This is a genomic window from Nocardioides sp., assembly GCF_047606145.1.
Classification (GTDB): domain Bacteria; phylum Actinomycetota; class Actinomycetes; order Propionibacteriales; family Nocardioidaceae; genus Nocardioides.
In genome coordinates this window covers 1-56,453 of record NZ_JASGET010000153.1, presented here as the reverse complement: position 1 = coordinate 56,453, position 56,453 = coordinate 1, and the positions used below count along the sequence as shown (strand labels likewise).

At 68.6% G+C, this 56,453-nt stretch carries 54 protein-coding genes, 1 tRNA gene and 1 pseudogene; 29 read left to right on the top strand and 27 right to left on the bottom strand.

Going from position 1 to position 56,453, the window contains the following annotated elements; genetic code table 11:
• Positions 1-99: 99 nt before the first annotated feature.
• Together QM638_RS20850 and QM638_RS20845 are read right to left on the bottom strand one after the other, a co-directional pair.
• Positions 100-420, bottom strand: a complete 321-nt coding sequence (locus QM638_RS20850; protein WP_415145217.1) for a hypothetical protein — start codon at positions 418-420, stop codon at positions 100-102.
• Positions 420-800: a hypothetical protein gene (locus tag QM638_RS20845; protein WP_415145215.1), complete on the bottom strand. Its 381-nt coding sequence runs from the start codon at positions 798-800 to the stop codon at positions 420-422. Before QM638_RS20845 ends, QM638_RS20850 begins: the two co-directional genes overlap by 1 nt.
• A 251-nt stretch (positions 801-1,051) precedes the next feature.
• On the opposite strand from QM638_RS20845, the gene QM638_RS20840 reads away from it, so the two are divergent.
• Together QM638_RS20840 and QM638_RS20835 are read left to right on the top strand one after the other, a co-directional pair.
• Positions 1,052-1,612 (top strand): type IV toxin-antitoxin system AbiEi family antitoxin domain-containing protein, encoded by a 561-nt coding sequence (locus QM638_RS20840; protein ID WP_415145213.1) that lies wholly within the window; start codon positions 1,052-1,054, stop codon positions 1,610-1,612.
• A complete protein-coding gene (locus QM638_RS20835; RefSeq protein ID WP_415145211.1) occupies positions 1,602-2,525 on the top strand; it encodes a nucleotidyl transferase AbiEii/AbiGii toxin family protein in 924 nt (307 codons plus the stop codon). The genes QM638_RS20840 and QM638_RS20835 overlap by 11 nt, the downstream gene beginning before the upstream one ends.
• 237 nt (positions 2,526-2,762) lie before the next feature.
• Here the strand turns inward: QM638_RS20835 and QM638_RS20830 are convergent, their stop codons facing one another.
• From QM638_RS20830 to QM638_RS20805, 6 genes are all read right to left on the bottom strand, one after another.
• Positions 2,763-2,954 carry an excisionase family DNA-binding protein gene (locus QM638_RS20830; protein ID WP_415145209.1) on the bottom strand — a complete coding sequence of 64 codons (192 nt, stop codon included), beginning with the start codon at positions 2,952-2,954 and terminating at the stop codon, positions 2,763-2,765.
• Between the two features lie 5 nt (positions 2,955-2,959).
• On the bottom strand, positions 2,960-3,169 hold the full coding sequence (locus QM638_RS20825) for a hypothetical protein (RefSeq protein ID WP_415145207.1): 210 nt from the start codon (positions 3,167-3,169) through the stop codon (positions 2,960-2,962).
• A 313-nt stretch (positions 3,170-3,482) separates the two neighbouring features.
• Positions 3,483-5,156 carry an ATP-dependent DNA helicase gene (locus QM638_RS20820; protein WP_415145205.1) on the bottom strand — a complete coding sequence of 558 codons (1,674 nt, stop codon included), beginning with the start codon at positions 5,154-5,156 and terminating at the stop codon, positions 3,483-3,485.
• 16 nt (positions 5,157-5,172) lie between these two features.
• On the bottom strand, positions 5,173-6,201 hold the full coding sequence (mobF, locus tag QM638_RS20815; RefSeq protein WP_415145203.1) for a MobF family relaxase: 1,029 nt from the start codon (positions 6,199-6,201) through the stop codon (positions 5,173-5,175).
• A gap of 391 nt (positions 6,202-6,592) precedes the next feature.
• On the bottom strand, positions 6,593-7,162 hold the full coding sequence (locus QM638_RS20810; protein ID WP_415145201.1) for a HigA family addiction module antitoxin: 570 nt from the start codon (positions 7,160-7,162) through the stop codon (positions 6,593-6,595).
• 97 nt (positions 7,163-7,259) lie between these two features.
• On the bottom strand, positions 7,260-7,445 hold the full coding sequence (locus QM638_RS20805; protein WP_415145199.1) for a helix-turn-helix domain-containing protein: 186 nt from the start codon (positions 7,443-7,445) through the stop codon (positions 7,260-7,262).
• A gap of 106 nt (positions 7,446-7,551) precedes the next feature.
• On the opposite strand from QM638_RS20805, the gene QM638_RS20800 reads away from it, so the two are divergent.
• A complete protein-coding gene (locus QM638_RS20800; RefSeq protein ID WP_415145197.1) occupies positions 7,552-8,109 on the top strand; it encodes a hypothetical protein in 558 nt (185 codons plus the stop codon).
• A 6-nt stretch (positions 8,110-8,115) separates the two neighbouring features.
• Here the strand turns inward: QM638_RS20800 and QM638_RS20795 are convergent, their stop codons facing one another.
• Both QM638_RS20795 and QM638_RS20790 read right to left on the bottom strand, forming a co-directional pair.
• Complete coding sequence (locus QM638_RS20795; protein WP_415145195.1) at positions 8,116-8,757, bottom strand: metallophosphoesterase family protein; 642 nt, start codon at positions 8,755-8,757, stop codon at positions 8,116-8,118.
• 89 nt (positions 8,758-8,846) lie between these two features.
• Entirely contained in the window at positions 8,847-9,356 is a 510-nt protein-coding gene (locus tag QM638_RS20790; RefSeq protein WP_415145193.1) for a very short patch repair endonuclease, read from the bottom strand.
• A 26-nt stretch (positions 9,357-9,382) separates the two neighbouring features.
• On the opposite strand from QM638_RS20790, the gene QM638_RS20785 reads away from it, so the two are divergent.
• The gene (locus QM638_RS20785; protein ID WP_415145192.1) at positions 9,383-10,672 is read left to right on the top strand and encodes an ATP-binding protein; all 1,290 of its coding nucleotides are present in this window, start codon (positions 9,383-9,385) and stop codon (positions 10,670-10,672) included.
• A gap of 9 nt (positions 10,673-10,681) precedes the next feature.
• On the opposite strand, the gene dcm is transcribed toward QM638_RS20785, so the two are convergent.
• The 6 genes from dcm to QM638_RS20755 form a co-directional block, all read right to left on the bottom strand.
• Positions 10,682-12,589, bottom strand: a complete 1,908-nt coding sequence (gene dcm, locus QM638_RS20780) for a DNA (cytosine-5-)-methyltransferase (protein ID WP_415145190.1) — start codon at positions 12,587-12,589, stop codon at positions 10,682-10,684.
• Between the two features lie 55 nt (positions 12,590-12,644).
• Positions 12,645-13,391, bottom strand: coding sequence for a hypothetical protein (locus QM638_RS20775; protein WP_415145188.1), 747 nt, complete (start codon positions 13,389-13,391; stop codon positions 12,645-12,647).
• A gap of 1 nt (position 13,392) precedes the next feature.
• Entirely contained in the window at positions 13,393-14,280 is an 888-nt protein-coding gene (locus tag QM638_RS20770; protein ID WP_415145186.1) for a hypothetical protein, read from the bottom strand.
• Positions 14,277-15,941: a hypothetical protein gene (locus QM638_RS20765; RefSeq protein WP_415145184.1), complete on the bottom strand. Its 1,665-nt coding sequence runs from the start codon at positions 15,939-15,941 to the stop codon at positions 14,277-14,279. The genes QM638_RS20770 and QM638_RS20765 overlap by 4 nt, the downstream gene beginning before the upstream one ends.
• A 163-nt stretch (positions 15,942-16,104) precedes the next feature.
• The gene (locus QM638_RS20760) at positions 16,105-17,115 is read right to left on the bottom strand and encodes a PD-(D/E)XK motif protein (RefSeq protein WP_415145182.1); all 1,011 of its coding nucleotides are present in this window, start codon (positions 17,113-17,115) and stop codon (positions 16,105-16,107) included.
• Positions 17,108-19,714, bottom strand: a complete 2,607-nt coding sequence (locus QM638_RS20755; protein ID WP_415145180.1) for a Z1 domain-containing protein — start codon at positions 19,712-19,714, stop codon at positions 17,108-17,110. The genes QM638_RS20760 and QM638_RS20755 overlap by 8 nt, the downstream gene beginning before the upstream one ends.
• A gap of 98 nt (positions 19,715-19,812) precedes the next feature.
• On the opposite strand from QM638_RS20755, the gene QM638_RS20750 reads away from it, so the two are divergent.
• Entirely contained in the window at positions 19,813-20,760 is a 948-nt protein-coding gene (locus tag QM638_RS20750; RefSeq protein ID WP_415145178.1) for an HNH endonuclease, read from the top strand.
• 7 nt (positions 20,761-20,767) lie between these two features.
• Here QM638_RS20750 and QM638_RS20745 read toward each other — a convergent pair whose 3' ends face one another.
• Entirely contained in the window at positions 20,768-22,045 is a 1,278-nt protein-coding gene (locus tag QM638_RS20745; protein WP_415145176.1) for a tyrosine-type recombinase/integrase, read from the bottom strand.
• A gap of 130 nt (positions 22,046-22,175) precedes the next feature.
• On the opposite strand from QM638_RS20745, the gene QM638_RS20740 reads away from it, so the two are divergent.
• Positions 22,176-22,243, top strand: a tRNA-OTHER gene (locus tag QM638_RS20740).
• Positions 22,244-22,260: 17 nt separating this feature from the next.
• Here the strand turns inward: QM638_RS20740 and QM638_RS20735 are convergent.
• Both QM638_RS20735 and QM638_RS20730 read right to left on the bottom strand, forming a co-directional pair.
• Positions 22,261-22,452 carry a hypothetical protein gene (locus tag QM638_RS20735; RefSeq protein ID WP_415145174.1) on the bottom strand — a complete coding sequence of 64 codons (192 nt, stop codon included), beginning with the start codon at positions 22,450-22,452 and terminating at the stop codon, positions 22,261-22,263.
• Positions 22,453-23,005: 553 nt separating this feature from the next.
• The gene (locus QM638_RS20730) at positions 23,006-24,364 is read right to left on the bottom strand and encodes a helix-turn-helix domain-containing protein (RefSeq protein ID WP_415145172.1); all 1,359 of its coding nucleotides are present in this window, start codon (positions 24,362-24,364) and stop codon (positions 23,006-23,008) included.
• A 259-nt stretch (positions 24,365-24,623) separates the two neighbouring features.
• Between QM638_RS20730 and QM638_RS20725 the strand changes: the two genes are divergently transcribed.
• Entirely contained in the window at positions 24,624-26,396 is a 1,773-nt protein-coding gene (locus tag QM638_RS20725) for a DUF429 domain-containing protein (RefSeq protein ID WP_415145170.1), read from the top strand.
• A gap of 55 nt (positions 26,397-26,451) precedes the next feature.
• On the opposite strand, the gene QM638_RS20720 is transcribed toward QM638_RS20725, so the two are convergent.
• Both QM638_RS20720 and QM638_RS20715 read right to left on the bottom strand, forming a co-directional pair.
• Positions 26,452-27,885, bottom strand: a complete 1,434-nt coding sequence (locus QM638_RS20720; RefSeq protein ID WP_415145168.1) for an alpha/beta hydrolase-fold protein — start codon at positions 27,883-27,885, stop codon at positions 26,452-26,454.
• A 191-nt stretch (positions 27,886-28,076) separates the two neighbouring features.
• Entirely contained in the window at positions 28,077-29,333 is a 1,257-nt protein-coding gene (locus QM638_RS20715; RefSeq protein WP_415145166.1) for an MFS transporter, read from the bottom strand.
• A 156-nt stretch (positions 29,334-29,489) separates the two neighbouring features.
• On the opposite strand from QM638_RS20715, the gene QM638_RS20710 reads away from it, so the two are divergent.
• The 15 genes from QM638_RS20710 to QM638_RS20640 all read left to right on the top strand — a co-directional run bounded on the left by QM638_RS20710 (position 29,490) and on the right by QM638_RS20640 (position 44,252).
• A complete protein-coding gene (locus tag QM638_RS20710) occupies positions 29,490-30,332 on the top strand; it encodes an ABC transporter ATP-binding protein (protein WP_415145164.1) in 843 nt (280 codons plus the stop codon).
• A gap of 5 nt (positions 30,333-30,337) precedes the next feature.
• Positions 30,338-31,174, top strand: coding sequence for an ABC transporter permease (locus QM638_RS20705; protein ID WP_415145162.1), 837 nt, complete (start codon positions 30,338-30,340; stop codon positions 31,172-31,174).
• Between the two features lie 133 nt (positions 31,175-31,307).
• Positions 31,308-32,297, top strand: coding sequence for an ABC transporter substrate-binding protein (locus QM638_RS20700; RefSeq protein WP_415145160.1), 990 nt, complete (start codon positions 31,308-31,310; stop codon positions 32,295-32,297).
• A gap of 174 nt (positions 32,298-32,471) precedes the next feature.
• Entirely contained in the window at positions 32,472-33,143 is a 672-nt protein-coding gene (locus QM638_RS20695; protein WP_415145158.1) for a GntR family transcriptional regulator, read from the top strand.
• Positions 33,144-33,450: 307 nt separating this feature from the next.
• Positions 33,451-34,878, top strand: coding sequence for an MmgE/PrpD family protein (locus QM638_RS20690; protein ID WP_415145156.1), 1,428 nt, complete (start codon positions 33,451-33,453; stop codon positions 34,876-34,878).
• A 43-nt stretch (positions 34,879-34,921) separates the two neighbouring features.
• Positions 34,922-35,833, top strand: a complete 912-nt coding sequence (locus QM638_RS20685) for a VOC family protein (RefSeq protein ID WP_415145155.1) — start codon at positions 34,922-34,924, stop codon at positions 35,831-35,833.
• A gap of 88 nt (positions 35,834-35,921) precedes the next feature.
• The gene (locus tag QM638_RS20680; RefSeq protein WP_415145153.1) at positions 35,922-36,938 is read left to right on the top strand and encodes a dihydrodipicolinate synthase family protein; all 1,017 of its coding nucleotides are present in this window, start codon (positions 35,922-35,924) and stop codon (positions 36,936-36,938) included.
• Positions 36,939-36,950: 12 nt separating this feature from the next.
• Positions 36,951-37,970 (top strand): ornithine cyclodeaminase family protein, encoded by a 1,020-nt coding sequence (locus tag QM638_RS20675; protein WP_415145152.1) that lies wholly within the window; start codon positions 36,951-36,953, stop codon positions 37,968-37,970.
• On the top strand, positions 37,967-39,031 hold the full coding sequence (locus tag QM638_RS20670) for a hypothetical protein (protein WP_415145150.1): 1,065 nt from the start codon (positions 37,967-37,969) through the stop codon (positions 39,029-39,031). The genes QM638_RS20675 and QM638_RS20670 overlap by 4 nt, the downstream gene beginning before the upstream one ends.
• Positions 39,024-39,950, top strand: a complete 927-nt coding sequence (locus QM638_RS20665; protein ID WP_415145148.1) for a hypothetical protein — start codon at positions 39,024-39,026, stop codon at positions 39,948-39,950. Before QM638_RS20670 ends, QM638_RS20665 begins: the two co-directional genes overlap by 8 nt.
• A gap of 75 nt (positions 39,951-40,025) precedes the next feature.
• A complete protein-coding gene (locus tag QM638_RS20660; RefSeq protein ID WP_415145146.1) occupies positions 40,026-40,658 on the top strand; it encodes an isochorismatase family cysteine hydrolase in 633 nt (210 codons plus the stop codon).
• Positions 40,651-41,637 (top strand): hypothetical protein, encoded by a 987-nt coding sequence (locus QM638_RS20655; protein WP_415145144.1) that lies wholly within the window; start codon positions 40,651-40,653, stop codon positions 41,635-41,637. The genes QM638_RS20660 and QM638_RS20655 overlap by 8 nt, the downstream gene beginning before the upstream one ends.
• 31 nt (positions 41,638-41,668) lie before the next feature.
• The gene (locus QM638_RS20650) at positions 41,669-42,568 is read left to right on the top strand and encodes a hypothetical protein (protein ID WP_415145142.1); all 900 of its coding nucleotides are present in this window, start codon (positions 41,669-41,671) and stop codon (positions 42,566-42,568) included.
• Positions 42,565-43,260: a 4-carboxy-4-hydroxy-2-oxoadipate aldolase/oxaloacetate decarboxylase gene (locus QM638_RS20645; protein WP_415145140.1), complete on the top strand. Its 696-nt coding sequence runs from the start codon at positions 42,565-42,567 to the stop codon at positions 43,258-43,260. Before QM638_RS20650 ends, QM638_RS20645 begins: the two co-directional genes overlap by 4 nt.
• Positions 43,257-44,252, top strand: a complete 996-nt coding sequence (locus QM638_RS20640; protein ID WP_415145138.1) for an amidohydrolase family protein — start codon at positions 43,257-43,259, stop codon at positions 44,250-44,252. Before QM638_RS20645 ends, QM638_RS20640 begins: the two co-directional genes overlap by 4 nt.
• Positions 44,253-44,268: 16 nt before the next feature.
• Here QM638_RS20640 and QM638_RS20635 read toward each other — a convergent pair whose 3' ends face one another.
• Both QM638_RS20635 and QM638_RS20630 read right to left on the bottom strand, forming a co-directional pair.
• Complete coding sequence (locus QM638_RS20635) at positions 44,269-45,717, bottom strand: NAD-dependent succinate-semialdehyde dehydrogenase (protein ID WP_415145136.1); 1,449 nt, start codon at positions 45,715-45,717, stop codon at positions 44,269-44,271.
• A complete protein-coding gene (locus tag QM638_RS20630; RefSeq protein ID WP_415145134.1) occupies positions 45,710-46,645 on the bottom strand; it encodes an isocitrate lyase/PEP mutase family protein in 936 nt (311 codons plus the stop codon). The genes QM638_RS20635 and QM638_RS20630 overlap by 8 nt, the downstream gene beginning before the upstream one ends.
• Positions 46,646-47,012: 367 nt before the next feature.
• Here QM638_RS20630 and QM638_RS20625 point away from each other — a divergent pair, with 367 nt between their 5' ends.
• Genes QM638_RS20625 through QM638_RS20610 form a run of 4 tightly spaced genes read left to right on the top strand, consistent with a single transcriptional unit; the run spans position 47,013 to position 50,187 of the window.
• Positions 47,013-48,260 (top strand): acyl-CoA dehydrogenase family protein, encoded by a 1,248-nt coding sequence (locus QM638_RS20625; RefSeq protein ID WP_415145132.1) that lies wholly within the window; start codon positions 47,013-47,015, stop codon positions 48,258-48,260.
• The gene (locus tag QM638_RS20620; protein ID WP_415145130.1) at positions 48,257-48,991 is read left to right on the top strand and encodes an SDR family NAD(P)-dependent oxidoreductase; all 735 of its coding nucleotides are present in this window, start codon (positions 48,257-48,259) and stop codon (positions 48,989-48,991) included. The genes QM638_RS20625 and QM638_RS20620 overlap by 4 nt, the downstream gene beginning before the upstream one ends.
• A 45-nt stretch (positions 48,992-49,036) precedes the next feature.
• Positions 49,037-49,870 carry an SURF1 family protein gene (locus QM638_RS20615; RefSeq protein WP_415145129.1) on the top strand — a complete coding sequence of 278 codons (834 nt, stop codon included), beginning with the start codon at positions 49,037-49,039 and terminating at the stop codon, positions 49,868-49,870.
• A complete protein-coding gene (locus QM638_RS20610) occupies positions 49,867-50,187 on the top strand; it encodes a DUF3817 domain-containing protein (RefSeq protein ID WP_415145127.1) in 321 nt (106 codons plus the stop codon). Before QM638_RS20615 ends, QM638_RS20610 begins: the two co-directional genes overlap by 4 nt.
• A gap of 72 nt (positions 50,188-50,259) precedes the next feature.
• On the opposite strand, the gene QM638_RS20605 is transcribed toward QM638_RS20610, so the two are convergent.
• Complete coding sequence (locus tag QM638_RS20605; protein WP_415145125.1) at positions 50,260-50,655, bottom strand: hypothetical protein; 396 nt, start codon at positions 50,653-50,655, stop codon at positions 50,260-50,262.
• A 77-nt stretch (positions 50,656-50,732) separates the two neighbouring features.
• Between QM638_RS20605 and QM638_RS20600 the strand changes: the two genes are divergently transcribed.
• Positions 50,733-51,245: a peptidylprolyl isomerase gene (locus tag QM638_RS20600; protein ID WP_415145123.1), complete on the top strand. Its 513-nt coding sequence runs from the start codon at positions 50,733-50,735 to the stop codon at positions 51,243-51,245.
• Positions 51,246-51,286: 41 nt separating this feature from the next.
• Positions 51,287-52,216, top strand: a complete 930-nt coding sequence (locus QM638_RS20595; RefSeq protein WP_415145121.1) for a rhomboid family intramembrane serine protease — start codon at positions 51,287-51,289, stop codon at positions 52,214-52,216.
• 373 nt (positions 52,217-52,589) lie between these two features.
• Here the strand turns inward: QM638_RS20595 and QM638_RS20590 are convergent, their stop codons facing one another.
• The gene (locus tag QM638_RS20590; protein ID WP_415145120.1) at positions 52,590-53,045 is read right to left on the bottom strand and encodes a cell division protein CrgA; all 456 of its coding nucleotides are present in this window, start codon (positions 53,043-53,045) and stop codon (positions 52,590-52,592) included.
• Between the two features lie 52 nt (positions 53,046-53,097).
• Between QM638_RS20590 and QM638_RS20585 the strand changes: the two genes are divergently transcribed.
• Positions 53,098-53,841, top strand: a complete 744-nt coding sequence (locus QM638_RS20585; RefSeq protein WP_415145118.1) for a DUF881 domain-containing protein — start codon at positions 53,098-53,100, stop codon at positions 53,839-53,841.
• Between the two features lie 59 nt (positions 53,842-53,900).
• Here QM638_RS20585 and pknB read toward each other — a convergent pair whose 3' ends face one another.
• Both pknB and QM638_RS20575 read right to left on the bottom strand, forming a co-directional pair.
• Positions 53,901-55,745: a Stk1 family PASTA domain-containing Ser/Thr kinase gene (pknB, locus tag QM638_RS20580; protein WP_415145116.1), complete on the bottom strand. Its 1,845-nt coding sequence runs from the start codon at positions 55,743-55,745 to the stop codon at positions 53,901-53,903.
• Positions 55,742-56,453 (bottom strand): annotated as a pseudogene (locus tag QM638_RS20575) (hypothetical protein); the annotation flags it as partial. The gene pknB and the pseudogene QM638_RS20575, both read right to left, overlap by 4 nt.

Here is a 56,453-nt window from a genome sequence, read left to right as displayed (position 1 = left end):
TGGGGTTTTCGTCATTTCGGAAGTGGCTCGGTGGTCGGTCCCCGGGCCGTGTATGCCAGATTTATGCCAGATTGACCGCAGATCTGGCGGCTCGCGTGGTCACTCGGGAGGGCGGAGGACCGGCGTGTCGAGGGTGGTGAGGTCGAGGTAGCGGATGTTGCCGTCGACGCCGTCGCAGTTGAGTGACCAGATCCGGGTCTGGTACGTCGTGTCGGGCAGAGCGACGGTCGCTTCGTCGGTCACGTGGTAGTGCCCGTGGGCGAACAGGCGCGGGCGTACGCCGAGGAAGGCCTCGTGCATCAGCTCGGCGCCCTGGCGGGCGTAGGTGAGGGCGCGCTCGGACCACACGCCCTTCGTCGAGCGGATCGTGGCCACGCTGGGGACCTCGTACGGCGCGAGGGGCGCATCGTGGGCGAGCATCACGTCGGCGTACCCGCCGTCGACGACGCAGGCGACGTCCTCGGGCCCGATGGCCTCCTGGGCCCACCAGTCCTGTTTCGCTCGCGGTAGTCCAGGTCGACCGAGGGTGCTCCGCCCAGAGAGACGAAGGACCGGTCTTCGAGGGTGAACCGGTGGCCGCGGGGGAGGATCGCGATGTGCTCCGAGACGTAGAGCGGTCGTCCTGCGCGCTCGGGGGCGGCCCACATCCGGGTCAGGCTGCCCCAGTCCTCGTGGTTGCCGGGGGTGACCCAGATCCCGACGCCGTGGGTGGTGCAGGCCTCTTCGAGTTGGTCGATGTAGACGCGTCCGCTGGCGCCGGGCCAGATTCCGAAGTCGCCCAGGTGCAGGATCAGCGCCACGCCATCGGGGGCCGACCTCGGCGATGCGGGCGCGGGCCCACCGCCCGTTGCCGTGCCAGTCGCCGGCCAGCGCCACGATGCTCATTGCTCCCCTTCCTTCCCGTCGTTGTTGGCCTGTCAGGATCGCAGGAGGGCGCCGGGTCGGGGGAGCGAGTTCTTCGCGGGGCTGGCAGTTCTCGAGTTCGCACAGTCAAGGGCTCGCCGCCAGAACCGGCTTGAAAGTGATACCTTTTTGACAGGAGGTGGTGGTCGTGGTTGCGAAGGACGACCTGTGGGAGGTCGCGGTCGACCAGCACGGTTTCGTGGCCACCGCAGACGCGCGCGATCTGGGAATCGCGTCCCACACGCTCAAGCTGCTCGGCCAGCGTGGCGTTCTCGAGCGCCGTGGTCATGGCGTCTATCGATTCGCGAGGTTCCCAGAGAGCGCTGCTGACGAGTATCAGCAGGCGGTGCTCTGGACAGGCCAGCCACGGGCCACGCTGTCCCATGAGACCGCGCTCGACCGCTTGGACCTGTGCGATGTCAACCCCGACCACATCGATGTGACCGTTCCCGCTGGCGCCCGCGTTCGCCGCCAGGGCGGGGAGGGCATCCGCCTTCACGAAGAGGACATTGCCCCAGCTGACGTGATGTGGTGGGAGGGTATCCGTTGCGTCAACGAGCGGACTGCGATCCGACAGGTGATCTCTGGACAACGAACGCAGGCACATTTGATCCGCCAGGCGATCGAGACCGCGCGGGCGCGCGGGCGGATCACCGTGGACGAAGCTCGGCGTTTCACTGAAGAGATCGGGGTGGCCAGTGGCGCATGATCCGTTCGCGGGGCTGCCCGATAAGGAGCGCGTGCCGCGCAGCGCTCGAATGCTCGACTCCTGGGTGCGAGACGCCCAGAAGGTTGTTGGCACGCGTGGCGACCGCGTGGCGTGGATCCTGGCGTCGACGATCGTGATGGCGTCGCTCCAGCGAGCGCTCGACAACGACGAGCCGTTGTTCCTCCTCAAGGGCGGAATGCTCATCGAACGCGCGCTCAACCTGAGATCGCGTACGACCAAGGACGTCGACACGCTCTTCCGCGGTGCCGTCGACAAGCTCGAGGAGAGGATCGACGCGGCGCTCGCGCAGCCATGGGGCGAACTGACGCTGTCGCGTGCGCCGATCGAGATCATCGAGAACGCGAAGCGCGTGGTGAAGCCGCGTCGGTTCAAGGTGCAGATCGACATCCGAGGCGTCCGTTGGCGCAGCATCAAGGTCGAGGTCGCGTTCCCCGAGGGGCATGTCGCTGATGATGCTGAGCGTCTCCCGTCCTTGAGCACGCAGTTCTTCGGCATCGACACACCTGCGGAGCTGGCGACCATCTCGATGGCCTACCAAGTGGCGCAGAAGCTTCATGCCTGTACCGATCCCGACGACCCGCCGGCCTTCGTCAACGACCGCGTCCGCGATATTGCTGATCTGCTTCTGATCCGCGACGCGTTCTACCCCGAAGGCTCCGATCTGGCGGCCGTGCGCGCGGCGTGCGAGGACATCTTCTCCGCGCGCGCCGGAGAAGCCGCCGAGCTCGGGCTGCCGGCGAGGGGGTGGCCGCCGGTCGTCGTTGCCAACGAGGTCTGGCGGCAGAACTGGGCGATCCCTGCTGGACAGGCCGAGATCGATCTGAGGATCGATGAAGCCGTCGACGCTGTGAATCTCTGGATCGCGGCTCTCGCCGCGGGCCACGACGCCTGATGGGCAACCTGGTGCATCTCACTCCTGCGTTATGGATCGGTATGGTCCCCGCGCCGCGAGTCGTGGCTGGCGACCATAGTTATGCATATCCGCACCCATATGGTCGGTGACGGCGGCGGCTCCTCCGACTCATTCTGGCGCTGAGTGAGCGATCGACGAGTTGTTCCAGCAACAGCGCCACGACAGCCGTGGTCGGATTGTCGTGGCGCTGTCACCAGAGTGGTTGGGGAAGTGGTCTCAGAGTGGCCGCATCAGGTTGTCGAGGTCGTCGCGGCGTACGCGGAGGCCGCGCTTGCCGCACAGGTAGGCCGGGAGGTCGCCGGCGGCGATGAGCCGCCGGATGGTCTTCACGGAGGTGGCGACGTAGATGGCAGCCTGCTGGAGGGTCATCCACGGGCTGGCCTGGGTGGACTTCTGCGGGGCGGCCATCGTGATCAGCTCCTCTCCAGGAACCGGCGGATCTCCGCGACGGTCGTGTAGAGACGCCCCGTCCCGTTGAACCGCCACCACTGCGGGCCGCGGCGTTCGACGCGCCAGCAGCGGACGGTGCGCTGCGGGGTGCGGATCAAGGAGCAGAACTCCTCGAAGAGGATGATGTCGTTGTCGTCCCAGTCGGCGGGGACGTGGATCGGAGCGATGGTCATCGTCCGACCTCCTTCCTTGGACGTTTGATGCTGCGGGCGGGTGTGCCTGCCCAGAGAAGGCACGTCGGGTGGTCCTGGTGCTCACGGTGGCGGTGAGCAATTTCGGGCGGCGCTCCTTCGCCGTCGTGAGCGGGGTGGGTCATAGCGGGAGAGGCAACGGCCCGCGTGCCGGATCGGACATGTCGGGACGAGTCGGTTCCTGGGAATCGCTTCTCACCCCCAGAAGGCATCGGGAGGGGCCTTGGGGCTCACCGACGAGGAGATTTCTTGGAATTCCTGGCGGACGGCTGTCGACAACGGTGGCAAGCGGGGTTCAGCGGCCGACGCCGCGGCTGGGTGGGGGAGCCGTGATGGGTGGAGCTTCGCGCGGGCGGCGTACGCCGGTGGTACCGAGGAGTGCTGCCTGCAGGGCTGCCGACCGACTCGGCTGTGCCGGCTGGCGTTGGGGTGCTTGGGGGCCGTAGCGGTCGATGTCGTCCGCAGCGTGGGTGGCGGCGTGCGCGGGTCCGAGGTCGGCGCGGTCGCGGCAGAAGACGTCGACCCACTGCCGCCGAGCGTCGTCGATCGACTCCGCGACGAGGTGTGCGACGTTGCCGTTGCGGCCGCGGGTCATGCCGACGTACGTCGCGGCGGCGCCGGTGGTCTCGCCGATGACGAGGTGGGCATGGTCGACGGTGTCGCCTTGGGCGCCGTAGGCGGTCGTGGCGTAGGCGAGCTCGACGTAGTCGTCGACGTACTCCTTCGGTAGCTCGCGCTGCACCTGTCGGCCGGCTCGGCCGATGACGAGCAGGCTCCCGTCGTCGCCGATGCCGGCCACGGTCCAGGTGTCGCGGTTGGCGACGCCGAGGTCGCGGTCGTTGCGGCGCGTGGCGATGCGGTCGCCGAGGCCGATGCGCTCACCAGCCATGGTGACCGGCTCACCAGGTCGCTCACCGGTCTGCTCACCGACACGCTGGTCGCGGGTGTCGGCGATCACGAGATGATCCGCGGGCTTGGCACCGATAGCGGCCAGGGTTGCGGTGCGTTCGACCTCGGAGCCGTGGATGACGATCTCCCCACGCGCGAGGAGGGTGTCGAATACCTCACCAGGTCGCTCACCGGTGCGCATGAACAGGGACAGGTCGGCGTAGGCGGGGTCGGTGAACCGGTGGACGGACTCGAGCTCGAGGTGGGCCTCGGGCCGCGCCCACCTGGCGGCCAGGTCGAGGACCCCGCCGCGGCCGACGGCGGGGAGCTGGTGCCGGTCCCCAAGGAGGGCGATCGCCGCACCCGACTGGTCGGCAATGGCGAAGAGCGCGCGGGCGGTGTCCTGGTCGAGCATTCCGGCCTCATCGACCAGGAACACGTCGTGCATGAGCCGCGCGGACATGGCGATCTCTTGGCGGGTAATGGGGGTGTGGGTCCAGCGGCCGTCCTCGTCCCACCGGTACCCGTGCTGATGGACCAGCCAGGCCGCGGTGAACGCGTCCGCACCGATCTGCTCGTGGGCGACCTGGGCCGCCTTGAGTGTCGGGGTGACGACGATGAGGCGCCGCTGGCGGGCGTCCAGCGCCTGACTGGCGGCGGCGAGTGTGGTGGTCTTCCCGGTGCCGGCGGCACCCTCGATCACCAAGAGGCCGCCGTGCCTTCCGGCATCGCCGGCGAGTGCGGTGACTACTCGCTGCTGGGCGGGGTCGAGGTGCTCGATGCCGCGGACACGGTGTGCCGGTTCGATCGGGGTCTCGGCACGTGCGGCCAGGGAGGCGACGAGGTCGGCCTCCACGGCCAGGACGTGTGGAGAGGTCAGCGCGCGAACGTGCTCGGGTACGTCGCGGCGGTCGAGCAGCGGACGACAGGAAGCGGCAGCGCGGACGGCCAGGTCCTCGGTCAGCTCGGCGCGTGCCGCGTGTTCGGCGATGACGCCGAGGGATGCGACCAGCTTCTCGGCCTCGCCGCGGATGTCGGCGGCGTTCCACGCCGATCGCTTGGCGCCCAGGCGGGTGATCATCACGTCGACCGCGACATCACGGCGGATCGCTCCGATCTTCGTGCCGGTCGTTGCGCCGGTTGCTGAGACTCCGTCGCGGCCACTCGTCACTGGCGGGCTCGGCGGGCGGAACCCGAGGTCGTGCAGCTCCTCGTTCCACGCAGCAACCAGGCCGGCGCCGTCCGTCGGGATCACCTTGTCGGGGCGGGCGTCGGTCCCACGAGCGGCGGAGCACCGGGCCGGGCTCTTGGTCGGGGTGCTCGGTGCGCCAGACCGCTTCGTAGAGGTCGATGTTGCGTTCGATCTGCTTGGTCCGTTGGCTGAACCGTCCGGCGTACGGCGCGAGCTGCTCGACCTCGCCGGCCTCATCGAGGGTGTAGCCGTGTGCGGCTAGCGTGCTGCGGAACTCGGGGTCGCACATCACCGCGGCGTGCCCGATGCCGTTGATGGCCTCGATGCTGTCGCGGGTGCCGACCGAGTGCAGTGCCCGCCACTTCCCGTCGGCGTAGACCTTGGCGTTGATCTGCAGGTGAAGATGGCGGTGGGGATCCCCGGCACGGGAGGTGTAGTGCCGGATGCCGGCTGCCTCGAGTTTCTCGACCGGGACCTGCACTTGGCGGCCGCGAGGGCCGACGCGCGTGGTGGAGTGCTCGGCGAGCCAGCCGATGACCTCGACCGCGGCGCGTTCCTGCGCTGCGTCGTAGGCCGCGGCGATCTCGGGGTGCAGTGCGGCCGCCAGAGACCAGGTCTTCGATCCGTTGACCACGACCTCGACGAACCGCAGCGCGTGCTCGTCCTTGCTGATCAGGCCCTTCGCCCGGCCGGTGTCGACGTCGTACCCGGCAACCCATCTCTCGTAGGCGTCGCCGTCCACCGTTCCCCCAGCCTGAACTGCGGAAACGGAACGTTCCCCCTCGCCAGCGGCGACTGGGGAGCCTGCCGTGTAGCGGGTTGCGACGCCGGAGCCCTCGGCCAGGTAGTAGTCGTCTGCCCGGGAGTGGTCGGCCTCGACATAGGCGCGGGCAGCGGCCGCTGAGCCGCGGTAGAACTTCACCCCACCGTGCATGATGGCCTCGTCACCGCCCGTCACTACTCGTCAAAGACCCCTGAAATGACGCTCGGCCCACCCGTTGGGGTGGACCGATCTACGGACCTTCGTAGCATGCGTGCCGCTGGGTTTGGGAGGGCTTGGCAGCGGGTTCGGCGCGGAGGATCTTGGACTCGTCAATGGTCGTCAGGGTCCGTCATTGAGGCGACTGTCAGGCGGTCTGAGCCATGCGAGCGTATGGGGTCCCAGCGTCAGGGGAGTGTCCGGTCGAGCGCCGCGGGCCCGCGTCCCAACTGAGTTCTTGGAGCCCCTCGAGTATGTCGTTGACCAGCACTAAGTGCGTCTCGAAGGGCAGTCCGTCGACGACGTCGAGCTACACGAACCGGGACGCACAGTGTCACAAACGCGGTCAGACGCCGGCGTCCAACAATGGTGGGACGCGGCTGGCCGCTGCCTCGCGGACAACCTCTCGGTGGTTCCTGAATCGGCGATCTGAGTGCGCGGTCATGCGGGCAATCAGAGTGACCAAGTCGCACAGCCCCATCACGATGCCTAGCAGGACGTCCTGCTCGCGGCTGATCAGCTTGATCATCCGGCGGTCGGAGTCGCGACCTAGCCATACCGCCATCGCCAGGCTGACGTCGTGGGGATGCGTGAACTGTTGATGTCCCACTGCGTCGCGAAGCGGTTCGGACTGGTCGACCAGTTGTTCCACGGCCGCCAAGTCCTCCTCGAGGCTGGCTGCTGCCACCGCTAAGTCATAGTCGGCCTGAAGGCTCAGCCAGTAGCGGTCGCTGGTGTCGAGGGCCCGAGCCAGCCGGAGCGCCACGTCCGGCGTGATGGAGGCTTTGCCACGAACGATCTCGCCGATCCGAGCCGGTGCGAGGCCGGTTGCTTCGGCAAGGCGGCCTTGAGTGATCCTCAGCGGAGTGAGGAAATCCTCTTTGAGGACCATGCCAGGGGTTGTCCAGTGGGTCATTGGCCAACAGCTTCCAGTGTTGTGGTGGGCGAGGTCGTCACCGAGCGTAGGGGCCACCGGCGGCCGCAGGACTTGATCGTGGACGACTTCCTCGGGTTCAGAGGACGCCGACGAGGTCGGCCAGCGGTACGTCGAGCGCGGCCGCGACGGCGTACAACGTGTCGATCCGAGGCGTCTTGATTGCGCCCTCGATGTTGATGATCGTGCGCCTGCCGATGCCGGATTCCTTCGCGAGGCGGTCGATGCTCCAGCCCTTTGCGTGCCGGATCTTGGCGATCTTCATGCCCAGCGCCATGACGTCGGGCGCGCGGTAGGGGGAGGGCACACCTCGATCTGACGTGGTGCACTACGGTGCACAGTGTCCTAAAGTGCACTACTTCGGAGAACGCATGCCCGACGCACCAAATGACGAGAAGCGGCCCGCCTGGATGGCCGAGGTCTACCCGGATCCCGCGAACTTCGAGGAACTTGCGCGCAGGTTCGCGAAGGCTCACGTCGTCGCCGGCTGGTGCCAGCTGTGCGGGCGTCGCGTCGAACTCGGCGAGCTCGCCTGGCAGCTGCCGCCCAAGCGGCGGGGCAACTCGCGACCGTGGGTGTGCTCGGAGTGCTTCTGGCGTGACGGCGATCCGTCGCCCAACTCCGTGCACCGCAAGGTCCGGTTCCGGCTCTCGCAGAAGAAGCCGGCCAGCCTGTCGACACCCGAGTTGCGGCTCGCGGTCGAGGCCTTGGACTGGTACTACCGCGACGACATGGACGACGATCTCGGATACCTCCTCGACGAGTTGGAGCGCCGTGTGCTGGCCGACAAGCCCAACCTCGCGAACGCGCTCGCGTCGTCGCTGGCCGATGCGTTGTCGACTCTTCCGGACGTCGAGAGGGTCGATCCGAGGCTGCTCGCGTCACGGCCGTGGGAGCTGCCGGCGGTGCACGATCGGTCGTGGGACTGACCGCACTCAGCTCCCGTCAACGGGTTCGACGCGTCCGCGGCGGAGGTCCTCGAGGTGTTGCGCGAGCGTGTCGGCCGAGACTGGGGCGTAGTCCCACCAGTCGACGCCGACATTGATGTGCCAGGTCCCCTTCTTCGTACGACGCTCCCGGAACGACTCGTGCACATGCCCGTGCAGCAGCGGGATGCCCTCGTCGCGCAGTCGGAACTGCGCGTAGCGGTCCTCGTCCTGCGAATCCCCGGCGTACGGGAAGTGCGACATCAACACCCGCGTGGCGGGCGCCTGGGGACGCAGAGGCGGCAGCGTGGTGACCGCGAAGTCCATGACCGCGACGAAGCCGGCCGACTGGTAGAGCTCGCGATTCTTCCACCCTTCGCGCACGCCGGCCCAGCACGAGTCGTGGTTGCCGCTGACGAGGATCTTGGTCCCGTTGAGCTGCTCGACGAGCGTCAGCGAGGCGTCCTTGCCGTGCATGTCGAAGTCGCCGAGCACCCACACGGTGTCGTCTGGCTGTACGACGGAGTTCCAGTTGTGCACGAGCCGCGCGTCCATCTCTGCGACTGTGGGGAACGCCGCGCCGCGAGCAGCCGACAGCTCCAGCAGCCGAGCGTGCCCGAAGTGCTGGTCAGCCGTGAACCAAGTAGTCATCGTCTCCCCCTTTGCGCGAGCGGATCACCATCGCACGTGGCTGGAGCCGCCACCAGCGGATATCGCTGCGCTGAGGGTGTCGGCCGCGTTCACAGCCTCGATGGGAGGCCCTTGTCCGCCACCCGCTGGGCGTACCGAGCCAATACGATCTCGGCCGCATCCTGCGGTGGAACGTGTTCCCAGATCCGGACGACGTCGAAGCCAAGAGTGCGAAGGCGGGCGGCGCTGTCGGCGTCCCTGGCTCGATTTCCTTCGATCTTGTCGCGCCAGAAGGCCTCGCGTGTCTTCGGCATCACGAAGTGGTCGGGACAGCCGTGCCAGAAGCAGCCGTCGACAAAGACGTACAGACCCGCCCGCGTGAATACAATGTCGGCTCGTCTGCGACGATCGAAGGGAAGCTCAAGATCGACACGGAAGCGCAAGCCTGCACGATGGAGCAATGAGCGCAGCGCCACCTCTGGCCCTGTGTCTCGGCCTCTGTTCGCCTGCATGGTGCGGCGCGTGGCAGGCGAGACGGGCGGCTCTGTCAGTGCCGTCTGTGAGAGTGCAGGCGCAACACACCGATCCAATCGCCGGTCACGGGACGCTTCGCCTGGCATGCTTCGACTGTAGGAGGACCATCAGGATGGCAGGAACCAAGACGTTCGAGGTCGCCCCCTCTGCGGCGCGACTCACGGGTTCCCTGCGTGACATCGGATACGACTTCCCGACTGCCGTTGCTGACCTCGTTGACAACTCGATCACTGCCGGCTCGTCGCGCGTGAACGTTTACACGCAGTTCGAACCGAATGGCTCCTACGTACTGATCAGTGACGATGGCAGCGGCATGACCGAGACCGGTTTGATCGAGGCGCTCCGCTTCGGCTCACGCCGCGATTACCAGACCAACGAACTCGGCCGATTTGGGCTTGGTCTCAAGACGGGGTCCTTCTCCCAGTGCCGCAAGTTGACCGTGGTCACCCGCACGTCCCCGAAGCAGCGCGTGATCCGAGTGATGACACTTGACCTGAACAGGATCGCGCGAACCGACCGCTGGGACATTACAGCGAACGAGTCGTCGCCGGCGATCGAGCGGGCGAAGGGCTTCCTGCGCGAGTCTCCGGGCACCGTCGTCGTCTGGGAGGATCTGGACCGCGTCCTTCCGGAACGGTACGCCGAGAACGGATGGGGCCGCCGCCGTCTTCGTACGCTCGCAGCGAAGACGTCTGAGCACCTCGCCATGGTGTTCCACCGCTTCATCGCTGGCGATGTTGCCGGACGGGGCGAGGTTGTGATCTGCGTCGACGACGAGAAGCTCCGTCCATGGGATCCGTTCGCCCCCGAGGAAGGCGAGCGGACCGTCCTGTCTGAGCAGGTCTTCGAGGTCGAGGCCGAGGGCGGCTCGTCTGAGGTCCGGTTCCGTGGTGTCGTACTACCGTCTCGGGACAGATTCTCCTCACTCGAGGAGTTTGAGAGGCTCTCCGGGCCCCTGAAATGGAACCGCCAACAGGGCCTCTACATCTATCGCGCGAACCGGTTGGTGCAGCACGGCGGCTGGTCTGGTCTTCGAGGGATCGACGAACATATGAAGCTCGCACGGGCATCTATCGACTTCGATACGGATCTCGATGAGGCCTTCCAGATCAATGTCGCGAAGATGAGCGTCGAGCTCCCGCCGGCCGTACGGCAGATGTTGGAACGTCCCGTGCAAGAGCTCTGCGTGCTCGCAGACGACGCCTACCGGCGGTCCGCGAACACGGGCGGTCGAACCGGGTCGAACGGGAAGCCCTCCAAGGCTTCGGAGACGGCTCTTCGTGACGTAGGTATCGCTATCAAGGCCGCCATGCTTGACGGGACCTCACTGCCGGAATTCAGAGCCGCGATCGCGACCCTGCGCGAGCGCAATCCTGAGTTGGCAGAACAGCTCGATCTCTGACGCGTGCCGTCAGCGCTCTGCGTACTTGCACCATTCGACGAGTGGGCAGACATCGCACGAAGGCGCCTTGGGCGTACACAGCCGCGCACCCAACTCGATCAGCGCGACCTGGGCTTGGCGGCTTTCCTCGTCGAAGCCGATGAGGCGGCCCACGGCGATCCGACCATCGGAGTTCCTGTTCTTGAGCCACCTCTCGGTGCCTTGGAAGAAGCGCCCGGCCACACGAAGCGCAGAGGTATTCGCGATGACCGGCTCCTCGCCCTCCGGATCCGCGATCATCGCAAGCTCAGCTGCCGGTCGACGCAGGAGTCCGCGCGCGACTAGCTGACCGAGGTGCTCGTCATCCAGGGAGCCGCCTTCCGCGCCAACCGTCCGCGCTAGGTCGACCAGGATCGATGCGGTCTCGGTCTTTCCCAGCCATGATGCGACCTCCAAGGCCCGCTCTGCGTCGGAGGCGAAAGATTCATGGGTCGACCACGATGCGACGGTTGGCCACAGGGCCGCGACGGTCGTCTCGGACTCGTCTCCGAGGAGCGTGTCACCGAGGACCACGAGCCACCGAGAGCCGGAACGCAGCCAGGGACTGATCGCGTTCGCGCTGCGCGCCCATGAAGCCAACGCCCGGCGAGTCGTTGTGGTGTCGAGCGCGCTCGCTTTCGCGCCCTCGTTCAGTACCCGCGCCACCGCGCCGCCGATGGCACGCGCCAAGCGCGGCGGAACCGCATTGCCGATCTGCTTGAACGCAGCGGTTGGCGGCCCGGAGAATCGGTAGTGGTCGGGGAACGTTTGGATCCGCGCTGACTCTCGGATGGTCAAGGTGCGGTTCTGCTCCGGATGGATATACCAATAGCCGTCCTTGGCAATGTGCGCCGTAATCGTCCGGGAAAGGTCATCGGCGTCCAACCGCTTGTACTTGTCGTCGAAGATGTCGTCGCGGTATCGCTTCAATTCGTCAGGAAGCTCCGAGTATTTGGTCTTGGTGTCCAGGTACTCGAAGGCTGCTTCGTCGTCATCTCTGACCCGCCGTGTCACGTGGTCGTAGACGCGGTCCGCGTGCGGTCCAGGAACGCCGGCCCGCATCTCACGTTGGAACGCGGAGCGTGGTCCGTCGTACTTGCGCCACACCTGACGGGTTTCGTCGGAGAGCCAGCCTTCCTTTGAGCCGACGGGTGGCAGATCGCGGATCGCATTACCGAGCGTGACCTTCTTGTTCGACTCCGCCGGCCAGTCGAACTCGAGCCCGCCATGAACGGCGACAAGGATCAGCCGCTGGCGGAACTGCGGTACGCCGTACTTGTACGTGTCGATCACGCGCTCTTGGACGGAGTAACCCCAATCCTCGAGCCGACGGACGATCGAGCGCAGGATGAACATCTCGCGGTCTAGGGCCATATCGGGAACGTTCTCCATGATCACGGCACGGGGCTGGGCGAGCCGCACGATCTCCAGGTACGACTGCCACAGGTCGCGTCGTTTGTCGTGAGGTTCGCGCAGGCCGTGTTGGACCAGATACCGCATCCCCGATCGACCTGCCTTCGAGAACGGCTGGCAGGGAGGACCACCGGCGAGCACGTCGATGTTGACTGCACGAAGTATCTGCCCGACCTCCGCGACACGATCCGGGTCACCGAGGTCCCAGCCAACTGACATACCGGCGAAGTGGTGCGCGTGGGTCTGGAGCGCATCTTGATCGAAGTCAGCCCCGAAGATGACCTTCATGCCGGCATGCTCGAGGCCCAAACTCATCCCGCCGGCGCCGGAGAAGAGGTCGGCGGCCAGCAGTTGGCGCTTGTTCTTCTTTCGGAGGGACCTCGCGAGTTGCACCAGCTCCTCGGCGTCCGTGCAGTGATCGCCATGAGGGGCGAGACGCAGGGCCTGACCACGATCGATGCGCTGAAGGGTCGGCGTTGCTGTCACCAAGCCGAGTCTACGGTCGGCGACCGACAACATCGGCGCACGTCCGAGGGTGTCTCTAGCCCGCCATGCTCTTCAGTGCGTCCGATGTGAGACGGTCGAGCAGCTCATCAAGCGACTGATCGTCGAGAGCGTCGAGAGCGATGTGCGACTTCGTACCCCGTAGGCGGCGAGCGAGCTCGCGCATCACCTCGGAGCGCGCTGCGGGCAGGCCGTTCCTCTCCGCTCGCCAGAGTGCCGCCTGAAGGGCTCGTGCCGTACGACGATTCCCCCCGAGGGATGGCCGCTCCATGATCTGCACGGACTCGTCCTCGCCCAGCGGTGTACACCCTTCGGGCGCGGTCTCAAGGTCAGGTCCGAGTGCCCATGCCCTCCACCAAGTGCGTCGCAGGACGTTCCTAGGTCGTCCGAGAAGTCGTTCGTCGGACCGGCCAGGAAAACGCCAAGGCCCGATCTCGGGAACCACGACGAGGCTCAGGAAGGACCAGACGCCTTCCTCGGCCGCGTCGGCGGGGACGATGTCCATGATCCGGTGCAGGGTGGTTCCGCAGGGTCGATCGAAGCTTTGGGTCGACGTGCCGAGGGACTTGGGATAGCCGGCGTCCTCAGCGATCGCGCGGATCGCGTCACGGATCTCGGCCAGCTTCCCGGCGTCTGCGGGGTGACCCCCAGTCGCGGACGGCTCGGCGTCCGGATGTGCGAGCGAGGAGAGGTCCGCCAGCGCGGTGACGGGAGCTCCTGCTCGTTCCTCGATCAACTTCTGTGCGACGTCGCGGGGCAGCCGGGGATAGATGAGCGTGCCCAAGTCAACCGACCAACTTCACGCTGTGTTGTAGGTGGACTTCGATCCTGGCGGGGTCTGTGATCCGCCATTGCCGAAGCGTTGCGGTAGTGACCGAGGGCCAGATCCGACCGAGAAGGTTACGAAGTACGCCCGCCACAGAGACTGCATCGGGATCCGGCTCCAGCCCGGCGACGTCTTCGCTGTTGAGGGCGGCGAACACCATCTGGCGTGTGACGTCCCAGTTGAGCGTACGGAGCAGTTGCTCGGTGCCGGCGTCCTTGGCTCCAGCGAGCAGCCTCGTGATCGCCGGGTGAGTCGAATTCAGCGTGAGCCGGGCGGCGGACATGAACCGAGCCTCGGGGTCGGACAGGTCGACCCTGAACCGCCAAGCCGCGTCCGCGTCGAGGCCCGCGGACTTGAAATCCATGGTGTCGGTGGGGAACTGCGTCCCCACGCCCTCAAGGTCTGTGAAGTGACTGGTCCGCCATACGATGCTTCCCGGATGCTGCGGAGCGAGGCGGTCGAGTGGCTTCGGATCCGTGACGACGAGAAGTGTGGTGAGGGTCAGGCGCCCGCCGAGTTCGAGTCCTTCGAGCCGCAGCTCGACCGCAAGATCGAAGGTATCCGCCATCGGAAGGTCGAGCCGAGCCGCGAGAATCTCGGCGTTCGTATGGGACGACTTGGCCATCACAAGGATCGCCAGGCCGCTCGTTCGGTCCAAGTGGCAGGCTTCGGTCACGGCGCGACGATCGACGGAGACAGGCGCTGCCATCTCGAGGATCGTCTGGTAGTCCCAGTGAGGGATCTCCTTCGGCAGCGGGGCGTCGCCTTCCGGTGATCGAAGAAGCCAGTCTCCGTGGCTCACCGCCGAATCCTGCGGCGTGAGGAATGGGACGATCGGGCGCTTCACCGGACGGCCTCGGCTTCGAGATCGAAAAGAACCGTGGTCTCGGGTCCTCGGCGAACGATCAGTTCGAGCTCGACCGGGTCGACGCTATCGATGGCCAGTGCTTTGGTGCGGCCAGCTACCGCGGTCGGGACTCCTGCGACATTCGCGGCGATCAGAGCCAGGTCCGGGTCGAGTTCAGCGTCGGCCGAGTTCCCGTCGAGTGCGGCCGCCACGGCGACGTGAAGGCGGGTCGTACCTGAGGAGGGTGCGGGCGTGACCCGGACGCGGGCTACGGTCGCGAGCTCGCCCTCGAGTTCGATCGGCCCTGAGAACACGAAGTCGACCTTCGGGCGGGTCGCGCCGGGTGGGTTGCCCCCGGACTCCTTGCGACGCCTCCCTCGGCCCCTGCCGTCCACCGATCCGATGAGGTGAGCCAGCTCGTCGGCGATGAGTGCCGTACTGGCGACCTCCGCGTGGCCCGCGCGCTTGCGTGCAGCCCAGCGATTCTCCAGCGATGTCCTGATCTCGCGAAGACCGACGTTCACAATCGTCCGGCCCGGCCCCTTAGGGAGCAGCTCCGGGTTCCACGAGTCGTGTGTCGGCGGCTCGGCCGGCGCGAAGTGTTTGTCCTGGTCGTCGTGAGCGCGGAACACCCCTGCCCATTCCGTGCCGCCCTCGGGAGGAGGCGGCCCCTCCAGGTAGTCGACGACGAGTTCTGGCGTTCGTAGCAGCGCGACGTGATGGCACACCCCCGAGATCGCAGCAGCCGCACGTGGGGAGTCCGGGTCGTCTGGGTCGTGGCCGTCATCGACCTGTACCCGTTCGCGGTGGATGAGTGGCACCGTCACCAGGGTGCCGACGCGTGCCTTGGGCCGCAGGCAATGGATCGGGTCGATCTTGAGACCTGGGACGTCCTTGGCCGCCTCGCCGTCGAGGACGGCTCGGAACGCTTGGGCGAAACCGTGGAGCGGCGGCCGCTCCTCTGGACGTGGGATCGGGACCTCCTCACCGTTCCAGCTGACGTGGATACTCATCGGCATGCGGCGGCCCTTCCGAGGCATCAGCTTCGGCCAGAGATGCCATGTGACGGACTCTGCGATGAAGCGCATCGCCTGTTCGGGCGAGCGACCCCCGAGGTCGGGTGCGACGATAAGAATGTTGGTCCCGGTTTCGCCGTCTTCGAACTGAGGCATTCCGATCGCGGTCGCGATCCGGTCGGCCTCACGTCCGGTGACGGGCACCGGGGCCTCATCACCCGTTTCGCCCCACCAGTGACGCCCAGTGAACCACTGGCCCTGTCGCGTGAACTTCTCACCGATGGCGCACGCGATCAGGCGGCTCTGCGTCCGTCCGCGGTGTGTCGTGCGGGAGTGGATCACGACAGCATTGGCGGCAGAAACGACGTACGAGATGGTTTTGCCGAAACCGTAGGTTCCACCGGTGTGCCCCTGCGTGTTGGCTTCCCCGACGTTCAGTACGAAGTCGACCCAGTCGTAGGTGTTGTCGGGATCAACCTGATCGGCCTGCAGCGGACCACCCAGACCCTTCGTGCCACGGTCGGTGATGTAGAGGCCGAGGAGCACGGGATGAGCCAGCTCGGTAGCCAGAGACGTGCCCTTGGCTTTGTTGCACTCCACGAAGACCTGTTCTTGGAGAGCGCGGCGCTCGTTGTCGTCCAGCACCCAGCCCTGAATACTGAAGTCGACAGGGGTGCGATCCTCTAGTCGAGCGTCCCAGCTGTTCTGGGCCGTCTCTCGGACAAGCACTGTTAACGGGTCGAGCCGAGGCCGCCCGAGCAACTTGTAGAAGCCCTCCGCCGCGAGTCCACCGGTCGGCGGCTTCGGCTCAGGAATCCATCGCATGAGCAGCCTCCGCGGCGAGTGCGGTGAACGCGGCGCTCACCGCGTCGTCGTTGAGTGCGTGCGGCGGCTCGTTCGTCAGATCGATCGCGTAGCTGAGTTGGAGCGTCCCAGGTGGAATGTCACCAGCCACGAACGACGAGCGGAGCAGTCGCGGGAATGCGGCACCTGCGACGTCGTAGGCGCGTGTGTCAGCAACCTTGAACTTGCGAGCGGAGCCCGCGGCCAGGTCGGCAGCCCCGACCCCGAGTTCGTTCAAGCGACGGTTCACCTGGTCCGTGTGTGCGCCTGCGTCGAGCACGCGATCGACGAGGTCGCGGAGGCTGAAGCCCGCTGGGTCACGGTCCAACCTGGTGTGCACCAGGATGAGGTTCCCGCCATCCGGTTCTTGGAGCTGGTCGACACTCGAGATCGAAACGATGCGTCCTTCTCGCACCATCGTTGCTTTGACCTCGATGGCGTGCGTCGAGCTGCGCATGTCGTGCAGGTCGTTGAACGGGCCGACCCAGAACCGGAGATCACTAGGCGCTCCCGCGACGAGGAGTCGCTCAGCTACGAGCAGCTCACCAAGAAGGCCAGTAAGCGATTCGTCGCTGAGCAGACCCATCCGCTCCGCGTCGGAGAAGAGCGTGCGCCATCGGTTCAGGGCAGCGGCTGCTTCCTTCGCCGGCGAAGCCGCGTCCGCAATCGTGACGATCAACTCGCGACAGAACTGAGTGAAGACCTGGTGCAGCTCTGGGAGGAGGCAGTAGACGGTCAGGTATGTGGCATCGCCGTGACTGAGGCGCGCGATGTGCACGCCGCGGCCGCGCGAGTCGGTACGTGCTGCCTCGCCGGGCAGGAGGGGGATCAACAGATGGCGGCGGTTCTCCTGATCGACGCCGATGAGCACTTTCCCCGCCGAGACGGTGCTCCCGGCCGGAGATACCGAGATTCCGGACTTCGGAGGAGATGTGGCCAACACCGTCCAAACGCCGTCGAGGTCCTGGCTAGCCATTTCCGAGGTCCACCTCATCCTGTGACCCCTCGAGGTCCTCGTAGGCCTGGAGCGCCTCATCGTCCGTCGACGACAGCGCGCTGACGTCGACCTGGATCGTGTCCGTGGCCTCACTTCCCGCGGCTGCTGTCGGGAAGCAGAGCGCCACTCCGAGGAGATCGCCGGCGGCATCTAGGGGTATGCGACCAGCCGCGCTCTTCTTCGGCATCGAGTCGCGATCGATGGGGTAGAGCACGACCAAACCCCTACCGTCCGCGTCCCGGATGGCTTGGAGTTCCTCATCGCTGGTCGCGGTCGTGACCGCAGACGCAGGCCGCAGGTCGGCCACTCGATCGGGCTTGGACATGAGGGTTCCGATCACGGCGCGGCCCGAGTCGCTCTGCCGCTCCAACTTCGATCGAGCGATCAAGGGGCTGTCGGCCGTGAGCCCCAGTGGAACGGCTCGTTTGGGGTTCTTGATCCCGAGCACCGCGACGTTCCACTTGGTCAGGGCGCCGCACGCGAGCTGGCTGTCGATGTACTTCTCGAGAAGGTCGGGGGTGAGTTCGCTGTCGTCGTGGAACCGGTAGTCGCGGATGAACTGCTTGACCAGTTCAGCCGGGACGTCCCTGAGCACGACGCGACTGTCTTCGCGATCTTCCGTCGCCCCTGATCCCTTGGCATCCACCAGCAGACGCCGTCCGGCATCAAGGTTGGCAGTGATCACCGCGGTATCGCGATGGGCGAAGTACGTCGTCTGTGGTCGCTGGGCGCTGAACGATGCCTCGCCCCGGATGGCGAAATGCATCTTCACCCGCGACGTCGCCTGCATCCGCGGATGTAGGCGGATCCGGACGGGCAGGTTAGCCGGCGTCGCTCCATCCATCGTTCGGTATCTGGTGATCTCTGCGCGCAGCGCGTCTTCGATCTCGGCCAGGAATTCGAAGTCGTCTGCAAGCTGCTGAGTGGTCCAGATCCGAGGCAGGTCGCCATAGCCCGGGCGATATCCGAACCAGCGGCCCATCTGCAGGAGGGTGTCGTAGGTGTTGGAGCTTCGCAGGAAGTACGACGAGACCAGTCCTTCGAGGGTCAGCCCCCGGGACAGCGTGTTGCCGCCGACCGCGATCACGGTGGCTGGCTTGTCGTCATAGACCAGCCGGTCCGTCGAGAGGCCGTTGTCGGCCAAGACCTTCAACTCATCGATCGTTGCGAGGAGGGCAGGAATGAGCTCGTCGAACGAAACTGCCTGCAAGTCATGGCGTGCCGCAGGCTCAGCCGCGATCTCTCGCTCCCACAGCTGTTGGAGAGCGCTGAACCTCCCAGCGAGTACGTCTGCACCGATCCCCTTGACGAAAGCTCGGATCGGCTCGATGTAGGCCAGTTGGGGGTCAACCCGCATCGTCGTGTGCACCAGCATGCTCGAGTGCTTCAGCACGCCAGAGCGCACCCTTCGCGCGGTCGTGGCGAGGATGAACCATGAGATGGCCTCTGCGAGGGCTTCGGTCACCGAGGGACCCTCCGCGAGCAGCGCCTTGGTGGAGTGCTCGGTCGCTTCGTCGTCGGAGACGATGCGGATCATGTCGTGAGGTTGGTCAGCGACGGTCGACTCGTCCTCCGAGACCGACGCGCCGAACAGCTCGCGGGAGCCGAAGTAGGTCGACGGTTTGGCGAGCGCGTAGATGAACGAGCGAGGGTAGATGTCCATCGCGTCGGCCGGATTCACCAGAACGTTCGCGAACGGCGTCGCGGTGTATCCGACATAGGCGACTCGCGGTAGTGCGAGCAACTCTGTGAGGCGTTCGTTGATCTTCGTACGGTCGAGTTCGGGGTCCCGTGCTGCGTTGGGGCTCGCTTGGTCAGCCTCGTCGTCGATGATCAGGATCGGGCACGTCTCGAGTCCGCCGTGCCTCTCCGCCTCCCGAAGCCAGTCGCGGAGCCGCGTCAGCCGGGACACGTTCTTCTTCACCACCGCCATCATTCGGAGGTCGGGCGAATGGAGGAGCGGCAGGGCCCGAACAGGCTGGCCGAAATCTCGGTGCTCATCAGTCAGAGGCACCCAGCGGACAGGTTGGCGCTCGACGAGCTGCTCATCGATTCGCAGCTGGGTCTGGCGTCGCAGGGAGTTGTGGACGCCCGACAGCACGATGAACAGCCGGTACCCGGCGTCCGCTGCCTTCGCAATCGTTGCGGTGAAGTTGGCTGTCTTGCCCGACTGCACATAGCCGAGGACCAAGCCCCGCGTCCTGATCGTCGGATTGTGCGGATCGGCCAGGAGGCCGACGATGTCGGTCGAGGACTGATCCAAGCTGGGAACGGCCTCGGCCCACGCCGGATCGGCGAGAAGTGACGCCTTCAGATCCGGCCAGAACACATCGAGCTCGCCCGGTCCCGTGTACCAGGGTTCCGCTTCGTCCTCTGGGTCGAACAGGGCGCGGTCGGTTGCGATCGTCCTTCGCTGCTGCGCGACGTCATGGCGGAACTGAACCACCCGGTCGACGAGATCCTCCTCGCCCACAAGTAGAACCTTCAGGGTCTCCGCCGCTTCGTCTTCCGACTTGCCTTGCCTGATCAGCATCTCGATCTGACCGAGCGCGGCTTGCTCACGAGTCGTCAGTTGCACGGGCTTCCTTCCCTCGAGGACCTTGTCAGGCTATCGGCGTAGGACGGGAAGTAAGGAGAAATCTGGCGAGAAGAGCGAGCGAATGCGAAGCTCGCTGCATGGAGGGTCTGAGCGAGCCGAACGCTTGGCTCCTCATGACCGTCGGCGATAACCGCCAACACGGCGGCAACAGTGGGTACGACGACCAGGTCGACGTCTACTACACGTGGGACAGCACAGTGCCCAACCACGCGAACATCAAGGAGGGCGACCGAATCGCGCTCTGGGACAAGGATCGGCTGCTTGGGCTCTCCGTAATCGAGGAGATCGCAACCGAGACGAAGGAGAAGCTCCTCTACAAGTGCGCGGTCTGCGGAATGGCGGGCATCAAAGCACGCAAGGAGAAGTCTCCGCTCTACAAGTGCTACAAGTGCGGCGCGGAGTTCGACGTCCCCCGTAGCCAGACGGTGACGGTCACGGAGTACCGGTCCCGTCACGACGCTGCTTGGACGGCACTCGACAACCTCCTCCCAGGAGCTGACCTGCGCACACTGTGCGAGTCGCCACGCAGCCAACTGAGCATGAGGCCGCTCCGTTGGGACGACTTTCGGACCGCAATCGCAGCCAAGGGTGCTGACCGGGCTGTCGAGCGCGTCGACCATCGCAGGCCGGACTTCTTCTTCCCACAGGGCCACCGCCTCGAGATCGTCCGCGTGCGGCGCGGTCAAAGGCAGTTCAGGGAACACCTGCTCGCCAGCCAAGGTGAGAGCTGCGCCTTCACGGGTGAGGCGCCCTCTCGCGTGTTGGAAGCCGGCCATCTCTACAGCTACGCGCAGCTCGGTGTTCACCATGAACACGGGGGGCTGCTCCTCCGTCGGGACGTCCACCGTCTCTTCGATGACGGTTGGTTGGCCGTCGACCCAAGCACGCTCCGCGTGGACGTCGCAGATCCGCTCGAGCGTTATCCGCAGTACGCCCGCCTTCACGATCAACGGCTACGTGCGGATCTGCATGACAGCCAGGTCCAATGGCTCGGTCACCACTGGGCCGAGCATCGGGCGAGTTGAGCGAGACCTATTCGTCACCCAGGAGCCCGGCCCAGGCCTTCGACGCGGCCACGGTGGTCCCGAGTCGCTCAGCGAGCTGGCGGTCACGGTCGACAGTGGCGTGCTGGTAGATCGCCATCGCGGCCTGGGATGCGTGGCCGGCGCGTGCCTGGAGCTCGGCTGCCGTAGCGCCGTGCTGGCCGGCGAGGGTCAGGGCTGAGTGGCGCAGGCCGTGGATAGTGAGGTCGGGTCGGTCGGCGGCCTCGCGGGCGACCTTGTAGCGGTCCAGGAGGTACCGGGCGCTCATGTGGTCCTTGCGCTCGCCCGGGAAGAGCAGTCCGTTCGCGCCCGGCGCGGTGTGGGCGAGCAGGTGAGCGCGTAGCAGTGGGAGGAATTCCGGCGGCAGGTGCACCGTGCGGATGCCCCTCTCGGTCTTCGGCGGTCCGATCACGCGGCCGCAGTCGGCGCAGGCGCCATCCGCCTTCGGGTCGGGGTCCTTCTCGATCTTGCGGGTGACCGAGATCGAGCCCGAGATCGGCTCGATGTCGCTGCGACGGAGCTCGAAGATCTCGCCCTCGCGCATCCCTGCGAAGGCGGCGAGCACGATGAAGAGCCGCAGGCGCTCGGGCATGTGGTCGACGATGGTGGCCATCTCGTCGACGGGTGAGGGGCGCTGTGGGTTCTTAACGTGGGCGGTCGAGGCTTTCTGGATGCGGACCGGGTTGCGGTCGATCAGCTCGTCGTCCTCGGCTGCGGCCATCACAGAGCGGAGGAAGCGGTACGCCGCGGCGTTGGCGGCGGGAGTCTTCTTCGACAGTGCCTCGTGCCAGGTCCGTACGGACTCGCGGGTGATCTGCTTCAAGGGCGTGTCACCGAAGGCGGGCAGCAGGGTCCGGTCGAGGAGTCCGCGGTACTCGCGGATGGTCTTGGGACGCAGCTCTCGCGAGGTGAGGTAGCGCTCGGCGTACGCGGCGAAGGTGTTGGCGGCGTCGATGCGGGCCTGTTCCTTGGCGGCTTCGAGCCGGATGTCGGCGGTGACGTAGGACGTCGGGTCCTCCATCAGGGCGCGCTCGGCCTTCACCCACTCCTCGGCGTCGATCTTCGCCTTGAAGGTGGAGGGCGCCTTGACGATGGCGCCGATCGGAGAGGTCACCCGGGCCTGCCACCGGCCGTCGCAGCGGCAGCGGATCGCCTTCGGGCAGGGCTTGGTGTGGGTGCCGCGCCCACCGCACGTGCACTTCTTGAACTGGCTGCACGCCTTGGTATGGATCTTGCGGACGCTGCCCGCAGCGGCACGACTCGGCATCGGCCCACTCCTCCCGAACCATCTGGCATACGGCCGTCAGTATGCCAGATGTATGCCAGATGTATGCCAGAGTGGCGGACACTCGTGTCCGCTCCTGACCGTAAAACCGCAGGTCAGAGGGTTGCTTGCTGAGCGTGAAACCGCGGATCACCCCGCTTTGCAAGCAGGGGGTTAGGGGTTCGAGTCCCCTACGCTCCACTCGATGAAGTCGCAGGTCAGCCTGCGATCCCTGTCATTCGTAGATCGCCGGGCGACGCCGGATTGAGCGGCTGGTGCCGGATTGGTGCCATGTCCATGCGGCGGTGCGTCATGTCGTGGGCATGAATCCGCATCTCGATGACAGGGGTGTCGTCGACCGCGCTCGGGCCGTTCGAGGTCGAGGCGCCCGCGGTGCCGTTCCGGGTCACGCGGGCGGATCAACCGCTCCTCTTCTCGCGGATCGCTCCCGGCGACGCGCCGCTTCCGAAGGCGGGCAACCGGTGCGAGGCAGGCCGTCGGTTGCGACGCGGAGATTCTCGCTCGACTCCGGCGACAGCGAGGCGGCCGTGGCGTCGACATCGTGGGACTGAGCTTGACCTCGCGCGCTTGCCACACCATGTTGCCTGAACTCCACTCCATCGCCGTGTCTCGTACCCCGGTCAGGGCAAAGATCGCGAGAACCGCCTCCCTGCGTGTGCCGTTGGGCCCGATTCCTTCCCCCAGCCCGCGCTCGCGGCCTACGCTCGTGATCGACATTTGCCTGAACCTCAACAGTTGGAGAGATCAAGATGATGCGACGCGCGAAGTTTGTCGTGGCCACGACGATGGTTGCCCTGGCGGCAGTGGTGGGCGTGGGTGGTCATGCGGCCGCCACGGCCGACACCCATGTCAGCGCCACCGGGAATTGGTGCTGCTGAGCCGGACGGGAGCTGAGCCTGGCGCTGGTGGCGGCCTGCGGTGGGAGGCTGTGGGGCTGGTCGTCTAGCTCTGCTCCACGCGGACGGCGCGCCTCGAGGGAGCCCGCAGGCCGGCGGCCGCCGCGGCGCTGCGGTAGGCATCTCGCGACTCCTCGACCGCGCCGGTCTGCTCGAGCAGGTCGGCGAGCTCGAACCACAGTTGCCCAGCGGTGCGATCCGCGCCGATGCCAGTCATCAGCTCGACCGCACGTCGGTAGGCGGCCAGCGCACCGATTCGGTCGCCGGTCGCCATTGCGGCCTGCCCGAGCACCAGCCATGCCTCGGCGGCGACGATCGGCATCTCGGGGTCGGTCCGCCGGGCCACGTCGTCAGCCAGCGCCCGCGCCGAGGACTCCTCGCCCTGCAGCAGATGGACCCGGGCCCGGGCGACGTCGTTGCGCGCCAGGTCGGCGGGGCTCGCGTTGGCCCATGCGTAGAGCTCCGCGGCCCGGTCGAGGTTGTGCCGCACATCGTCGAGGGGCGGCGGGTCGAGTTCGAGCTGCATCATGCCGAGCTGTGCCTGCAGCCGGGCGAGGTCGCGATCGCTCTGGCCCTCACGGAGCAGTTCGATCGCTCGTTCGGCGAGGTCGACGGCACTGCGGACGGCGCCCCGCTGCGCCTCCATCATCGACATGTTCCAGTACGCCGCGGCGCGGGCGTCTTGGGAGTCCAGCCGTTCCGCGGTCCGCGCGGCCCGCTGGCACAGGCGCACGGCATGGGCGGTGTCACCACGCTCGAAGTACGCCGCCGCGACGGTCACCGTGAGCCGGACGGCCTCGTCGACACCCTCGAGCGAGGTTCCGGCGAGGCCGCGCAGCACCTGGCCACCGACGTCGATGGCCCGGTTGAGGTCACCGGACTCGCGATAGCAGCGGCTCAGGTCGATCGCGACCTTCAGTCGTTGCCTCGAGGGCGCGAGGTCGTCGAGCAGATCCTCCAGCTCGATGATCGCGTCGTCGAGCAGGCCCAGCGCCTCGAGTGCGGCCGCGTGCACGTGGCGAGCACGTTCGTGCAGCGGAGCGAACGTGGGACCGGAGCCCCGCGAGACCACCTCGGCAGCCTTCGTCGCGGCCTCGGTCGCCTCACCCGACTCCAGCGCGAGCTCGGCGTAGCTGAGCTGCAGCCGTACGTCGTCGTACTCCGCGGCGCTGACGCCGAGGAGCAGGTCGGCGGGATCCACGTTCAGCGGGGCGGCGAGTGCTTCGAGCACCGCCGGCGTGGGGCGGCGTTGGCCGGCCTCGATCCGAGAGACGTATCCGACCGAGACCGCACCCTGCGCGAGCTCACCCTGGGTGAGCCCGCCGGCTCGGCGTGCCGAGCCGATCCGCTTCCCCAGCTCGACCGGGTCGATCGTGCGGAGTAGTTCCACCTGCGAGGCATCCATTCGGCCATTGTGATCGAGGACCGTGAGCCTGTCACACGAATGTTGATCTGCCCTTGCCGAACTGTGGCAAATTCCGGCCGTCCGGAGGTCTCCGCGAGTGGCTGGGTGAGCCCGAACGGACCACCCACCATCCCGCCCGGCCGTGACGGCTCCGCGCGAGACGCCAGCTCGAGAACGCGCCGGCCTGCCGACATGGAGAACGGAGCGCCGTGGAGACCTGACCGTGCACCCCTCGGCGTCGGTGCGGCAGGCTGGGCGCATGCACTTCGTCGGAGTCGATCTCGCCTGGGGCGAGCGCAAACCCAGCGGACTGGCGGTGATCGACGAGGAGGGTCGCCTGCTGCACGTCTCGGCGGTGAGGACCGATGACGAGATCGTGACCGCGCTGGCGCCGTACGTCGAGGGTGAGTGCCTGGTGGCGATCGACGCACCGCTGATCGTCACCAACCCGACGGGGAACCGGCCGGCCGAGGCCCGGCTCAACCGCGACTTCGCTCGCTTCGACGCGGGCGCGTATCCGGCCAACACCGGCAAGCCCGAGTTCCGCGAGCAGCCGCGGGGCGCCCGGGTCGCGACCCGGCTCAAGCTGGACATGAACCCCCGCTCGGGCCGGGCGCGCCGGGCGATCGAGGTCTATCCGAGTCCGGCGACGGTCGCGCTGTTCCGGCTGGGGCGCACGTTGAAGTACAAGAACAAGTCCGGACGCGACATCGAGCAGCTTCGGGCCGAGCTGATGGTGCTGATCGGACTCTTGGAGGGACTGGCCTCCGCCGTACCGCCGCTAGTGGTGGACGGCGAACCGTGGCGGGCCCTGCGGAGCGCGGTCGAGACCGCGAGCCGCAAGAGCGAGCTGCGGGTGGTCGAGGATCAGGTGGACGCGGTCGTGTGCGCCTACGTCGGCCTCTTCGCGACCCGATGCCCGGCGCAGACCACCACCTATGGAGACTTCGCGACCGGCTACATCGTCACCCCCACGCTTCCCTCCGATCTGGTGCCGACGCCACGCGGCAGGACCACGGGTGTGGTGCACGATCCCGGCGCCGCCGTTCGGGAGTACTCCCAGCGGCAGGCCGAGCTGCGATCCGCCACGGACCTGTTCGTGCGGCTGGTGACCTCGGTCCTCGATGACGCCGGCATCAACTACCTGACCATCACCGGCCGGACCAAGTCGGTCGCGTCGTTCGCCAGCAAGGCGACCCGGACCCTCGAGGGACGACCGCTCTATCGCGACCCGCTGCGCGAGATCACCGACCAGATCGGACTCCGCGTGATCACCTACGTGCACAGCGACGTGCAGGCGGTCGCCGGGCTGCTCGATGATGCGGTCGAGATCTTCGACGACCGGGACATGGGGCAGGAGACGGCGAGCCAGGGCCGCTTCGGCTATGCGAGCCGGCATCTGTTGATCGGCCTGGATCCGGGCCGGGAGGACCAGCCCGACTATGTGGCGTTGCGCGGTCTGCGGGCCCAGGTGCAGATCCGCACCGTGCTGCAGCACGCCTGGGCCGAGTTCGAGCACGACATCCGCTACAAGGGCACCATCCCGGACGCACACGTGCCGGACTTCGACCGGCGGTTCACCCTGGCGGCCGGGCTGCTCGAGCTCGCGGATCAGGAGTTCTCCACGATCCGCGACCGACTGCGCGCACCGATGACCGTGGCGATCCCCGAGCCGGGCGGCGACGACCCCAGGATCAGCCCGCGCGAGCTCGCCGCCTTCCTCGCCGGGCAGTACGCCGACGCCGGTTGGTCCCGCACCGAGCACTACACCTGGATCGCCGGCCTGGTCCTCGAGCTCGGCATCACCTCACTGGCCGAGCTCGGCGACACCCTGCGCTCGATCGAGGCCGAGACGCTCGCCGAACGGATGGACTACCGCTATCCACCCGGCGCCGTACGCCGTCTCGACGACGCGCTGCTGTGGACCTACGGCGATGCGTACGTCGAGCTGCGCGGCAACGCGCACCGGGTGCCCGCGCTGCGCGCGCGACTGTCCCGGATGCGCGGTGCCGACCCCTCGAGCCGGCCCTGATCGGCCGATCCTCTCCTCACCTGGTCGGTTCACCTGGTCGGTTCACCTGGTCGGTTCAGCTGGTCGGTGTCGGGCGGAAGGCGACCCTGGTCAGGAAGTCGTGGATGGTGATCCGCCAGGTGTACATGTCGTGGCCGCCGAAGACGAAGTCCGGCGTCACCGGGACGCCGAGGTCGGTGAGAGCCTTGACCGCTTGGGCGTGATACCAGTGGCCGCCGTGGGAGGACCCGAACGGCGTGACCGCCGGCTCGAGGTAGCCACCCGAGACGAAGATGCCCTTCGTCTTCATCGCCGCCACCTGCGCATCGGTCACGGTGGAGTCGTCCGGGGTGGTGAAGTTGGCCCGGGACCCCGGGCTCATGATGCCGTAGTAGCCGAACGTGTCGGTGTGGTTGTAGAGCATCGACTGGGCGATCGAGCCGCCGAAGCCCTGCCCGGCGATCGCCCGGCGATCGGCGTCGGCGGACACGTCGTAGTGCGACTCGGTCCACGGGATGAGCGTGTCGAGGACGTTCGTGGTCAGCTCGGGGAAGCCGTCGTAGTCCTCGGTCTCGCCCTTGTCGCTCGCCATCACGACCACCATCGGCTCGACCTGGCCGGTGGCGATCAGGTTGTCCAGGATGTTCTGCAGGTCGCCCGTGGTCGTCCACTCCATCTCGTTGTCACCGCCGCCGAACATGTAGAGCGTGGGGTACGGCGTCGACCGGTGGGCGTCGTACCCGGGCGGGGTGTAGACGCTCACGTAGGCCTCGTCGGCCGGCGGGACCGAGGTCGAGGACGGGAACGTGGTGTGGGTGAGCGTGCCCTGCACCCGCGCCGGACCCTGATAGCTGAGATCGACGGTCCCGAACGCGGGATCCGAGGGCACGTAGACCTCACTGGAGGTGATCTGGGTGCCCTGCACCGATCCGTGGGACTCGTTCCAGGGCAGGTTCTGTGGGTCCGCGACCGTCTCGCAGTCGGTGCCGGCGGCGTCCGAGCAGACCTCGAAGGAGTAGGTGAACGGTCCCGACGGCAGTGGGGTCGTGTAGCTCCAATCGCCGCCCCGATGCCGGGTCATGTCGGCCACCGGCCAGTTCGGGAACGAGGAGTTGGGAGAGGAGACCGGGAAGTCACCGACCCGCCAGTCCGCCGGCAGCCGCCCGGTCGTCTCGAGCAGCTCCTCCGGCCCGGTGGTGTACGACGAGAGCTCGTCCGGGTTGGTGAAGTACCAACTCCCGGTGATCCGGACCAGCGCCGCCTTGGCGTCGTGATACCGGAACCTCACCTGGTAGCCGGTGGGCTTCCGGCCGGTGTGCGTGACCACGGGAGAGGAGGCGCCGCGATGCGCGGTCGCCGGCGAGGCCGCGCCCGACGCGGTCGCGGAGGCGTGGGCGGCCGGTGCGCCTGCACCGGTGACGGTGGCGATGGCCAGGACGCTGGCGGTGGCCAGCGCTCGTGATCGATGGAGCCGACGACTGTCGGTGGGCGAACTCGCGAGCGTAGACATGATGACCTTTCTCGAGAACGTCGAACGGCGCCGCTGGCGCGTCCCTGGTCCGTGCGGTCGGGACGACGCCAGCGGGCGTGGGGGTGGAACCACAACGTCGCCCGTATCGGGAGTGCTGCTCCGAGACGAGTACCAAAATGAATACTGTATACGTCCGGAGGTGGTCAAGGGCCGACCCGTGCGCCGGGGTCCTACCTCTGCGACGACCGGCGATCCAGGGACCTGGTGACGCCGAGGCTCAGCACGACCGCGACCAGGCAGGAGAGGGCACCGAGGCCGAGGGCCCATCGGGGCGAGCTGTGCTCGCCCACCGCGCCGACGATCGGACCGCCGATCGGGGTGCTGCCGGAGAAGCTCATCGACCACAGCGACATCACCCGGCCGCGATACTCCGGGGCGCTGGAGAGCTGCATGGTCGCATTCGAGATGGACATGAAGGCGGTGGAGCCGATGCCGACGACGAAGAGCGCGCCGATCGCGGTCGGCACGCCGGGTGCCAGCGCGAGCAGCAGGATCCCGGCGCCGAACACGGCCGCCGCGCCGGCGATGGCCGCCAACCCGGTCCGGGCGAGACGCGCGACGACCAGTCCGCCGAGGATGGCACCGATGCCCATGGCGGAGGTCAGCCAGCCGTAGACCCGGGCGTCGTTGTCGAAGGCGTCCCGGGTGAGCATCGGCAGCGTGATCGGGAACTCCCAGGCGAAGGTCCCCACCAGCAGGATGAGCAGGAACGGCCAGAGCAGACGCGGTTCGCGGAACGTGTAGCCGAAGCCGTCGCGCAACTGGCTCAGCGCGCGGGTCCTGGTGGTCGTCGGCCGGTGGTCCGGCAGCCGCAGCCACGCGAGTGCGACCAGGATCCCGGCGAAGGAGGCGGCGTTGATCAGGAAGCACCACCCGACGCCCACCGCGGCGATCATCACGCCGGCGATGGCGGGCCCGACCGCTCTGGCGGCGTTGACCAGCACGCTGTTGAGGGAGACGGCGTTGACCACCAGCCTCGGGCCGACCAGCTCGATCACGAACGCCTGTCGAGTCGGGTTGTCGACGGCGGTCGCGATGCCGAGCAGCACCGCCGCGACGAGGACGGCTCCGACCGAGACCAGGTGCAGCACGGTGAGGATCCCCAGGCCGAAAGCCGACAGGCACATCACGGACTGGGTGGCCAGCAGCAGGATTCGCTTGGGGAGCCGATCCGCGAGGAGACCGCCATAGGGCGCGAGGAGGAGCACGGGGAGGAACTGAGCGGCGGTGAGGAGACCGAGATAGGTGCCCGATCCGGTCAGCTCGAGGACGAGCCACGACTGGCCGATCGTCTGCATCCAGGTGCCTGGAAGACTGATGCCCTGACCGATGAAGAACCGGCGGTACGCCGGCTCCCGGAGGGCGGCAAAGGTCCCCGGCGCGCGGACCGATGCCGCTGAGGGCGGCGCACTGCCGGTGTCGATCATGGGCGCTCCGATCGTGAACGGGCATCCGAGCCAGGCATTTCTGAGGTTTCACCAAGACTCATCCACTGGGTGTATACAGTATGCCCTATGCCTGCTAGTGTCCCGTGTCACACCGTCATGGTGACCAGCCACACCTACTCAGATCGATGAGGAACGATGAAGCTGACCAGCCGAGCGAGTCGCGAAGCGCCGCTGAGCCGTCCCCCGTCTGACGGACCCGGTGACGACGTGGTGCTGCGTGCGGCCGACGTACGGATCCACTACTGGCTTGAACGCGAACGCACCGCCTTCTGCGCGGTCGACCGGATCGACATCGACATCAGGGAAGGCGAGTTCGTCGTCATCGTCGGTCCGAGTGGATGCGGAAAGACGACCTTTCTCGACGCCGTCGGAGGATTGCGCAAGATCTCCTCGGGCCGGCTCGAGCTGCGCGGCAGGCAGATCACCGGCCCGGGCTCGGACCGGGCGATCGTCTTCCAGTCCGCGAGCCTGTTCCCGTGGAAGAAGATTCGCGCCAACGTCGCCTACGGGCTCAAGATCGCCGGCAAGACCCCGAAGAAGCAGATCGACCTCGCGGTCGAGGAGCACCTCGAGCTCGTCGGCCTCGGCAACTTCGGTGACTCCTACCCGAACGAGCTCTCCGGCGGCATGCAGCAACGCGCCAACCTCGCGCGGGCGCTGGTCGCCAACCCGGAGATGCTGTTGCTGGACGAGCCGTTCGGCGCGCTGGACGCGCAGACTCGCGAGACGATGCAGTCCGAACTGCTGCGCATCTGGAGCGTGAACAAGAAGACGGCGCTCTTCATCACCCACGACATCAAGGAAGCGATCTATCTCGCGGACCGGGTCGTGGTGATGAGCGCGCGGCCCGGACGCATCGCCGAGATCGTTCCGATCGACCTGCCGCGACCGCGGACGACGGCGACCAAGCGCGAACCCGACTTCCTCGCCTACGAGGACCACATCGAGGCATTGCTCGAGAAGGTGAAGTACCAGTGACCATGGTGAGTGAATCCGCTTCCATCCCCGCCACGCCGGCCCCGCCGCCGGCCCGAGTCCCGGGGCAGCCCACCTTCCTCCAGCGACAGCGCGGCTGGATCCTGGGCACGGTCGCGATCATCGTCGTACTCGCCGCGTGGCAGGTCGCGGTGGCGCAGCTCCACCTGGCCAGCGAGCTGGTCCTGCCGACGCCGTACAACATCGGCCATCGGATCGCGCAGCTCCTGGTCTCCTCCGACTTCTGGTACAACATGCGCGTCAGCGGCAAGGGCTTCGCCATCGGCTTCGGCCTGGCGATCGTGGTGGGCCTTCTCCTCGGCCTGCTCATCGGCTGGTTCGCGGCGGTGCAGAGCATGCTCGACCCGTTCGTGCACTTCCTGAACAGCACGCCGCGGATCGCGCTGGCGCCGCTGTTCGTCATCTGGTTCGGCATCGGCGTGTGGTCCAAGGTCGCGGTGATCTTCTTCGGCGCCGTCTTCCCGATCATCATCACCACCACCGCCGGGGTGAAGAACCTCGATCCGGCGCTGCTGCGTGCGGCGCGGGCGTTCGGAGCGTCCAACCTGCAGCTGTTCCGCACGGTGGCGCTGCCCGGCGCGGTGCCGTACATCATCTCGGGCCTGCGGATGGCCGTGGCGCATGCCCTGACCGGTGTCGTGGTGGGGGAGTACATCGCGTCCAACGCGGGTGTCGGCATGATGATGATGAAGGCGTCCCAGGTCTACGACACACCAACGGTGTTCGCCGGCGTCATCATCATCGCCGCTCTCGGACTCGCCTTCACCCAGGCATTCGCGGCGCTCGAGAAACGGTTCCAGGCCTGGAAGCCGACGACCGGCTGAGACTCGTCGCTGAACTCGTCGTCCGGAGCTCGGGACCGTGACGCGCTACACCCGAGAAGTCACTGATCAACTCGCGGTCCACCGTGAGGCGGTTTCGTGCGGCCCGAGTCGGTCGCGGTGAGAGGAAGAGATGATGGAGCACCTGCGTAGTGGACTTGCGCGTCGCAGCGGCACGGTGGCGGCACTCGCAGCCCTTTCCCTGGCGTCCGCCGCCTGCGGCGGATCCGGAAGTGAGACGACCTCCGACGGTCTGCACAAGATCACCACCACCACGATGACCGTCACCGGCGGTCACTGGCGCGAGCTGGTCGCCCAGCAGAAGGGCTTCTTCAAGGAGCACGGTCTCCAGGTGGACGAGACCACGGTGAGCCCCCAGGTCTCGGTGGATGCGCTGATCTCGGGGAGCGCCGACCTCGGGCTCGGCGACACCGCCAAGCTCGTCCAGGTCGTCGAGAAGGGCGGCGATGTCGAGATCGTCGGCCAGGGTGTCGACCGGTCGGGCAACTCCTTCGTCACCGCGAAGGACATCACGAGGATCTCCCAGCTGAAGGGAAAGACCATCGGGCTGGCGAACGACGTGGATCCCTACAACACGATCGTGGACAAGTTCCTGACCGACGGGGGCGTGGATCCGTCCGAGGTGCACTTCGTGTACGGACAGGGTTCCAGTGACCGAGCGGGCGCGCTGCAAGGCGGTGCGATACAGGCGACGCTGTTGCCGCCGCCCACCGACTCGAGTCTGGAGAAGGAGGGCTATCACATCCTGGGCAAGACCCTCGATGTCGCGCCGTTGATGTCGCGCAGCTCGATCCTCGCGAACACCTCGTGGGCGAAGTCGAACCCCGACCTGGTCAAGGACTATCTCGCCGCGCTGCACGAGGCCGCGGAGTGGCTCTACGACCCCGCGAACAAGAAGGCGGCGATCAAGATGCTCTCCGCGGACACCGACACCAGTCAGGCCGACGCCGAGGAGGCCTACCAGGAGTACGTCGTCGCGAAGCAGTGGGACACCGACACCTGCGTGAACACCAAGGCCATCAAGAACCTGCTGGCGAGCCTCAAGCAGCTGGACGCGGTCGACGACACCGATCCGAGCACGTACATGACCACGGCGTACTGCTGAGGGACCAGCCCTGGTCGTCGCCCACGATCGACAGGCACCGCACTGGCGCCTACTGTCCGTAGGGTGCCGCCGGCGAGGGCGGCGGCAGCGGGCCGAACAACTGTATACTGTGTCAACTTGCGGCGCTGGCCGCTGCCCCTCGTGTGCGAGGCCTCTACGGCGGAAGGAATGACCATGAGCGACGCGGCGAAGTCATCGCTCGTCCCGCGCGCGTCACTGGCGGACGCCGTGTACGAGCGGCTACGCGAGGACATCGTGCGCGACGTTCTTCCGGACGGTTCCAGCCTCAGCCAGGTCTACCTGGCCGAACGCTACGGCGTGAGCAGGATCCCGGTCCGCGAGGCGCTGCGTCGCCTGCAGGCCGAGTCGTTGGTCAAGGCCACGCCGTACCACCAGTTCGTGGTGACCAAGCCGACCGGGGATCAGATCCTGGAGTTGGTCGACATCCGGATGACCCTGGAGGACCTGGCGCTGGAGAAGCGCGGCTCGGTGCCCGACGCGGTGATCGCGGAGCTGCGCGCCATCAACGACCAGATGAAGGCGGCCCATGGCGAGGAGTTCCTGGCGCTGGACCGCCGGTTGCACCAGCTGGTCGCCGGGCCGGAAACGATGGTCGCCGAGATGATCAGCGATCTGCGCACCCGGATCCACATGCATCTGGCGAACATGGTGACCGACGCCCCCGGGCGGAGCACGGCGACCGACGAGCACGAGCGACTGATCGATGCGCTCGCCTCCGGTGACATGGACGCGGCCCGAGCGGTCATGCGGGAGCATGTCACGACCTCCCGGGACTTCATCGTCAAGCGTCTGGAGGCCAGCTCGGTCCGCGCCGAGCAGGCCTGAGCCCGGACCGGCGGCCCGGACCGGCGGCCCATACCGTCGGTGACGACCGGCCGAACCGTTCGCCACCCGGGCACCCGGTCGATTCGCGAGCTCAGCCGCGTCGGCGCCGTACGGCGGGAGGATCGCGGCCGGCGGCGCCGGTCATCAGGTGGATTCGAGGCGTTCCCGGCGGGCGAATTCGTCGGCGGGGCTTGACGTTGGCTGGTTAAGGGATACTGTATACACACGAAGGAAAGAGCCCGCGCCCTCCGTCGCCCGGGCCTGGACGTGGAGGGATGCGCGAGCATTCCGGAGGAGTGAGAGACGAGTGAGCGAGCAGCACGGCGACGATCGCCATGGCAAGCAGCGCGCCGAGCCGACCGAGCCGACCCACACCCGGCCGCTGGCCGAGTTCGTGTCCGGACTGGACATCGGCGACATCCCGGTCGAGGTCCGCGAGCACGCGAAGCTCGACATCCTCGACACCCTGGGCTGCGCCCTGTTCGGTCGCACGCTGCCGATCGCCCAGACGCTGGAGGACGCCTTCGGCCCGAGCGACTCGGGCGGGAGCGCCTCGGCCTGGGGGAGCGCGTGGAAGACCTCGCCGGCCACGGCGGCCTTCGTCAACGGCACGCTCGCGCACTCCTTCGAGCTGGACGACCTGCATCACGTCGCGATCCTGCATCCCGGCGGCACCACCTTGCCGGCGACCGCCGCGGTGGCCGAGGTGAGCGGCGGTGCGACCGGAGCGGATCTGGTGACCGCGCATGTCGCCGGCCTGGAGGCGTCGAGCCGGGTCGGCCTGGCCGTCGGCGTTCCGCTCCTCCTGCGTGGCTGGCACAACAACGGCGTGCTCGGCGTCTTCGGCGCGGCCTCGGGTGCCGCGCGGATCCTCAGGCTGAACGCCGACCAGACCCAGGACGCGATCGGCATCGCGGGGAGCCTCGCCTGTGGCCTGATGGCGGCCCAGTACGGCGCGATGATCAAGCGTGGCCATGCCGGCAACGCCGCTCAGGTCGGGGTCCGCGCCGGGCTCCTGGCCGCCCAGGGCTTCTCCGGCATCGCGGCGGTCTTCGAAGAGCCGTACGGCGGGTTCTTGTCGACCTTCGCCGACGACTGGAGGAGCGACGAGCTGACGATGGAGCTCGGCAGTCGCTGGGAGACGGTGAACGTCGGGTTCAAGCCGTTCTCCAGTTGCGGCAGCACGCACAGCACGGTCGGACTGATGCTCGACCTGCAGCGCGAGCACGGCTTCGGTGCCGACGACGTCCGGCACGTGCGCATCGATGCGTCGACGGCGACCCGCGACCACGTCGGCTGGCGGTACGTCCCCGACGAGCAGATCACCGCTCAGATGAACCTGTCGTATGCCTCGTCGGTCGCCCTGATCGACGGCGAGTGCTTCGTCGACCAGTTCGCGAAGGAGCGGCTGACCGACCCCCGGGTCATCGAGCTGACCAAGAGGTTCGAGGTGCGTACGGACCCCGCGGTGGACGCCAAGGGACGCAGCGCTCGCCACGAGGTGACCGTGACCATCGAGTTGGCCGACGGCCGCGAGGTCAGCGGCCACGCCGACGCCGCGCCGGGCAGCGCGCGCTACCCGCTGAGCCCGGAGACCATCCGGGCCAAGTTCATGAACCTGGCCGGCCGGCGGGTCGGCGCGGATGTCGCCGGGGAGCTGATGACGCTCATCGACGGGCTTGAGGAACTGCCGGACCTCTCGCCACTGTGGAAGCTGCTCGGGTCCCAGGAGTGACGAGCCGACCGAGCAGATCTCAAGAGACAAGAGGAGCAAGAACATGCAGATGACGTTGCATCACGTGGCACTGGCCTCACCCAAGGCGCCGGAGGCGGTCGACTTCTACACCGGCGACTGGGGCTTGCACGAGGTGAGCCGTGAGGAGGGCGTGGTCCGCCTCGGCGCCAGTCGGGATGCCGGCGAGGACTACTCGCTGGTGCTGGTCACCTCGGAGAAGAAGGCGGTCGACCACTTCTGTCTGGTCACGACCGACAAGGCCGACTATGACGCGACGCTCGCCCGGATCCTCGAGCGCGGCGAGGTCGTGGTGCCGGACGCGCCGTGCTGCCCGGGCATGACCGAGGGGTTCAGCGTGATCGACCCGGAGGGCCGGCGGGTGGAGTTCGGACTTCGCCCGGCGACCAAGCTGCCCGACCCGGCGGATCTGCCCGACGCGGTGCCGATGTTCCCCGCGCACATCGTGCTCAACTCCACGCAGATCGAGGCCACCACGCAGTGGTACTGCGACATCCTCGGCTTCGCCGTCCGTGAATGGCGCGCCGAGAACATGTCGTTCCTGTTCAGCAATCGCGACCACCACACGGTCGCGTTCAATCGCGCCCCGCACGCGTCCTTGAACCACGTGGCCTGGGAGATGCCGGAGCTGAACCAGTTCTTCCGTCAGATCGCGCGCGCCAGCAAGACCACCCTCGGCGAGAAGCTCTACGGCCCGGGCCGACACGGACCCGGCGACTACATCTTCTGCTACTTCCTCGACCCGATGCAGTTCATCTGCGAGTGCGAGACCGACGGGGTCAAGGTCGACGATCCGGCCGACTTCCCCTTCCGTGTCCTGGAGTACTCCAAGGAGAGCCTGGACCAGTGGCTCGGGGTGTTGTCGGGCGGGAAGTCTCCGCGCTTCCGCGAAGCAGCCCTGGGCCAACCCGACGAGGGCCTCGTCACGACCACCTGACGCCGCGGGCGTCGTACCCGGCAGGGCCGACGATCACCGGCGCACCGTTTCGGCGGCCCGCGGGCCGCGAGCAGAGGAAGGCACGGCAATGCCGTCATACACCAAGGAAGAGTCCAAGGACTGGGCCCGGGAGAACATGCGGGGCGTCTGCAACGTCGTGATGCCCTCGTTCTCCCACGACATGAAGAAGCTCAACGAGGCCGGCATCCGACACGATGTCCGGCGGATCAAGGAGCTCGGGTTCTGGGGCGCGCTCGCGGTCTCCGAGTGCGGGACCACGCCGGAGGAGTACATCCGGTTCATGGAGATCGTCAAGGACGAGGGAGGCGAGGACTTCCACCTCGTCGTACACGCCAACTTCGACGCGTTCGACGACGTGCTCCGGGTGGGCCGGGCGGGCGCCGCCGCCGGTGCGAGCCTGCTGCTGCTCTCCTACCCGCAGACCTTCTACCCCACCTCGGAGGAGGACGTCTACGAATACTCCACCCGGGTGATGGACGAGGTGCCGCTGGCGACGGTGCTGTTCTCCGTCGACCACTGGAACTTCGGGCGACTGCACCCGGGGCAGCTCTCGCCGCGGCTGGTCGACCGGCTGGCCGATCATCCTCGTGCCGTCGCCCTGAAGTGCGAGGGCGGCAGCGGCAACGGCGCGCACACCGACATGCTGCGACTCTGCTCGGATCGGCTGCTGATCTCCGATCCGCGCGATGCCACCGCACCGGGCTTCGTGCAGTGGTTCGGAATGCAGTGGATGGGGACGAGCAACTTCCAGTTCTTCGGCGATGCGGTGCCGCGGTACTTCGATCTGATGCACCAGGATCGCTGGGACGAGGCGATGGAGATCTGGTGGCGGCTCCAGCCGGCGCGCGCCGCCCGGCTGGCCTTCTCCCAGACCTACTCGGGCGCGCACTTCATCCACCGCGTCGGGTGGAAGTACATGGAGTGGCTCTCCGGCTTCAACGGAGGATCCCTGCGATCGCCCGCGATGCGGCTCAACGACGGCGCGATGCGGCGCATCGCCGAGGGAGCCCACAGGGCCGGCATCATCGACGAGCTCCCGTCCAGCGACCTGACCGAGTTCTACCTCGGTCGGAACCCGATGTGAGGGGCCCGGTCCATGTTGCTGCTCCGAGACGCCGTCATCCGCGAGGCGATGGTCGACGCCGACGTCGTCACCGGCCTGGAGAGGATGCTGGCGCGCCCGGTCGAGGGTGCGCTGGAGCTTCCTCCGCGGATCACGATGGATGCCACCGGTGAGCGTGGCTTCCTCCGATTGATGCCGGTGATCGCCTACGACACCGGGTACGCCGGGTACAAGGCGATGAACTACCACCCGGTACACGGCGTCCGCTACGTGATCGCCATGACGTCCCTGGAGACCGGGGACCTGGTGGCGCTGATGGACGCCGACTGGATCACGGCGTTCCGAACGGCGGCCACGGCCGCGATCGCGGTCAAGCACCTGGCACCGGCCGAGACCGAGCAGGTCACCGTGATCGGATCGGGCACCCAGGCCCGGGCGCTGCTCGAGGCGAGCGCGAAGGTGATCCGGCCGCGCAAGGTCCTGGTCCACAGCCCGACCCCGCGGAACCGGGAGCAGTTCGCCGCCGAGCTCTCCACCCGGCTCGGTCTGGACATCGAGCCGGCCACCGACCTGACCGCCGCGGTCAAGAGCGCCGACGTGGTGCTCAGCGCGATCCGCGCCGGCACCACGCCGGTCCTTCACGCCGACGAGGTCCGCGACGGCGCGCTGGTCTGTGGGATCAGCTCGGTCCGGCCCCATCACCGGGAGGTCGACACCGACCTGTGGGCCGCCTCCCGGGTCGTGGTCGACGACCTTCCGCACGTCCGCGAGTCGGGTGACGGCCTGGCCGCCACCGAGCGCGGACTGACGTCCGCGGACCGGGTCAAGGAGCTCTGGGAGGTGCTGCGCGACCCGAGCCTGGGTCGCGGCGCGGAGGAGGAGCGCGTGCTCTTCAAGTCCGTCGGAACCGCGGAGCAGGACCTCGCCCTGGCCGCGCTGGTGGTTCAGCGGGCGCAGCAGTTGGGGGTCGGTCAGGAGATCGAGGACTTCCCGGCCGTGCGGCCGATCCAGTCGAACCTCGCCGCCGCTGCGGTCGCGGGAGCCGGCCAGTGACGGGGCCGACACGATCGAGTCGGGCCGAGCCACTCGGCTTCACCTTCGCGATCAGCTCCTACGACCACGTCGAGGACCTGGTAGCGGGTCGTATCCCGATCCAGGGCGCCGACCCGCTCTTCATCCGGCTCCCGATCCCCGAGATGTTCCGGCGCTTCGTGACCGTCCAGGACTGGGACGTCTCGGAGATGAGCTTCGTGAACTACGGCACGATGCGTGCCAACGGCGACGACCGGGTGATAGGGATGCCGGTCTTCCCCTCTCGGCTGTACCGGCAGTCGGCGATCTTCGTCCGCTCGGACCGGATCAGCCGGCCGGAGGACCTCCGTGGCGCGCGGGTTGGCGTCCCGGCCTGGGCGAACTCTGCCGGAGTGTGGGCTCGCGGGTTGCTCGCCGACATGCACGGCGTACACCCGCGAGACGTCATCTGGTATCAGGGTGGCATCGAGCGGCCCGGGCGGGTGGAGAACGTCCCGGCCCGGTTCATGCCCGACGACATCACCCTCCATCGGGTGGCCGACCGCGGCCTGGAGGAGATGTTGTGGACCGGGGACATCGACGCCCTGATCCTGCCGGCGCCACCACCGAGCCTGGAGACGTCGGTCGCCTCCGGCGGCCTGATCCGCCTGTTGTACGACGACCTGGCCGCTGCCGAGCGGGCCTACCGCGAGAAGACCGGCTGCCTGCCGATGATGCACGTGGTGGCGGTCAGCGCCCGGCTGCACGAGCAGGACCCCACCATCCTGGTGCGGGTCTACGACGCGCTGGAGACCGCGCGCCGGGAGTACTTCGAGCGGCTGCGCAGCGAGGAGATCTCGCACGTGCCGCTGCCCTGGCACGAGACCCACCTCGCCCGGGTGGACGCGGAGCTCGCGATGTCCGACTGGGCCTACGGCATCGAGCCGAACCGGCGCAGCCTGGAGACCTACCTGCGCTACGTGAGCGCCCAGGGCCTCATCCCCACGCACGGCGTGCGCGCCGAGGACCTCTTCCCCGAATGGATCTCCGCGATGGACGAGCGGTCGCACGGCCGCCGGAGCGAGGAGCGAGTCGATGGATGACAACCGGGTTCGGCTGGAGGTGACCCTGGCGCGTTACGACCATGCGCATCCGGTGGTCTGCGGCGAGGTCGAGATCGCCGGCGTACGACCGCGCTTCGTGCGGCCGGCCACGCCGACCACCTGTGCCGACCTCCTGGCGGCCGGGGGACCGGATCTCGCCGACGTGGCCCTGCCCGACTACCTGCGTCACCGAGGAGCCGGGGACGACCGGCTGACGGCCCTGCCGGTGTTCCTGTCCCGGGCCTTCCGGCATCGCTCGATCCTGGTCCACCGGGACCGGGTGCGCTCGGCGCACGACCTGGCGGGGGCGCGGGTGGGCGCGCTCGACCGGCTGGCGCCGGCGGTCGTCAACGCCGTCGGCCTACTGGTCGACTCCCACGGCCTCGACCCGGCCCGACTCTCCTGGATCTCGGCCGCCGACGAGACCGACCTGGCCGCGCGGCTGAGCGAGGGGAGCATCGACGTCGCCGTGGCGACGTCGCCGTCGGCGGTGCTCTCGGCGGCCGGGGGAGCCGCGATCGGTCCGCTCTTCGACGACCCGGTCTCCGCCGAGCGCGGCTACGCCGAGAAGACCGGCGTTCTCCCGATCGAACGGACGCTGGTGGCCCGCAGCGAGGTGATCCGGCGTCACCGGTGGCTGGCCTCGAACATCTATCGGAGCTTCGAGATCGCTCGCCGCCGCTACTTCCAGCGTCTCTCGGACATTCGGGCCAGCCGCGTTCCGATCCCCGGTGCCCCGCAGCACTACCGAGCGCTGCAGCAGGTCTTCGGAGACGACTTCTGGCCCTACGGGATCGCCGCCAACGCGGCCAGCCTGGAGGCGGCGCTGCGCTACGCGGCGGATCAGGGCATTCCGCTCGCCGGCCGTGACGTCGACGACTACTTCGCGCCGGTCGAGCCGTTCGTGGACGGCAGCTGAGCACCCTCTCGCCGCCACGCCACCGGCTCGGCGCCCGCCGACCGACCCCATCCCAGACCGACAGGAAGGACCGTCATGTCCGTCGATGAGCCAGTGCCCACCTCGCTGAGCGACGTCCTGCGCCCCGAGAGGTGCGCGCTGGTGCTGTGGGACCTGCAGAACGGTCTCGCCGGTCAGGCGCCGGCGCTGCCACGTCTGACTCCGGTCTGGCGTCGGCTGATGACGGCGGCGCGGGCGAACGGCGTCCTGATCGTCCGCAGCCGACATCTCGCCCCGCGACCGGACCTGATGGACCCGCTGACCCGGTGGCGTATCGGCCGCCGTACGCACGGCGAGAACAGGCCCGGGCACTACATGCAGCCGGGTGGTCGCGACACCGCGTTCATCGACGGCTTCGAGCCCGAGCCGGACGAGCTGGTCATCGAGAAGTCGGTGCCCTCGCTGTTCCACAACACCGCCGCCGACGCCCGGTTGCGAGCCCGGGGCATCACCACCGTGCTGCTCGGTGGCGTCGCCACCGACATCGGGATCGACTTCACCGCCCGTCACGCGATGGCCCATGGCTACTTCACCGCGGTGATCGAGGACGCGTGTGCCAGCTACCGCGATGAGGCCCACGAGCATGCGATGGCGATCCTGCGTCCGGCGGTCTTCGTGGGGTCGAGCGACGAGGTCATCGCGGGCTGGTCCGCGACTCGGGATGCCTGAGCCGCTGCGCCTGCGCGCCGCGCTCGGGCGCTACCCGCACACCGAGCCGCTCCGCCGTGGCGCGGTGACACCGGTCGGGGTGAGGCTGGAGATGGTCGAGGTCTCCCCGATCATCGCGGCATTCCGCGCCATGGTGCGCGACCTCGCCTACGACGTCTGCGAGCTGGCGCCGACGACCTATCTGGCGGCTCGCGAGGCGGGCGTGCCGATCGTCGCGCTTCCGGTCTTCCTGATGCGGCGCTTCCACCATGACGATGTCCGGTGCCGTGGCGGAAGCGGCATCGCGGTGCCGGCGGACCTGGCGGGCCGTCGCGTCGGCGTGCGGGCGTACTCGGTCACGACCGGCGTCTGGGTCCGCGGGCTGCTCGCCCGCGAGCACGCGGTGGATCACCGCGCCATCGACTGGGTGGTCGACGACGACGAGCACGTCGCCTCGCTTCGTCTCCCGCCCAACGTCCACCGGCTGGAGAGCGGCGATTCGCTCGCGGCGGCGTTCGCCGACGGCCGGATCGACGCCGCCTTCGGTGGACGGGCCGGGATCGGCCGCACCGGTGCTCCGCGAGCCGGATGGCATGCCGCCGCGCCGGCGGCCGAGAGCTACCGGCTGTTCCCCGACGCCGAGGCGCGCGACCGGCGCTCCTTCGCCGCGACCGGCATCTACCCGCTGCACGGCCTGGTCTGTGTCCGGGCCGCACTGCTCGAACAGCACCCGTGGCTCGCCGGCTCCCTGACGGCCGCGTTCACGCGTGCCAAGCAGGCGCTGAGCGACGTACTTCCCGCCGGACACGTCACCGAGGACGTCTTCGCGGCGGACGCCGCCCACTATCGCGGCATGCAGGAGATCGTCGGGGCGGACCCGTTGCCCTACGGGCTCGAGGCGAACCGGACCACCGTGGCGGCCCTCGCCGACTTCGCCTACGACCAGGGTGTGGTCGCCGAGCGTCCGGAGGCGGCCGACCTCTTCGCCCCGATCTCCTGAGCGGAGCGCCCGCACGACCCGAGGAGTGAGCATGCAGATCGCACGGACCGTCATCGGTCGCTACCCCCACACCGCCCGGCTGCGGTCGGGCGAGGTGTCACCTCGTTCGGTCCGGCTCGAGTTCATCGACGTCGACCCGGTGCACGAGGCGTTCGGCGACATGATCGAACACCAGCGCTACGACCTCTGCGAGATGGCCGTGGGGGCGTTCCTGCAGGCACGCGCGGCGGGCAAGCCGCTCTGGCTGCTGCCGGTCGTCACGCTCGCCCGCCCGCAGCACGGCAGCCTCTACGTCGACCCGCGCGCCGGCGTCGCCGGCCCCGCGGACCTGGCCGGCCGACGGGTGGCGGTGCGGTCCTACAGCCAGACCACCGGCCTGTGGGTGCGGGGGATCCTCGAGCAGGAGTACGGCCTCGATCTCGGGGCGGTCACCTGGGTCACCACCGAGCCGGCGCATCTCGCCGGATTCGTCGACCCGGCCCAGGCCGTGCGCGCGCCGGCCGGATCGAGTGTGCTCGGGCTTCTCCGCCAGCGACAGGTCGATGCGGCGATCCACGCACCCGGCCAACCCGTCACGGACTGGTGTCGGCCGCTCATCGCCGACCACGAGGTGGCGGCGCGGCGCTATGCGGAGCGGCTCGGCGCGACGCCGATCAACCACCTGATGTGCGTGGGTCCGCGGATCGGGGAGGACGCCGGCCTCGTCGGCGATCTCCACCAGGCGTTCACCCGCTGCGCCCGCGTCGACGGACGCGTCCCGCCCGATCGGAAGGCGCTGCTCGATCCGGCCCGGATCGTGCCGGTGATCGAGCGAGCACTCACCATGGCGCAGGGCCAGGGTCTCCTCGAGAGCCGGGGTCTCCTCGCGGAAGGGCTCGATCCCGACGGGTTCTTCGCCGCGGGGTGCCGGCCGGCGAGGGCCACACGGTGAGCGCGGAGCGGCCCGGCCGGGTGGTGACGAACACGCCACGAGCCGACCGCGAGGTGGTTGCGGCACTCGGTCGACTCGGGGTCGCCACCGTCCACGAGGCGCAACAGCGCACGGGGCTGATGGCTCCGCGGCTGCGGCCGATCTATCGTCCGATCCGGGCCGCCGGCACGGCGTTGACCGTCGAGGTCCCCCCGGGGGACAACACCATGGTGCACGTGGCCGCCGAGCAGGCTCGGCCGGGCGACCTCCTGGTGGTGACTCCCACCAGTCTGTGCCGGGACGGATACTTCGGCGACCTGCTGGCGACGAGCATGCGCGCCCGTGGCGTGGTGGGCCTGGTGATCGACGCCGGCGTGCGTGATGTGGCGGACCTGACCGAGATGGGCTTCCCGGTGTGGGCCGCGGCCGTCAGCGCCCAGGGCACGGTGAAGGGCACCCTCGGCAACGTCGGCACGCCGATCGTCTGCGCCGGGGTCCCGGTGCTGCCCGGCGACGTGGTGGTCGCCGACGACGACGGGGTCGTGGTGGTGCCGCGGCTGCGCTCGTCGGAGGTCCTCGAGGCCGCACGTGCCCGAGAGGGGGCCGAGGCGATCAAGCGCGAGCGGTACGCCGCCGGCGAGCTGAGCCTCGACGTCAACGACATGCGGACCGAGCTCTCCGCCCTCGGCCTGCGTGAGGAGGAGTGGGAATGATCGTCGACTGTCACGGCCATTTCACCACCGTCCCGACCGCGCACACGGAGTGGAGGCGGACCCAGCTCGCAGCGTGGGAGTCGGGTCTGACCCCGCCGCCGTACCCGGAGATCGGCGACGACGAGATCGCCGCCGCGCTGGCCCCGCGGCAGCTCGCGATGATGGACGAGCGCGGTATCGACGTCACGCTCTTCTCCCCGCAGGCCTCGGCCCAGGGGCACCATCTCGGCGACGCGGAGGTGAGCCTGGAGTGGGCACGGCGCTGCAACGACCTGGTCCACCGCGCGACCCGGCTGTTCCCCGGCAGGTTCGTGGGGGTGTGCCAGCTGCCGCAGTCCCCGGGCACGTCGCTGGAGAACTCGGTCGCGGAGCTCCGTCGCTGCGTCGAGGAGCTCGGCTTCGTGGGGTGCAACCTCAACCCGGACCCCAGCGGCGGTTCCTGGGACTCGCCCGCGTTGACCGACGAGTACTGGTACCCGCTCTACCAGGCCATGGTCGACCTGGACGTGCCGGCCATGGTGCACGTCTCGGCCTCGGCCAATCCCGCGGTCCACACCACCGGTGCGTACTACCTCAACGCCGACACCACCGTCGTCATGCAGCTCCTGGCCGGTGATCTGTTCGCGGACCTGCCGGCGTTGCGGCTGGTGGTCCCGCACGGAGGTGGTGCGGCGCCGTACCACTGGGGACGATTCCGGGGGCTGGCCGCGATGCTCGATCGGCCGACGCCGGCCGACGGTCTGCTCGGCAACCTCTTCTTCGACACGTGTGTCTACCACCAGGCGGGTATCGACCTGCTCACCCGGGTCGTGCCGGCGTCGAACCTGGTCTTCGGCTCGGAGATGATCGGTGCGGTGCGGGTCGAGGACCCTGAGACGGGCCACCACTTCGACGACACCCGTCGCTACCTCGACGCCTGCGCGCTGACCGCCGCGGAGCTGGCGCAGGTCTTCGCCGGCAACGCACGACGGGTCTACCCGCGGATGCCGTAGCGTCCCGCCCGCGGCGTCAGGCGGTGGCGTCGACCGGGAGCGAGAGGTATTGGGTCTCGACGTACTCCTCCAGGCCGTGGAGCCCGCCCTCGCGGCCGAGCCCCGAGGTCTTGAGGCCGCCGAAGGGGGCCGCCGCGGTCGAGATGAATCCGCGGTTGACCCCGACGATGCCGAAGTCGAGTGCGCTGCCGACGCGCAGCGCCCTGGCCAGGTCGGCGGTGAAGACGTAGGAGGCCAGGCCGGAGTCGGTGGAGTTGGCCAGCGAGACGGCCTCGTCCTCGTCCTTGAACCGGGTGATGCAGGCGACCGGGCCGAAGATCTCCTCCCGGGTGATCGCGCACTCGCCGGGTACGTCGACCAGGACGGTCGGCGGGTAGAAGCTGCCGTGGCCCTCGGGCACCGGGGCCCGGGCCGCGATCCGGGCGCCGGCCGCGACCGCCTCGTCGACCAGGCCGGCGACCCCGGCGACCGCCGCGTCGTCGATCAGCGGTCCGACGTCGGTCCCCTCGGCCCGGCCGTCGCCGACGGTGAGCGCCCGGAAGCGTCGGGCGAGCGAGTCGATGAACCCCTCGGCCGCGGAGTCCTGCACGAGGATGCGGTTCGCCGCGATGCACGACTGGCCGCCGTTGCGGAGCTTGGCGGTCATGACCTGGTCGAGACAGTCCTCGTCGGCGTCGTCGAAGACGATCAGCGGCGCGTCGCCACCGAGCTCCATCGATGCGTTCACGACGCGCTCGGCGCCGGCGCGGAGAAGGCTCGTGCCGACCCTGGTGGAGCCGGTGAAGGAGACCTTGCGTAGCGCCGGCGAGGCGAAGACGGCCGCCGAGATCTCGGCCGGGCGGTCGCTGGAGAGCAGGTTGACCACGCCGGCCGGGAGATCGAGGTCGGTCAGCAGCTCCATCAGCCGGATGGCGGTCAGCGGCGTCTGCGCGGCGGGCTTGATGACGGTCGTGCACCCGGCGGCCAGCGCCGGACCGAGCTTGCGGGTGATCATGGCCAGCGGGAAGTTCCACGGCGTGATCAGCAGCGACGGGCCGACCGGCCGATGCTGGGTGAGGATCCGCACCGCGCCGGTCGGATCGGTGTAGTGCTCGCCGTGGAGCAGCTGGGTGGCCTGGTCGGCGAACCAGGCGAGGAACTGGGCGCCGTACGCGACCTCGCCACGCGCATCGGCGAGGGTCTTCCCGCTCTCGGCGGCGATCAGGTCGGCGAACTCCTCGGCCCGGGCCAGGAGCGCGCCGTGCAGCGTGCGCAGTACGGTCGTGCGCACCGCCACCGGCGTCCTTCCCCACGCCGGCTGTGCCGTCGCGGCCGCGGCGATCGCCTGCGCCGCCTCGGGGTGGCCGGCGTCGGAGAGGCGAGCCAGCACGGTGCCGTCGGCGGGGTTGACCACCTCGAAGGCGGCGCCGTCGGTGGCGACCCGCCACTCGCCGTCGAGGTAGATGCCGGTAGAGGTCTCAGTCACGCTGCGCTCCTGGGTTCAGGTCGGGGTGGTCGGCGAGGTGGTCATGCGCTCGAGCGCTCACCCGGGCGGCGAGCTCCTCGAAGCCGGCGAAGCCGGTGATCTCGTTGCGCCGCGCGAAGGCGACGAGCTCGACCGGGCCGCCCGCGGTCGTGCCATGGCCGAGCAGGTGACCGTAGAGCCCCTCGAGCGCCGCGGCGACCGCCCGGACCGCCGCGGTGGGATAGAGCACGATGTCGAACCCCATCGCGCCGTACTCGTCGAGGTCGAGCTGAGGCGTCCTGCCCCCCTCGACGACGTTGACCAGCGTCGGTGCGCCGATCGCCGCCGGGATGCGCCGCAGGTCCTCGATGCCCGCTGGTGCCTCGACGAAGATCACGTCCGCGCCGGCCGCGGCGTAGAGGCGACCCCGCCGGATCGCCTCGTCGATGCCGTGCTCGGCCGCGGCGTCGGTCCGCGCGATGATCACCGTGTCCTCGTCCGAGCGTGCCTCGGCGGCGGCGTAGATCTTCTGCACCATCTCCTCGCTCGAGACCACCGACTTGCCGTCGAAGTGACCACACCGCTTGGGGAAGGTCTGGTCCTCGAGCTGCAGGCCGGCCGCGCCGGCCGACTCGAGCGCGCGCACGGTGTGGGCGACGTTCACCGCGTTGCCGAAGCCGGTGTCCGCGTCGCAGATCAGCGCCAGGTCGGTGGCGGTGGTGATCCGGCGGGCCTGGTCGATCAGCTCGGTCCCGCTCAGCAGGCCGATGTCCGGTGCGGCCAGCGTCGCCATCGCCGTCGCCGAGCCGGACAGGTATCCCACTCGCGCGCCCGATCGGCGCAGCACCCGCGCACTCAGCGCATCGTGGACACCGGGGAGGAGGAGTGGTGTGTGCGCGGCCAGCTCGGCGCGGAACCGGCGGCCCGGGGAGTCGATCACGGTGCTCACCTGCTGCTCTCGGAGGTCGGCGGCGCGTGCCGGCGCCGGCTAGGTCGCCACCCTAATGCATACTGTATCCAGATGCCAGTTCAGCGGCCGGCGTTCGCTGCCACCGGCGTCCTGCCAGAGCATCCTGACGAGAGGTCGACCATCCGCGGTCGGTCGGCCACCACGAAGATGGTGAGCTCACGGTTCGCCTCGACCATCTCCTGGGCCGAGCCGCGGTCGCTGAGTCCCTGTGGCGGAGTCTCTAGGATCGTGGAGTGGTACTCGATCCCCGCCGGCCCGATGAGGCCGAGCGGCCCCTGGACGGGATCGTCGTCGCCGACGTCAGCGTCGCGCTCCGCGCCCTCGCGCCCGACCCCCAGGAGACCCGATGAACATCCCGCCGCCGCACGCCCCCGGCCCACGCGACACGGACCCCGGTACGACGTCCACCCGCACCTTCGACCCGGCCGACCCCGCCGGCATCGACGCCCTGCTCAGCCAGGACGAGCGCGACGTCCGCGCCGCGGTGCGCCGGTTCTGCGTGGACCGGGTCGAGCCGCATGTCGCCACCTGGTTCGAGGAGGGCACCATCCCCGGCATCCGCGAGCTCGCCGTCGAGCTGGGCTCGCTCGGCGTCCTCGGGATGCACCTGGACGGCTACGGCTGCCCCGGGATGAGCGCCACCGAGTACGGGCTGGCGTGCCTCGAACTGGAGGCCACCGACTCCGGCCTGCGCTCGCTGGTCTCGGTGCAGGGCTCGCTGGCGATGTTCGCCCTCCACCACTGGGGCTCGGCGGCACACAAGGAGCGGTGGCTGCCCGAGATGGCGGCCGGCCGCGCGATCGGATGCTTCGGGCTCACCGAGCCGGATGCCGGCTCCGACCCCGCCTCGATGCGCAGCCGTGCCCGCCGCGACCGCGCCGGCGATGAGCGAAGCGACTGGATCCTGGACGCCCGCAAGATGTGGATCACCAACGGGTCGGTGGCCGATGTCGCGGTGGTGTGGGCCCGGACCGACGACGGGATCCGCGGGTTCGTGGTGCCCACCGACGTCCCCGGCTTCTCCGCTCCGCTGATCGAGCACAAGCTCTCCCTGCGTGCCTCGGTCACCAGCGAGCTGGTGCTCGACGGCGTCCGTCTGCCCGCCGACGCCGTCCTGCCCGGCGCGATCGGTCTGCGCGGCCCGCTCACCTGTCTCGACGAGGCGCGTTTCGGCATCGTGTGGGGCGCCATCGGCGCGGCGCGGTCGGCGCTGACCACGGCGGTGGCGTACGCCGGTGAGCGCACCGCGTTCGGCAAGCCGATCGCCGGGTTCCAGCTGACCCAGCAGAAGATCGCCGACATGACCCTCGAGGTGGTCAAGGGCACCCTGCTCGCGCTGCACCTGGGCCGGATGAAGGACCGCGCGGGACTGCTGCCGGCGCAGGTCAGCCTGGGCAAGCTCAACAACGTCCGGGAGGCGCTCGAGGTCTGCCGCACCGCGCGCACGATCCTGGGCGCGAACGGGATCAGCCTGGAGTACCCGGTGATTCGCCACCTGACCAACCTCGAGTCGGTGCTCACCTACGAGGGCACTCCGGAGATGCACCTGCTCACCATCGGTCAGGCGATGACCGGCGTCGGTGCCTTCCGATGACGACCCAGCGTCATGCCGACCAGATCGTGGTGATCAGCGGCGGGGCGGCAGGCATCGGCCGCGCCATGGTCGAGCGCCTGGTCGACGGCGGGGCCCGGGTCGCGGTCCTGGACACGGCGGTGACCGCCGGGACCGCCGAGGGCGATCGGGTGCTGGGCGTTCGATGCGACATCGCGGACCCGGCCGCCGTACGCGCCGCACGCGACCAGGTGATCGAGCACTTCGGAGCGGTCAACGCACTCGTCCACTGCGCCGCCCACCAGGTACGACGCCGGTTCGAGGAGCTGACCGAGCAGGACTGGCGGCGCACCATGTCGGTCAACGTCGACGGGGCGTTCCACCTGCTCGACAGCTTCCTGCCGGCGATGAAGCGCGCCGGTTGGGGACGAGTGGTCCTGGTGACCTCGTCCAGCTACTACGCGCCGCCGCCGGGGATGACGCACTACATCGCGAGCAAGGGCGCGCTGCAGGGCATGGTCCGTGGTCTGGCCGACGAGCTCGGCGAGCACCGGATCACGATCAACGCCCTCGCCCCCGGCCTGACCCGCACCGAGGCCGCGCTCGCCAAGCTGCCGGAGGAGTTCTTCGCCGAGATCGCCTCGCATCAGGCGATCAAGCGCAACGGCGAGCCGGGCGATCAGGCGGCGGCGTTGTCGTTCCTGCTCTCCCGCGATGCCGACTTCATGACCGGTCAGACCCTGCTGGTCGACGGTGGCGAAGGGCGGGTATGACCTCGGCGGTCGGGTCGGGTGGGACGACGTAGGCTTGAGGTCACCATGTCCGAGCAAGATCAGCGTGCCCCCGGGGTGCTCTCCCCACGCCTGTGGGGGGCGCACGCGCTGATGCTGGTGGCGGTCGCGGCGGCGGTGGCGCTCGGGCTGTGGCAGTACGGGGTGAGCAAGCAGCACAAGGTCGACCAGATCGCGCAGCTCGCCCACGCGAACCCCACGCCGCTGACCGACGTGATGGGCGGGAACGACGCGTTCCCCGGCGACCAGGTCGGCCGGCCGGTCGTCGTCACCGGGACCTGGGTCACCGGCGACACCGTCTACGTCTCCGGGCACCGGCATGCGGGCAGGTCCGGCTACTGGGTCGCGACGCCGGTCCACGTCGACGGCAGCGGTACGCCGGGCTCGGCCATCTACGTGGTGCGTGGCTGGGTCGAGGATCCGAGCCAGGCGCCCGCGGAGCCGACCGGGCACACCAGGCTGGTCGGCTGGCTCCAGGCCGGCGACCAGGACACCAGCAGCGCGAGCACCAAGCGGGCCGACGTGGTGAGCGCGATGGACCTGGCCACGCTGATCGATCACGTCGACGGGGACCTGTTCAGCGCCTATCTGGTCGATGCCGACCGGCAGGCCGACTGGCCCGACTCCGCGTCGCCGATCAACGACGGCACCACCGGGCTGGTCGCCGTACCCGCTCCGGACCCGCCACAGGCCGACGCCAGCACCGGGCTGCGCAACTTCCTCTACGCCCTGGAATGGTGGGCCTTCGGCCTGTTGGCCGGCTACATCTGGTGGCGCTATGTGCGCGACGCCGTCCGACCGCGCTCGGTGGCGGAGCCTGAGACCGACGTTAAGGAACGGGCCGTAGCCTCAGGCCCGTGACGCGACTGTTCACCGCCTACCGGGTCCTGGCCATCACCGTCGGCGTGTGCCTGCTGTTGGCCAGCATCGACTGGGTGCTCCATCGCATCGACGACGGCTTCCCCGACCTGTGGTGGCTGTGGATGCTGCACGGCTACGTCTACCTGGTCTACCTGGCCGTCGCCCTGGTCTTCGTACGCCGCGCCCGCTGGTCGCTGGAGTACGTGGGGCTGATCATCGTCGCCGGCCTGGTGCCGATCCTGATGTTCGTCGTCGAGCACTTCGTCTCCCGGCGGTTCAAGCGGGAGCACCCGGAGCTGTTCGGCCTGCCCGCCTGATCCGGATGCGCTGGCCCCGGAGCCGGGCCGGCCACAGCACCGGGGCCGGGTGGCCGACGGCCCCGCAGGCGCTCAGGCCCCCGCGGGGCCGTCGGGCTGCTCGGTCGTCTGGTCGGCGTCGGTCTCCGGGGTCTCGGTGTGGTTGTTCCACTGCTCTCCGTCGCTGGTCAGCCGCTTGGCCGCGAACCCGGCGACCGCCGCCAGCGCGGCGAAGGCGAGCAGGGTGAGCAGCTTCTTGCGGCGGCGACTGCGCTTGCGCTTCTTGGCGCCGGCCAGCTCGGCGGCCTTGTCGCCGGCGAACTCCTTGGCCGACTCGGCGTACTCGCGACCCGTCTCCACGATCGACTCCAGGTGTGGTTTGGCCTCGTCGACGTACTGCTCGGCCAGCGAGCGGAGCTCGTCCGCGGCTTCCCGGTAACGTGCCTTCTTGGAGCTGAGCATGGGGTGGCCTTCCGACTTGGTCTTCATGGGAGGATTCACAGCACCGTGCGATGTCGCACGTGGCTTACACCGTACCGTCCGAGAAAACCCATCGAAAGGCGATCATGGCTGACCAGCAGGCGATCCTGCACACCAACAAGGGCGACATCAGGCTCAACCTGTTCCCGAACCACGCCCCCGAGACGGTGGCGAACTTCGTCGGCCTGGCGACCGGCGAGAAGTCCTATGACGCCGGCAACGGCAAGACCGGCCCGTTCTACGACGGTCTGGGCTTCCACCGCGTCATCGACGGGTTCATGATCCAGGGCGGCTGCCCGCTCGGCACCGGCACCGGTGGCCCGGGCTACACCTTCAAGGACGAGCCGCACCCCGAGCTCACCTTCGACAAGCCGTACCTGCTGGCGATGGCCAATGCCGGCCCGGCCACCAACGGCTCCCAGTTCTTCATCACCGTCGCCCCGACGACCTGGCTGAACTTCAAGCACACCATCTTCGGTGAGGTGGCCGACGAGGAGTCCCGTGCGGTGGTCGACGCGATCGCGACCAGCGCGACCGGCCCGGGCGACCGTCCGGTCGAGCCGGTGGTGTTCTCCTCGGTCGAGATCACCGAGGCCTGAGTCCACGCCGGACCAGGTCACGAATCGAGCATCCAGAGCCCGTGAGCCAGACACCGCCCCCGGTCGGGGTGCCCACCTGCTACCGGCACCCCGGCCGTGAGGCCCACATCCGCTGCCAGCGGTGCAACCGGCCGATCTGCCCGGACTGCATGAACAGCGCCGCCGTCGGCTTCCAGTGCCCCGAGTGCCTGCATGCCGGTCAACGCGAGACCCGGTCCGGCCGGACCAGGTACGGCGGCCTGCGGCCCACCGACGCGTCGCTGACCAGCATGGTGCTGATCGGCATCAACGCCGTGGTGTGGCTGCTGATCAACGTGACCGGCCGCTACACCAGTTCGCTCTACGACGTCTTCTCGCTCAAGGCGCGGGGCGTGTGCGAGCTCGGCGAGAGCTACTTCCCGAACGTGCACAGCGCCGCGCTGTGCCACACCGGATCCGGCACGCACTGGGCCGAGGGCGTCTCCGACGGCGCCTATTGGCAGCTGATCACCGCGGGGTTCGGGCACGTGGAGATCTGGCATCTGGCCTCCAACATGCTCTTCCTCTACCTGGTCGGCCCGCAGCTGGAGGCGGTGCTGGGCCGGACCCGCTTCCTGGCGCTCTACTTCATCTCGCTGCTGGCGGGGTCGGTCCTGGTCTACTGGGCGGCCAACACCCAGGACGCCACCCTCGGTGCCTCCGGGGCGATCTTCGGGCTGATGGGGGCATTGCTGGTCATCGTGCTCCGCCAGGGCGTCGACCCGCGCCAGATCCTGATGCTGATCGGGCTGAACTTCGTCATCACCTTCGCCATCTCCGGCATCTCCTGGCAGGGACACGTCGGCGGCTTCCTGGGCGGTGCCGCGGTGGCCGCGGTGATCGCGTGGTCGCCGCGCGGCCCACGTCGTACGACGTTCCAGGCCGGCGGGCTGGTGGCGATCGCGGCCGTCCTGATCGTCCTCACCATCGTGCGTACGGCAGCCGTGGCCTAGGCCGCCGCCACACCGGCTGCGCCCCGGGCCCGAACATGGGCCCGGGGCGCTGCGCGTCTCCACTCACAAGTGAGTTATCCACAGACAGATCCACAGCGGTGGATGAATTACATCGATGTGGTTCTCCACAGAGTTTTCCCGGGTTGTGAACAAGTGGGCGCGGGCGGCCGCCGGGGTCGGAATCACCGGTTCACCGGTGAAACTGGCACTTCCTGCGCGGTACAACCCGCAAGAAGTGGCAGTAACGCGCAAGAAGTTCGGGGCCAGAGGCCATGCGCGCGCTGCCGACTGAGCACAGCCGCTTCAGCACAGCCGAGTCAGCACAGCCGATTCAGCGCACCCGGCCGCGCGAGCCGCCGGCCCGGCGTACGGACTACTCCCAGCGGGTGGCGAAGGCGAAGCCGACGGCCATGAAGGCGATGCCGACGAAGAGGTTCTTCTGGCCGAGGTCGTTGAAGACCCAGATCTTGTCCAGGTTGTCACTGAAGATGTAGAAGACGCAGATCCACACCAGGCCGATCAGGAAGCAGCCGAGCATCCCGACCACGACGCCGCGGCCACGACCCAGCGGCGTGCGTGGGTGAGCGGAGACGATCAGGCCGAGGAAGAAGAGCCCGAATCCGATCAGGTAGTTCCAGTCCTTGAGCTTGGCGATGGAGTCGGGCCCGGTGTACTTGCCGCCGGTGTGCGCCGGCCGTACGCCGGTGTAGAAGTAGGCGATCCAGGCGATCCCGACGGCGATCAGCAGCAGGGCGATCAGGAAGCGCGGTGTGAAGACCGGGTCGCGCTCGATCCTGAGTTCGCTCTTGGAGAGCTTGGTCTTCGCCACGGGTCATGCTCCTCGTCGGTGGTCCTGCGGTGCTCCGCATACCCTAGTGGGCGTGACCCGAGGATCCCACGCGAGGCCAGAGGGGTGGCGCATCGCGACGCCTCTGGTGGTCGTGATCTGCGGGGGTCTGCTCGCGGTCAGCGCCATCAACTCCGACGGCACCGACCTGCGCCCGGACGACACCAGCGTCGACTCGCTGGTTCAGAGCGAGCGCGGCGACTACATGACGCTGGAGAACGAGGTCACCACCACCCAGGACGACATCGACCACCTCACCAGCTCGGTGCCCGACTCCCTGGTCAAGCGGTACCAGCGCCAGGTCGCCACGCTCAAGGATCCCGCCGGCCTGACCGCCGAGACCGGGCCGGGCGTCTCCATCACGCTCAGCGACGCCCCCGAGGAGGTCGCGGACAAGACCGACCTGAACCCGAACCTGATGGTCGTCCACCAGCAGGACATCCAGGCGGTCGTCAACGCGCTGTGGAAGGGCGGTGCGACGGCGGTCACCATCGCCGGCAAGCGGGTGATCAGCACGACCGGGATCAAGTGCTCCGGGTCCACCGTGCAGCTTCAGGGCGTGCCCTACCCGCAGCCATACGTCATCCAGGCGGTCGGCGACCCGACGAAGCTGACCGCGGCGCTCGACGCCGACGACTACGTCACCCTCTACCGCAGCCAGTCCGAGGACCCGCGCATCGACATCGGCTGGTCGTTCCGGGCCGAGTCGGAGGTCAAGGCCCCGGCGTACGACGGCCTGCTGGACCTGCACTACGCCCAGCCGATCAAGAGCAACTGAGGACCCGCTGGGCTTCGTCGGTGGGGCCGATGCGGCCTCGGCTCCACCGACGGTGGCGGCTACTCCCCTTCCGGGAACCCGCTCGGCAGCACGGTGGTCTCCGAGGACGACGCCGACGGGCTGGAGGTGTCGCTGGGCAGGTCGGTGGGGACGGTGCAGGTCGCGGGGTCACCGGGATCGGGACTGGCGTACTGGGTGATCGAGGCGCTGGGATCGCTCGGGTCCGGCACCACCGTCTGGGTGGAGCAGGTCGGCAGCGGCTCGGTGTAGTCCGAGACCCAGAGGACGACGTTGGAACCCTGGCTGGCGGTCCCGCTGTCCGGGCTCTGCTTGGTCACGGTGCCCTTCGGCTTGGTGCTCGTGGAGTCGGGCACCACCACCGGCACGAACCCGGCCGCCGTGATGATCTTCTTGGCGGCGGCCACCTTCTGGTTGACCACGTTCGGCACCGACTTGGGTCCCTTCGCCACGGTCAGCGTCACCACCGTCGACTTGCCCTGGGTGACGCTCGTCCCGGCCGTCGGGTCGGAGCTCAGCACCGTCCCCTTGGGCTCGTCGCTGGCGGTTCGTTTGACGCGCACGGTGAAGTCGTACGGGTCGTTCTGGAGCTGCTCGCGGGCGCGCGCGAGCGGACTGTCGGTGACGTTCGGCACCTCCACGTCCGGCGGGCCGGTGGAGACGGTGAGCGTCACCGTCGTGCCGGTGTCGACGTAGGTGCCCTTGACCGGGTCGGTGGAGATCACCGATCCCGCGGCGACGGTCTGGCTCGCCGTGCGGGTGACCGTGACCTGCAGCTCCTGTGCGGCCAGCAGCGTCCGGGCCCGGTCCTCGGTCTTGTTCACCACGTTCGGTACGGCGACCTGATCGGGTCCGGTGTCGAAGAGCCGTGGCAGGAAGAACGCACCGACCGCGATCAGCGCGAGCACGATGATGCCGAGCAGCACCAGCAGCCACGTCTTGGGGCCCTTGACCTCGTCGTCGGCGGCCTCGTCGGCCACCGCCGGCGCGACGGTCGTCTGCTCGGCGACCGGCGGCGTGGCGGCGGCGTGCACCGGTCGGCCGGCCAGGTAGCGCTCGATGTCGTTGCGCATCGCCGCGGCCGACTGGTAGCGGTCCTCGACCCGCTTGGCCAGCGACTTCATCACGATCGCGTCCACCTCGGGCGGCAGCGCGGTGTCGTGATCCGACGGCGGTCGCGGTTGCTCGCGGACGTGCTGGTAGGCGACCGCGACCGGCGAGTCGCCGACGAACGGCGGCCGGCCGGTGAGCAGCTCGTAGAGCAGGCAGCCCGCGGAGTAGACGTCCGAGCGGGAGTCCACCGTCTCGCCACGGGCCTGCTCGGGGGAGAGGTACTGGGCGGTGCCGACCACCGCCGCGGTCTGCGTCATCGTGGAGGCGGCGTCGCTGACCGCGCGGGCGATGCCGAAGTCCATCACCTTGACGTCGCCGGACGGGGTGAGCATCACGTTGCCGGGTTTGATGTCGCGATGGATGATGCCGGCGCGGTGGCTGTAGTCGAGCGCGGAGAGCACGTCGGAGGTGATCTCCAGCGCGCGCTCGGGCAGGATCTTGCGACCCTCGCGCAGGATGTCGCGCAGGGTTCGCCCGGCGACGTACTCCATCACGATGTAGGGCTGAGAGACCCCGTCGGCCGAGGTCTCCTCGCCGGTGTCGTAGACCGCCACGATGGCGGGATGGTTCAGCGAGGCCGAGGACTGCGCCTCACGCCGGAACCGGGCCTGGAAGGTGGCGTCGCTGGCCAGGTCGGTGCGCAGCCGCTTGATCGCCACCACCCGGCCCAGCCGGGTGTCGTTGCCCTTGCGGACCTCGGCCATGCCGCCCCGGCCGAGCAGCTCGCCGACCTCGTAGCGGCCCGCGATCACGGTCGGCTCCTGCTGGTTCACTCGCCCTCACCACTCGCGCCGTCGCCGTCGGTCACACCGGTGTCGGTGGTGTCCGACTCGGTAGCCGACTCGGTGGCTGAGGCGGTGGCTGAGGCGGACTCGGTCGGCGTGGCGGTCTCGGTCACCGTCTCGGTCTCCGTCGGGGTCGAGGTCGCCGTCTCGGTGGCGGTCTCGGTGGGCGTCTCGGTCGCGGTCGCGCTCTGCGACGAGGCCGCCGCGGCACCGTAGTAGCTGACCACCACGGTGTCCCCCTCGACGAGGTTGCGGTGCGGCCTGATCGCGGAGACGGTGCCGGCCTCGTGCGAGCCGTCGTTGCTCACCCGCCTCGAGCGGACCTTGAGCCCGAGGTCGGTCAGCTCGTCGGTGACCTCGTCGATGTCGCGGCCGAGGTACTTGCCGACGTCGAGGTCGAACGTGTCCGCGCTGGACGACGCGCTCGCCGAGGCGGACTCGCTGGACGACGCGCTCGGGCTCTGGTCGCTGCGCAGCGCGAGGACGAGCCAGCCGATGGCCAGCAGGACCAGCACCAGCAGCACGATCAGGAAGATGTTGAACGGCTTGCGGTACCAGGGCCTGGCGGGCTTCTCGTCGCTCTCGGCGGTGCCGTCGGCGTCATCGGCAGCGCCGGTGCCGTCGGCCTCGGTGGCCCCGGCCGCCGTCTCGTCGCCGACGGGGGTCGCGGAGGCGCTGGGCAGCACCGCGGTGGCC

Excerpts from the sequence above, each read along its gene's own strand:
- QM638_RS20850 (WP_415145217.1), bottom strand. The coding sequence starts at position 420 with ATGCTCGCCCACGATGCGCCCCTCGCGCCGTACGAGGTCCCCAGCGTG.
- QM638_RS20830 (WP_415145209.1), bottom strand. The coding sequence starts at position 2,954 with ATGGCCGCCCCGCAGAAGTCCACCCAGGCCAGCCCGTGGATGACCCTC.
- QM638_RS20825 (WP_415145207.1), bottom strand. The coding sequence starts at position 3,169 with ATGACCATCGCTCCGATCCACGTCCCCGCCGACTGGGACGACAACGAC.
- QM638_RS20820 (WP_415145205.1), bottom strand. The coding sequence starts at position 5,156 with ATGATCACCCGCCTGGGCGCCAAGCGATCGGCGTGGAACGCCGCCGAC.
- mobF (WP_415145203.1), bottom strand. The coding sequence starts at position 6,201 with ATGCACGGTGGGGTGAAGTTCTACCGCGGCTCAGCGGCCGCTGCCCGC.
- QM638_RS20810 (WP_415145201.1), bottom strand. The coding sequence starts at position 7,162 with ATGACCCACTGGACAACCCCTGGCATGGTCCTCAAAGAGGATTTCCTC.
- QM638_RS20805 (WP_415145199.1), bottom strand. The coding sequence starts at position 7,445 with ATGAAGATCGCCAAGATCCGGCACGCAAAGGGCTGGAGCATCGACCGC.
- QM638_RS20800 (WP_415145197.1), top strand. The coding sequence starts at position 7,552 with ATGCCCGACGCACCAAATGACGAGAAGCGGCCCGCCTGGATGGCCGAG.
- QM638_RS20795 (WP_415145195.1), bottom strand. The coding sequence starts at position 8,757 with ATGACTACTTGGTTCACGGCTGACCAGCACTTCGGGCACGCTCGGCTG.
- QM638_RS20790 (WP_415145193.1), bottom strand. The coding sequence starts at position 9,356 with ATGCCAGGCGAAGCGTCCCGTGACCGGCGATTGGATCGGTGTGTTGCG.
- QM638_RS20785 (WP_415145192.1), top strand. The coding sequence starts at position 9,383 with ATGGCAGGAACCAAGACGTTCGAGGTCGCCCCCTCTGCGGCGCGACTC.
- QM638_RS20760 (WP_415145182.1), bottom strand. The coding sequence starts at position 17,115 with ATGGCTAGCCAGGACCTCGACGGCGTTTGGACGGTGTTGGCCACATCT.
- QM638_RS20750 (WP_415145178.1), top strand. The coding sequence starts at position 19,813 with ATGGAGGGTCTGAGCGAGCCGAACGCTTGGCTCCTCATGACCGTCGGC.
- QM638_RS20745 (WP_415145176.1), bottom strand. The coding sequence starts at position 22,045 with ATGCCGAGTCGTGCCGCTGCGGGCAGCGTCCGCAAGATCCATACCAAG.
- QM638_RS20730 (WP_415145172.1), bottom strand. The coding sequence starts at position 24,364 with ATGGATGCCTCGCAGGTGGAACTACTCCGCACGATCGACCCGGTCGAG.
- QM638_RS20725 (WP_415145170.1), top strand. The coding sequence starts at position 24,624 with ATGCACTTCGTCGGAGTCGATCTCGCCTGGGGCGAGCGCAAACCCAGC.
- QM638_RS20720 (WP_415145168.1), bottom strand. The coding sequence starts at position 27,885 with ATGTCTACGCTCGCGAGTTCGCCCACCGACAGTCGTCGGCTCCATCGA.
- QM638_RS20715 (WP_415145166.1), bottom strand. The coding sequence starts at position 29,333 with ATGATCGACACCGGCAGTGCGCCGCCCTCAGCGGCATCGGTCCGCGCG.
- QM638_RS20710 (WP_415145164.1), top strand. The coding sequence starts at position 29,490 with ATGAAGCTGACCAGCCGAGCGAGTCGCGAAGCGCCGCTGAGCCGTCCC.
- QM638_RS20700 (WP_415145160.1), top strand. The coding sequence starts at position 31,308 with ATGGAGCACCTGCGTAGTGGACTTGCGCGTCGCAGCGGCACGGTGGCG.
- QM638_RS20695 (WP_415145158.1), top strand. The coding sequence starts at position 32,472 with ATGAGCGACGCGGCGAAGTCATCGCTCGTCCCGCGCGCGTCACTGGCG.
- QM638_RS20685 (WP_415145155.1), top strand. The coding sequence starts at position 34,922 with ATGCAGATGACGTTGCATCACGTGGCACTGGCCTCACCCAAGGCGCCG.
- QM638_RS20680 (WP_415145153.1), top strand. The coding sequence starts at position 35,922 with ATGCCGTCATACACCAAGGAAGAGTCCAAGGACTGGGCCCGGGAGAAC.
- QM638_RS20675 (WP_415145152.1), top strand. The coding sequence starts at position 36,951 with ATGTTGCTGCTCCGAGACGCCGTCATCCGCGAGGCGATGGTCGACGCC.
- QM638_RS20665 (WP_415145148.1), top strand. The coding sequence starts at position 39,024 with ATGGATGACAACCGGGTTCGGCTGGAGGTGACCCTGGCGCGTTACGAC.
- QM638_RS20660 (WP_415145146.1), top strand. The coding sequence starts at position 40,026 with ATGTCCGTCGATGAGCCAGTGCCCACCTCGCTGAGCGACGTCCTGCGC.
- QM638_RS20655 (WP_415145144.1), top strand. The coding sequence starts at position 40,651 with ATGCCTGAGCCGCTGCGCCTGCGCGCCGCGCTCGGGCGCTACCCGCAC.
- QM638_RS20650 (WP_415145142.1), top strand. The coding sequence starts at position 41,669 with ATGCAGATCGCACGGACCGTCATCGGTCGCTACCCCCACACCGCCCGG.
- QM638_RS20640 (WP_415145138.1), top strand. The coding sequence starts at position 43,257 with ATGATCGTCGACTGTCACGGCCATTTCACCACCGTCCCGACCGCGCAC.
- QM638_RS20625 (WP_415145132.1), top strand. The coding sequence starts at position 47,013 with ATGAACATCCCGCCGCCGCACGCCCCCGGCCCACGCGACACGGACCCC.
- QM638_RS20620 (WP_415145130.1), top strand. The coding sequence starts at position 48,257 with ATGACGACCCAGCGTCATGCCGACCAGATCGTGGTGATCAGCGGCGGG.
- QM638_RS20615 (WP_415145129.1), top strand. The coding sequence starts at position 49,037 with ATGTCCGAGCAAGATCAGCGTGCCCCCGGGGTGCTCTCCCCACGCCTG.
- QM638_RS20605 (WP_415145125.1), bottom strand. The coding sequence starts at position 50,655 with ATGAAGACCAAGTCGGAAGGCCACCCCATGCTCAGCTCCAAGAAGGCA.
- QM638_RS20600 (WP_415145123.1), top strand. The coding sequence starts at position 50,733 with ATGGCTGACCAGCAGGCGATCCTGCACACCAACAAGGGCGACATCAGG.